The 55,687-nt window shown below is 41.0% G+C and carries 37 protein-coding genes; 22 read left to right on the top strand and 15 right to left on the bottom strand.

What is annotated here, in order from left to right; genetic code table 11:
- Positions 1–191: 191 nt before the first annotated feature.
- Positions 192–512 carry a metalloregulator ArsR/SmtB family transcription factor gene (locus PHT93_RS07020; RefSeq protein WP_300241125.1) on the bottom strand — a complete coding sequence of 107 codons (321 nt, stop codon included), beginning with the start codon at positions 510–512 and terminating at the stop codon, positions 192–194.
- 57 nt (positions 513–569) lie between these two features.
- Complete coding sequence (locus PHT93_RS07015; protein WP_300241122.1) at positions 570–1,577, bottom strand: IS110 family transposase; 1,008 nt, start codon at positions 1,575–1,577, stop codon at positions 570–572.
- Between the two features lie 259 nt (positions 1,578–1,836).
- On the opposite strand from PHT93_RS07015, the gene PHT93_RS07010 reads away from it, so the two are divergent.
- The 7 genes from PHT93_RS07010 (at position 1,837) to PHT93_RS06980 (ending at position 13,058) form a co-directional block, all read left to right on the top strand.
- Entirely contained in the window at positions 1,837–5,880 is a 4,044-nt protein-coding gene (locus PHT93_RS07010; RefSeq protein ID WP_300241120.1) for a DUF5074 domain-containing protein, read from the top strand.
- A 279-nt stretch (positions 5,881–6,159) separates the two neighbouring features.
- Positions 6,160–6,633 carry a pyridoxamine 5'-phosphate oxidase family protein gene (locus PHT93_RS07005; protein WP_300241118.1) on the top strand — a complete coding sequence of 158 codons (474 nt, stop codon included), beginning with the start codon at positions 6,160–6,162 and terminating at the stop codon, positions 6,631–6,633.
- Between the two features lie 107 nt (positions 6,634–6,740).
- Positions 6,741–8,156 (top strand): THUMP domain-containing protein, encoded by a 1,416-nt coding sequence (locus PHT93_RS07000; protein ID WP_300241116.1) that lies wholly within the window; start codon positions 6,741–6,743, stop codon positions 8,154–8,156.
- Positions 8,146–10,308, top strand: coding sequence for a DPP IV N-terminal domain-containing protein (locus tag PHT93_RS06995; RefSeq protein ID WP_300241113.1), 2,163 nt, complete (start codon positions 8,146–8,148; stop codon positions 10,306–10,308). The genes PHT93_RS07000 and PHT93_RS06995 overlap by 11 nt, the downstream gene beginning before the upstream one ends.
- A gap of 26 nt (positions 10,309–10,334) precedes the next feature.
- Entirely contained in the window at positions 10,335–11,606 is a 1,272-nt protein-coding gene (purD, locus tag PHT93_RS06990; RefSeq protein ID WP_300241111.1) for a phosphoribosylamine--glycine ligase, read from the top strand.
- 7 nt (positions 11,607–11,613) lie between these two features.
- Entirely contained in the window at positions 11,614–12,621 is a 1,008-nt protein-coding gene (locus tag PHT93_RS06985) for a hypothetical protein (RefSeq protein WP_300241109.1), read from the top strand.
- Positions 12,609–13,058, top strand: coding sequence for a VTT domain-containing protein (locus PHT93_RS06980; protein ID WP_300241107.1), 450 nt, complete (start codon positions 12,609–12,611; stop codon positions 13,056–13,058). Before PHT93_RS06985 ends, PHT93_RS06980 begins: the two co-directional genes overlap by 13 nt.
- 3 nt (positions 13,059–13,061) lie before the next feature.
- Here the strand turns inward: PHT93_RS06980 and PHT93_RS06975 are convergent, their stop codons facing one another.
- The 4 genes from PHT93_RS06975 to PHT93_RS06960 form a co-directional block, all read right to left on the bottom strand.
- Complete coding sequence (locus tag PHT93_RS06975) at positions 13,062–14,345, bottom strand: S28 family serine protease (RefSeq protein WP_300241105.1); 1,284 nt, start codon at positions 14,343–14,345, stop codon at positions 13,062–13,064.
- A 13-nt stretch (positions 14,346–14,358) separates the two neighbouring features.
- Positions 14,359–14,970, bottom strand: a complete 612-nt coding sequence (locus tag PHT93_RS06970; RefSeq protein ID WP_300241103.1) for a polysaccharide deacetylase family protein — start codon at positions 14,968–14,970, stop codon at positions 14,359–14,361.
- A 3-nt stretch (positions 14,971–14,973) separates the two neighbouring features.
- Positions 14,974–18,231, bottom strand: a complete 3,258-nt coding sequence (locus tag PHT93_RS06965) for a DUF2723 domain-containing protein (protein ID WP_300241100.1) — start codon at positions 18,229–18,231, stop codon at positions 14,974–14,976.
- Between the two features lie 134 nt (positions 18,232–18,365).
- Positions 18,366–19,076 (bottom strand): T9SS type A sorting domain-containing protein, encoded by a 711-nt coding sequence (locus tag PHT93_RS06960; protein ID WP_300241098.1) that lies wholly within the window; start codon positions 19,074–19,076, stop codon positions 18,366–18,368.
- Between the two features lie 582 nt (positions 19,077–19,658).
- Between PHT93_RS06960 and PHT93_RS06955 the strand changes: the two genes are divergently transcribed.
- From PHT93_RS06955 to PHT93_RS06940, 4 genes are all read left to right on the top strand, one after another.
- On the top strand, positions 19,659–21,920 hold the full coding sequence (locus PHT93_RS06955; RefSeq protein ID WP_300241095.1) for an inorganic phosphate transporter: 2,262 nt from the start codon (positions 19,659–19,661) through the stop codon (positions 21,918–21,920).
- Between the two features lie 72 nt (positions 21,921–21,992).
- Positions 21,993–23,267, top strand: coding sequence for a DUF2851 family protein (locus PHT93_RS06950; protein WP_300241093.1), 1,275 nt, complete (start codon positions 21,993–21,995; stop codon positions 23,265–23,267).
- A gap of 76 nt (positions 23,268–23,343) precedes the next feature.
- Entirely contained in the window at positions 23,344–25,248 is a 1,905-nt protein-coding gene (locus tag PHT93_RS06945) for an Ig-like domain-containing protein (protein WP_300241090.1), read from the top strand.
- On the top strand, positions 25,184–26,074 hold the full coding sequence (locus PHT93_RS06940) for a DUF3108 domain-containing protein (protein ID WP_300241087.1): 891 nt from the start codon (positions 25,184–25,186) through the stop codon (positions 26,072–26,074). The genes PHT93_RS06945 and PHT93_RS06940 overlap by 65 nt, the downstream gene beginning before the upstream one ends.
- A gap of 6 nt (positions 26,075–26,080) precedes the next feature.
- Here the strand turns inward: PHT93_RS06940 and cysS are convergent, their stop codons facing one another.
- A complete protein-coding gene (gene cysS, locus PHT93_RS06935; protein ID WP_300241084.1) occupies positions 26,081–27,556 on the bottom strand; it encodes a cysteine--tRNA ligase in 1,476 nt (491 codons plus the stop codon).
- A gap of 244 nt (positions 27,557–27,800) precedes the next feature.
- On the opposite strand from cysS, the gene PHT93_RS06930 reads away from it, so the two are divergent.
- Entirely contained in the window at positions 27,801–28,556 is a 756-nt protein-coding gene (locus PHT93_RS06930; protein ID WP_300241081.1) for a phosphatase PAP2 family protein, read from the top strand.
- On the opposite strand, the gene PHT93_RS06925 is transcribed toward PHT93_RS06930, so the two are convergent.
- The gene (locus PHT93_RS06925; RefSeq protein WP_300241128.1) at positions 28,535–30,064 is read right to left on the bottom strand and encodes a GH3 auxin-responsive promoter family protein; all 1,530 of its coding nucleotides are present in this window, start codon (positions 30,062–30,064) and stop codon (positions 28,535–28,537) included. The genes PHT93_RS06930 and PHT93_RS06925 overlap by 22 nt on opposite strands.
- Before the next feature lie 81 nt (positions 30,065–30,145).
- Between PHT93_RS06925 and PHT93_RS06920 the strand changes: the two genes are divergently transcribed.
- Positions 30,146–31,159 (top strand): ATP-dependent 6-phosphofructokinase, encoded by a 1,014-nt coding sequence (locus tag PHT93_RS06920; protein ID WP_300241078.1) that lies wholly within the window; start codon positions 30,146–30,148, stop codon positions 31,157–31,159.
- 17 nt (positions 31,160–31,176) lie between these two features.
- Positions 31,177–32,286, top strand: a complete 1,110-nt coding sequence (locus PHT93_RS06915) for a DUF5009 domain-containing protein (protein WP_300241076.1) — start codon at positions 31,177–31,179, stop codon at positions 32,284–32,286.
- An 11-nt stretch (positions 32,287–32,297) separates the two neighbouring features.
- Here PHT93_RS06915 and rnc read toward each other — a convergent pair whose 3' ends face one another.
- From rnc to PHT93_RS06900, 3 genes are all read right to left on the bottom strand, one after another.
- Entirely contained in the window at positions 32,298–33,062 is a 765-nt protein-coding gene (gene rnc, locus PHT93_RS06910; RefSeq protein WP_300241073.1) for a ribonuclease III, read from the bottom strand.
- Positions 33,063–33,138: 76 nt separating this feature from the next.
- Positions 33,139–34,395, bottom strand: coding sequence for a beta-ketoacyl-ACP synthase II (fabF, locus tag PHT93_RS06905; RefSeq protein WP_300241070.1), 1,257 nt, complete (start codon positions 34,393–34,395; stop codon positions 33,139–33,141).
- Between the two features lie 18 nt (positions 34,396–34,413).
- The gene (locus PHT93_RS06900) at positions 34,414–34,650 is read right to left on the bottom strand and encodes an acyl carrier protein (protein WP_085537211.1); all 237 of its coding nucleotides are present in this window, start codon (positions 34,648–34,650) and stop codon (positions 34,414–34,416) included.
- 153 nt (positions 34,651–34,803) lie between these two features.
- Here PHT93_RS06900 and purN point away from each other — a divergent pair, with 153 nt between their 5' ends.
- The 6 genes from purN (at position 34,804) to PHT93_RS06870 (ending at position 45,315) form a co-directional block, all read left to right on the top strand.
- Entirely contained in the window at positions 34,804–35,364 is a 561-nt protein-coding gene (gene purN, locus PHT93_RS06895) for a phosphoribosylglycinamide formyltransferase (protein ID WP_300241063.1), read from the top strand.
- A gap of 346 nt (positions 35,365–35,710) precedes the next feature.
- Positions 35,711–37,888, top strand: a complete 2,178-nt coding sequence (locus tag PHT93_RS06890) for a carbohydrate-binding domain-containing protein (protein ID WP_300241060.1) — start codon at positions 35,711–35,713, stop codon at positions 37,886–37,888.
- A gap of 1,080 nt (positions 37,889–38,968) precedes the next feature.
- Positions 38,969–39,682, top strand: a complete 714-nt coding sequence (locus tag PHT93_RS06885; RefSeq protein WP_300241057.1) for a hypothetical protein — start codon at positions 38,969–38,971, stop codon at positions 39,680–39,682.
- A complete protein-coding gene (locus PHT93_RS06880; protein ID WP_300241055.1) occupies positions 39,679–42,432 on the top strand; it encodes a TonB-dependent receptor in 2,754 nt (917 codons plus the stop codon). The genes PHT93_RS06885 and PHT93_RS06880 overlap by 4 nt, the downstream gene beginning before the upstream one ends.
- A 6-nt stretch (positions 42,433–42,438) precedes the next feature.
- Positions 42,439–43,596, top strand: coding sequence for a DUF4249 domain-containing protein (locus tag PHT93_RS06875; protein ID WP_300241052.1), 1,158 nt, complete (start codon positions 42,439–42,441; stop codon positions 43,594–43,596).
- Positions 43,597–43,605: 9 nt separating this feature from the next.
- Positions 43,606–45,315, top strand: a complete 1,710-nt coding sequence (locus PHT93_RS06870; protein ID WP_300241049.1) for a hypothetical protein — start codon at positions 43,606–43,608, stop codon at positions 45,313–45,315.
- Here PHT93_RS06870 and PHT93_RS06865 read toward each other — a convergent pair.
- Genes PHT93_RS06865 through PHT93_RS06850 form a run of 4 tightly spaced genes read right to left on the bottom strand, consistent with a single transcriptional unit; the run spans position 45,296 to position 54,201 of the window.
- Positions 45,296–48,526 (bottom strand): efflux RND transporter permease subunit, encoded by a 3,231-nt coding sequence (locus PHT93_RS06865; RefSeq protein WP_300241047.1) that lies wholly within the window; start codon positions 48,524–48,526, stop codon positions 45,296–45,298. The two genes, PHT93_RS06870 and PHT93_RS06865, sit on opposite strands and share 20 nt — an antisense overlap.
- Positions 48,527–48,530: 4 nt before the next feature.
- Complete coding sequence (locus PHT93_RS06860) at positions 48,531–50,009, bottom strand: TolC family protein (RefSeq protein ID WP_300241044.1); 1,479 nt, start codon at positions 50,007–50,009, stop codon at positions 48,531–48,533.
- Positions 50,010–50,021: 12 nt separating this feature from the next.
- Positions 50,022–53,123 (bottom strand): efflux RND transporter permease subunit, encoded by a 3,102-nt coding sequence (locus PHT93_RS06855; RefSeq protein WP_300241041.1) that lies wholly within the window; start codon positions 53,121–53,123, stop codon positions 50,022–50,024.
- A gap of 7 nt (positions 53,124–53,130) precedes the next feature.
- Positions 53,131–54,201 (bottom strand): efflux RND transporter periplasmic adaptor subunit, encoded by a 1,071-nt coding sequence (locus PHT93_RS06850; protein ID WP_300241039.1) that lies wholly within the window; start codon positions 54,199–54,201, stop codon positions 53,131–53,133.
- A gap of 606 nt (positions 54,202–54,807) precedes the next feature.
- Here PHT93_RS06850 and PHT93_RS06845 point away from each other — a divergent pair.
- Positions 54,808–55,035 (top strand): hypothetical protein, encoded by a 228-nt coding sequence (locus PHT93_RS06845; protein ID WP_300241036.1) that lies wholly within the window; start codon positions 54,808–54,810, stop codon positions 55,033–55,035.
- 8 nt (positions 55,036–55,043) lie between these two features.
- A complete protein-coding gene (locus PHT93_RS06840; RefSeq protein WP_300241034.1) occupies positions 55,044–55,643 on the top strand; it encodes a hypothetical protein in 600 nt (199 codons plus the stop codon).
- The last annotated feature ends 44 nt before the right edge of the window (positions 55,644–55,687 follow it).

Below are 55,687 nucleotides of genomic sequence, written 5' to 3'. Positions count from 1 at the left end.
TGTTGAGGAAAAGTAATTGTTTCCATGCTATCTTACTTTTGAGGTTCGTTTGAACACAAAGGTAAACCATAGAACGAGAACTATTTACATCCTCTTGGGTGACTTTTTGGTCATGGAGGTTTCATATCTATTTTCATATCTATTTTCACGTTCGTATTTCGTAGTTTTACGAACTTTAATTCTAAATTTTTTTATTGGCATTCTTCCGACATACCGGCTTCCACCAGCAGACCATCAAACAGTTGCTTTGCCAACGCCCAATTTTCTTTATGGATGCAGTATTTTACGCTCGGCAGTGTAATTGTTCCCTGAATCAATCCCGCTTCCTTTAATTCTTTCAAATGCTGCGACAGGGTGCTTTTGGCGACGGGCAATATTTCCGACATATCGCCATGATAACAGCAGGTTTGTTTTGCCAACATTTGCAGGATAGCAATCCGAATGGGATGCCCCAATGCTTTAGCAAAGCGTGCCAACTGTTCCTGTTCTTTTGTCAATTTCTCTTTTGCCATTTCAATTAAAAATATTGTTCGTAAATATACGAACAATATTTGAATAACGACAAAATATTACGCGGAATGTATGGAGGGTTGTAAAACTACATAAGGTAAACCCCGTTTCACAACGGCAAAACACCGCGCAATAATCTTGGCTTTTACTGCATTGGCAATAGCCGCTTTGTGCTTTCCTTCTTTAAGTTTCCGTTGGTAGTAGGCTTTGATTTGAGGGTCGAAATTGATGGCGGACATAGCGGCACGGGTTAGGGCAACCTTTATTTTGCGGTTCGCCATACTCGATACTTGGGTTTTCCCCCTGACGCTGATGCCGGATGTATGCTCGAAAGGAGCGACACCGCAGTAACAGGCAAATTTTCGGTGGTCTGAAAAGTTTTCAAAATTATTGGTCGAGCATATCATAACCGTAGCAGTAATGATTGCTACCCCTTTGATACTGCATAGTAATTTGTAGTTTCGGTAAATCGAAGCGTCGGAGCCGATTAGCTTTCGGATACGCCTTTCTATGCTGTTAATCTGTTCTATCAAAGTATCTATATTACCCTTGATAAATTCCGATTGCTCCGACACTTCTGCCAGCTTGCTTGTATGGTGCAGTTTTTCGAGGATATGCAACTGAGCCACTTTTTGTTTAACGAGATTGTCCCGGATAGTCAACCATGACTTCAATTCCAAAATAATCTTTTTCTGGGGCACGAACAATTTAAGGTTGCGATGTTGCAAGCTGGCATAGACGGCAATTCTCTTTGCATCTATTCGGTCATTTTTACCCCTCTGAATACCTAACGACCGTTTTAGGTTCAACGGGCACAGTAAAGCCAACTGCAACTTCTTCCGGGTTGTGAACAAAGCTATATCGCTGATATAACTTCCCATGTCTTCGACGCAAAACAGTACGTCTGAAGGAACAATCTTAAATGTCTTAATCCATTTCAATAATTTAGCCAATCCATCCTCATCATTTGTGAATTGACTGAATCCGACCTCCTGTTGTTCGTAGTTTACCAATGATACGTCAAAAGACCGTTTCCCTACATCCAAACCTGCATAATAAGAGTTCATAAGGCAATGCTTTTAAGTTACACATAGTGAGAACTGTGCTAATACATATAACAGATCTTGAAACCTAAAATTCTAACTGGCATCGTTCTCTGAAAGGACATTGCAGTCTAATTCTTTTTGAAAGCATTGAGGCTTAGTAACAAAGGTAGTTCACTGCAATCCCTTTTCTTTAATAAACAATCACTATGCAAATCTATATGTAACAAATACAGATGGAGGAACCACTGTCGCAGGCTCTCTCGGTTATGAATTAATCAATATGACCGATGATGACAAACTGATTTTTGACGATAACTTAGCAGATAAAACAATTACTATTACAGCCGATATTACAATAGAAGGAGATAAAAACATCACGATTATTGGAAATGGTGTAACTATTACTTCGTCTTCAAATAAAAAGCTCAATTTTGGAAAGCTTAACAGTCCATTAAAAAACGTAAGATTGGAAAAAATAAACTTTGTTACAATCCAATTGTTTTTCAATTCTCCGATCACAGCTAGTAATTGTACTTTTACTTCTCCTAGTGGAGCCAGTTCTTATACTGGCTTATCTCTTTCAGGTAGTGAAATACTGTTTGAAGGTTGTGCTTTTATCGCAGAAAATAACGACGCTACAAAAACTCTTAGAATAATAGAAAACTCTAGTACTCCTTCTAAGAATGTTTCTTTTGTATCCTGTTCTTTTGTTAGAAATTACACAAGCAATTATCCTCTTTTATCTTTTACAAATAATAAAAATTCGGTTGAGACCAGAACTTTCACTAACTGTATCTTTGTCGATCCCAATAACACAAATGAAAATTCTACAATCAAAGTTTCAGAACAAAAGTTGATTTTTAAAGGCTATAATGTAATTCAGGGGACAATCAACGGATATTGGGAACGTATGACCAAAAATCATGACACTGATATTATTTTAGGTAAAGGTGATAATTCCCCCTTGTATTATGAAGGAGGCATTTACAAAGTCGTTGGAGCTGATAATGAAAATAATAAAAGTCCAGGTCCCGCCTATAAACTTTTACCAGCCAATCCGGATATAGAAGGGGTTTCTTTTCCTGAGTATGATTTGACAGGAACAAAAATCGACTATACAAAAAAGACTCATAGTGGAGCCTGGCAGGTAATATATGGAGATGAATATGAAGAGCCGGTAATCGTTTATCCTACGCAAGTAACTATCAGTGGGACACCACAAGGAAATGAAATTATTTGTAATGAACTCAATACCCCTAAAACGTTAAAGTTGACAGCTTCTGTTTTACCTTATAATTATGAAGGAGGTGTTGAGTGGAAAAGTAGTAACGATAATGTTGCAACTATTGATGATAAGGGAAATGTACGTATCTTTTTTATGGATGGGACAAACGATAAACATGTCATTTTTACTGCAACTACTAAAATTAATAGCGCAGCCGGTGATCCTGTTACATCTTCTGTTACCCTAACAGTAAAGTCTTATGTGCATGTAACCGCTTTGTCTTTTGCAATAGGAGTAGATACCATCCGCTCTCTCCGGAGTGTCGAGCATAGTCTGGAAGAGGCTCATCAACCAACTGTTGCCCCGGAGAATGCTATAAATAAAAAATATACCTGGAGTATAAAAGAGGAAGATAAGGAAATTGCCGACCTTACCTATAACAATGTCCGGAAGGCTTGGACACTTAAAGGTAAAAAAGCAGGAACTGTGACTTTAAAAGCAATCATGGATGAAGATAATGAATTGTCAGACAGTTGTGTCTATGTTTTTCATGAGCCCTATTATTCGGATGTTAAAGGTGCCTTTTTTCTGACTGAAGGTACCTATCCTGCTTGTGGAGAAATTCATTTTATAAACGAAGAAAACAATGTGTGGGATACCTATATTTACAGCACCCTCAATAACGGACAAGTAACAGGGATAACTACTCAATTTGCTTCAATTTATGGAGACAATTTCTATTTTATATCCAAGCAGCAAAACCGCTTGGTTATAGCCGATAAAACAACGTTGGCGCAACGTAAATCATTTAAACATATTTATACAAAGGGAGAAAATCAAAAAGTGATGGATGGTCGCGCCTTCCTCGGTGTAGATGAAAATACCGGTTATCTCGGTACTTCTTCTGGTATCTGTGTTGTGAATTTTAATGAATTGTTGACCACTTCAGCGGATGACAACAAAGTTGTTACTGAATTACCTTATACCCCTATTACAGGAACAGAGAGCGAAGGTGGTGAGGTGGATGGAAATGGTAATCCGTTGGATCCAAACCTTTATAAAGAGCAAGTGGGTACAATGATTCGAGTGGGTGATCGTGTATTTGCCGTACAACAAAATAGCGGCATACACGTAATAAATGCACTGACTCACCAAATGGAAAGAACTTTGACAGGAAATTATGCGGTGTTGACTCAGTCTAAAGATGGTAGTTTATGGGCAGGCGCAACAGTTGCAGAATCTGCCGGAGAATTAGGTGAAACTTCAAAAAATATATTAGTAAGAATAAATCCATGGACGCTTGAAATAGAAGAAATTACGATACCTGCAGGTTATGCTGCTCCTCCATCCACCTGGGGAGCCTGGCAAGCTGATGTGTTATGTGGAAGTACTCTTGAAAACAAAATATATTGGATGAATAGTGGTGCATGGTTAGGTAGGTATATATATGAGTACGATATTGATAAAAAATCTTTTAGTGTTTTTTTTGATTCTCATGAGTATCCTACAGTTGAAGGTTATCCTAACGAAAAATTTAATATGTATGGCTGTCCTTTCCGCGTACATCCTGAAACAGGCGAACTTTACGTGACACTTACCACTTGGCATATAAATCCTATAATAGTAAAAACAGTTCATCTTAAAATAGACTCCAAGACAAAGCAATACACACGTCTTCCTCAAGGCCCGACGGAGCCGTGGAGTGCCCTCTGGATATTCCCGGACAACTACGCCCCGGTTATTGCGGAAAGTATAAACGCTATATCTTTAGAAGCAACTCATCCAACTGATACGCTTTATCTGGGCGACAAGATCACAGACGCGGACAATATGGACGCGGCAATTATTAAGAGCGTACTGCTGAAGGAGAACGAATACCTCATCAGCGTGAAGGTATGGCGGGATTCGCTGATCGTTACTCCGCTGAAAGAAGTAACCGAAGATACGCAAACGACCTTTACACTGAAAGCCAACTCGAACGGCAAGGTGGTGACGAAAGAAATCACCGTAACCGTGAAAGCGGGAACTGATCCGGGTATTATTACCAACCCGTTCGAGCTGACGCAAAAGACAGCTTCGCTCAAAGCCGGTCAAACGGTTCAGTTGAGTATCACCGCGCCTCAAATTTATGATGTGACCTGGCGGTCAACAAATACAACGGTGGCGATAGTGGACGGAAACGGCTTAGTGGGCGCGCTCAAAGCGGGAACAACCAAGATCATCGCGGAAGATAAAGCGAGAAACAAAGCGGATACTTGTGTGGTTACTGTAACGACAACAGACACGGTGCGTCCGGTGTACTCTTTAAAACTCAACACCTCGCAACTGATCCTGAATCAGGGAGAAAGAACCCAGATACAGGCGACCTTGTCTCCTTCTACTGCCGGACTTCCCGCTATTGTCTGGAAGTCATCTCATCCGGCTGTGGCTGATGTAACGTCTTCCGGAAGCGTAGTCGGACTGTCGGCAGGAGCGGCGATGATTACGGCTACTTTTGCCGATACGTTAATCGTCAGTTGTATGGTGACCGTGCGTGATATCAAGGCGGAAGTCAAAGTAGAACACCTAAGCTCCGGCTCTGTGGAACTGACATTCCCACAGATGTCCTCCGCTTCCTATTATATGTTGCACCTGTATAAGAAAGTCGGCACAAGCCGGACACCAGTAGTCGCTTTAAAAGTGAATCCGAATTCCCGGACCACGATCGGTTTACGCTCTACAAGCAGCGAAACGAGTGTAGTCCTCAATGGTCTGGAAAACGGCGTGAAGTACGAAGCGGACATCGAAATATTTAAGGAAAACAGCGGAAAAGCGGAAGTTATCAGTACTCTTTACGCTACGTTTAGTGGTGAAAATTCGACTTCAAATATAGAAATTGACTCAAAAAAAGCCAATGTTTACTATCGAGATGGCTTACTTATTATGAAGAATCTGGAAGGTTGTCAGGTAACGTTGTATTCAATTAACGGTCAGCCTTTATCCTTTTTCTCTCCATCCGGAGACTTGGAGCATTATCCCGTTTCTGTAGCCAAAGGAGTCTATATACTGACCGCAGTCAAAGATTTCCGAAAAGAAGTATTCAAAGTCATTATCCGTTAAACGAATCTGACTTAGCATAGTAAAAGAGATTGTCTCGCGAATGAGCCGGGACAATCTCTTTTTTTAGCAATACATAGTTCTTTTCTTTTTCCTATTTTTGTTGAGAAAAAAGAATAAAAAAACAATTTCCTTTTCTTTTTCCATATATGTCGCAAAGTTGTTCGACAGTTGTAGAACAACTTTACCACAATTGTAGAAAAGTTTTACCACATATATGGAAAAAGAAAATAGAATTAAACTGATCTGTTTTTAAAGGAATAAATCAAAAGCAAAATAAGAATGAAAACATTAATACATAAGGACAAGGAGTTTATTGAAGCGGTAATTGCTAAATGCGATGTTTGTTATCTTGGCATGGCGGACACGGATGGGACTCCTTACGTGTTACCTATGAACTTCGGCTATAAAGATGGAACCGTTTATTTGCATTCCGCACAAGAAGGGCGCAGTATCTCAATATTGGAACGCAATCCGAAAGTTTGTATCACTTTCAGCACAGACCATGATTTGGTGTTCCAACATCCTGAGGTGGCTTGCAGTTACCGGATGCGCTCGAAGAGTGTAATTGGATGGGGGACGGTAGCTTATGAAGAAGACTATGATAAAAAGATAGAGATACTGAATATCCTTATGAGGCAATATTCAGATAAAGAATTCCGCTATAGTGATCCGGCTATACGCAATGTGAAAATCTGGAAAGTGGAACTGGAAGAGGTTACCTGTAAGGAATTTGGCGCTCCCCATAAAAAATAGCCCGCTTGATAAGCATGCATAAATCAGATATTTAATGTATTTTTGTTGCCATATGAACGCGAAATATAACAACTAAATAAGTCGCACAGCTTAGTTAATATCAACAAATGAATAACGAGACATTTGAAATGGTGGCCAAAACCCTTTATGGGTTGGAGGAAATACTGGCCGGAGAATTAATTGCCTTAGGGGCAAATGATGTACAAACAGGTAGGCGTATGGTCTCTTTTACGGGGGATAAAGAGATGCTTTATAAAGCCAACTTTTATTGCCGAACCGCCCTACGCATCCTGAAACCAATTTACCACTTCAAAGCGAAAGACGCGGATACGGTTTATAACGAAGTCAAAAAGGTTGAATGGGAGAACTATATTTCTTTAGATAAAACATTCGCGATAGATTCCGTAATCAACTCGGAGGATTTTAATCATTCGAAGTTCGTAGCTTATCGTACGAAAGATGCGATAGTGGATTATTTTATGGAAAAGAAAGAGAAGCGTCCTTCCGTGCGTGTTAATAACCCGGATTTATATATTAATATTCATATTTCGCACAACGATTGCACATTGTCTATTGATAGCTCCGGTGAAAGTTTACATAAGCGTGGCTATCGGATCGAACAGACGGAAGCTCCTCTTAACGAGGTGTTGGCTGCAGGCTTGATTTTGAAGACCGGATGGAAAGGTGAGTCTAATTTTGTTGATCCTATGTGTGGATCGGGAACCTTATTGATTGAAGCGGCCATGATCGCGTTGAATATTGCTCCGGGCATTCATCGGAAAGAATTTGCTTTTGAGAAATGGGTGGACTTTGATCAGGAATTGTTCGACAGAATATACAATGATGAGAGCGCGGAACGTGAGTTTAAGTTTAAATGTATCGGATCTGATATTTCTCCTGCAGCAATCGATGTTTCTAAAGCAAATGTGCGTAATGCGGGACTAAATAAATATATTGATCTGGAAGTAAAACCTTTCCAGCAATATACTGAAGCTCCCAAGCCAGGAATCTTAGTTATGAATCCGCCTTATGGAGAGCGGATTTCTTCTAAAGATTTGATGGGGCTTTATTCCATGATCGGTGAACGTCTGAAGCATGTGTTTAAAGATTACAGAGCTTGGATACTGAGTTATAAAGATGAATGTTTCGATAAGATAGGATTACGCCCGTCTGAGAAAATAAAATTGATGAACGGTTCTTTGGAATGTGAGTATCGTTGCTATGATATTTTTGAAGGGAAGAATAAGGACTATAAGAAGGCTTTAAACGAAGGTGATAAACCGAGGCGGTTCGATAACAGAGATGGCGGAAAGAAGCCGGTTGACTTCAAGAGATCGAAAATGGATTCTCCTCAACGTCGTTTTTCGCAGGCTCATCCTGAAGAAGATGATTTATATGAGGAATTCGAAGGCAAAAGAGCTTTTTCCCCTAAAAAAGAAAAGCCTAAATTTAAGGACGAGTTCTCACGAAGAGTGGAGAAGTCCAAGAAACCATTTAAAAGAAAAGACAAGAATGATTTTTAATTTACGAAAGGCAGTCCTTATTTGTTTGTCTGCTTTCATTTATTGTATGGGAATAGTAGCTCAGGAGAAACAACTTACGCTCCACGATTTAACACCGGGAGGGAAAACGTACAGTAAATTTACGCCGCGAACGTTAAAGCAACTTCAATGGTATGCCGATCGTTATTTTTATGTGAAAGGAGATTCCGTTTTTGCGGCATTGCCGGGAAAAGAAGAGTCCATTGCTTTTACGTGTGAAGATTTGAATAAAGCGCTTGTTGCCGCAGACTTGGAGACCGTTTCCAAATTGCCTTATTTCTCTGTTCCTTATAAAGACGAACCGGTACTTCTGTTTACAAGTAAGGGCTATCGTATTCACTATGATTTGAATAAAAAAGCTGTACTTACTTCTTACAAATTAGAAAGAGGTTGGGCTAACTATGAACTCGCTCCAAAGAGTGGCTGGTTAGCTTATACACAGGGAAACAATATCGAACTTCTTTCTGCGGATCAGGAAAACCGGGTGGTTACTAAGGAAACAGAGCCTCATATTGTTTGTGGACAGGCTGTTCACCAGCGTGAGTTTGGTATTTCCAAAGGATTATTCTGGTCGCCCGACGGGAATGCGCTGGCTTTCTACCGGATGGATGAATCGATGGTGACGGATTATCCGATTGTGGATACGGATCAACGAGTAGCTGTTGCTAAACCGATCAAGTATCCGATGGCAGGCATGTCGAGTCACGAGGTAACCGTAGGAGTTTATCATTTATCCACCGGAAAGATCATTTGGTTGAAGACCGGTCTGCCGAAAGAAAAGTACCTGACAAATATTGCCTGGAGTCCGGACGAGAAAAGTATTTACATGGCCGAACTGAACCGGGAACAAAACGACTGTCTGTTGGTGCGTTACAGTGCGGAAACGGGCGAAAAGGAAGCGGAGCTGTTTGAGGAAAAGAACAAACGCTATGTAGAACCGCTAAATCCAATTCTGTTTCTCCCCGGAGAAACGGATCGCTTTATCTGGCAAAGTCGTCGTGACGGATACAATCATTTGTATCTTTATAACACCAAAGGAGAATTGCTGAAACAACTGACCTCCGGGGCATGGATTGTAAAGGAGATACTTGGTTTTGATAAAAAAGCACAACATATATTTGTTTCGGCTACCGAAGGAAACGGACTTGAAACACATGCCTGGAAGGTAAACTTAAAAAATGGAAAACGCATTTGCCTGACTACAGAAGGTGGGGTTCATATGCCGCAATTAAACGCAGACGGAAATTATCTGATCGATATGCACGTGTCGTCTGTCATACCACGAAATATCAATCTGATTGCGACAAAAAACGGAAAAAGAGTAAAACAGTTACTTTCTGCTTCCGATCCCTATAAAGAATATAAATTGCCGGAAGTAACTATCGGTCAGATCAAAGCTGCAGATGGTTTCACGGATTTGAATTATCGTTTAGTTAAGCCGGTCGATTTTGATCCCGCTAAGAAATATCCGGTTATCGTTTATGTTTATGGTGGTCCGCATGCACAGTTGATTACCGATCGATGGTTATATGGTGCCGGAGGATGGGATGTATATATGGCTCAGAAAGGGTATGCTGTCTTTACAGTTGATAGCCGTGGTTCGGCAAACCGGGGATTTGAGTTTGAAAGCATTATTCACCGAAATCTGGGTGTAAATGAAATGGCAGATCAGATAAAGGGAGTGGACTATCTTAAATCTTTGCCGTTTATTGATGCCGATCGTATCGGTGTTTATGGCTGGAGTTATGGCGGTTTTATGACCACTAATCTTATGTTGACCTATCCCGATGTCTTTAAAGTAGGCGTTGCCGGTGGCCCTGTGATAGATTGGTCGAACTACGAGATCATGTATGGCGAACGGTATATGGATAAACCGCAGGACAATAAAGAAGGATACGATAATGCTAACCTGAAACTAAAAGCAGGTAACCTGAAAGGGCATTTGCTGATGATTCACGGAGCAGTAGATCCCGTTGTTGTGTGGCAACATAGTCTTGGGTTTCTGAAAGCTTGTATTGATGCCGGTACATATCCTGATTATTTTGTTTATCCAACACATCCACATAATGTGATTGGTAAGGACAGACCGCATCTTTCTGAAAAGATTACGAGGTATTTTGAAGACTATTTATAAGAACACAGGAATAAAAAAGAGATAAAATGAAGTTATTGTTATTGGGTTCAGGAGGACGAGAACATGCATTAGCATGGAAGATTGCGCAAAGTCCGAAGATTAAAAAATTATATATCGCACCGGGAAATGCAGGAACGGCATTGGTGGGAGAGAATGTGGCTATCAGCGCTACTGATTTTCGGGCTATAAAAACATTTGTGCTGGAGAAAAGAGTTGGAATGGTTGTGGTAGGTCCTGAAGATCCATTGGTGAAAGGGGTGTATGATTTCTTTAAAAACGATGCTTCATTACAACATATACCCGTAATTGGGCCTTCGAAAGAAGGAGCACAATTAGAAGGCAGCAAAGATTTCGCAAAAGCATTTATGATGCGTCACAATATCCCGACTGCCGGTTATAAGAGTATCACGGCCGAGAACCTGGAAGAAGGATATACATTCTTGGATACGCTTCAGCCACCTTATGTGTTGAAGGCTGACGGATTAGCTGCCGGTAAAGGTGTGCTGATCGTAGAAACGAAAGAAGAGGCCAGAACAGAATTAGCCGATATGCTTGGCGGTATGTTTGGAGATGCCAGCAAGACAGTCGTAATTGAAGAGTTCTTAGACGGAATCGAATGTTCTGTCTTTGTGATGACCGATGGAGAAGGTTATAAGGTTCTACCTGTGGCGAAAGATTATAAACGTATTGGCGAAGGAAATACCGGACTAAATACCGGAGGTATGGGTGCCGTTTCTCCGGTTTCTTTTGCCGATGACGTGTTTATGAAGAAAGTAGATGAACGGATTATCCGCCCGACGGTAGCCGGATTGAAATCTGAAGGCATCGACTATAAAGGATTTATCTTTTTAGGGTTAATCCGTGTGAAAGGAGAACCTATGGTGATTGAATATAATTGCCGTATGGGAGATCCCGAAACAGAAGCGGTCATGCTACGTATAGAAAGCGATTTGGTTGACTTGTTGGAAGGAGTGGCACAAGGAAATCTGAACACTCGCGAGATAAAAGAAGATCCGCGTGCTGCAGTAACCGTTATGTTGGTTAGCGGCGGTTATCCGGAAGCCTATGAAAAAGGCAAAGTAATTACCGGACTGGATAAAGTAAGTAAAGAAAATATCATCTTCCATGCCGGAACCAAAACCGAAAACGGACAGGTCTTGACCAACGGAGGACGCGTGATTGCTGTAAGTTCTTATGGTAAAGATAAAGATGAGGCTTTGGCTCATTCTTTTGCAGGAGCAAAAACGATCAGCTTTGACAAAAAATATTTCCGTAGTGATATTGGGTTTGATCTATAATTAAAGAATGGTAAACCGATACACAAGCTATGATCGAAGGAATTATGAACAGTCTCCCTGGCTTTTTGCAGGGATAGCTATTCTTAGTTTTGGTTCCTGGCTTTATGGCTATTTGTCTTCTATCGGTTTTCCGGTTTATGGTGAAATAAATGCTGCGCCTCTCTGGAATACATTCTGTCAGATATTGACAAATAAGAATATAGCCTATCTCACAGGGTTTCTTCTGATGCTTGGAGGAGCGTTCCTACTTCAAAAATCCAATTACGAGCTGGGGATTATCCGGGAAAAAACATTGTTGCCGCTTTTCATGAATGTGTTTCTGATCAGCACTAATCCCAACTTCTTCCCTTTAAACCCAGCTTCATTCGGGGTTTTTTTTCTGATCGTAGCGATGAACCAGCTTCTTATGAGTTATCATGACCCGGATGCGCGAAGTGCTGCTTTTAATTGTTCGTTTATTATTGCTCTGGGTAGCCTGCTTTGGGTACATATCCTTTGGTTTATTCCATTATTCTGGCACGGAATGTATCGTTTCCGTACGTTAACGCTCAAAACATTTCTGGCCTCGCTGACCGGTGCTATGACTATTTACTGGTTTCTGCTTGGCTGGTGTGTCTGGACGCATGATTTTAGTCCTTTCAGCGTGTTGAGTTCATTGTTTAAAATCCAGATAATAACATTTGCTTATACCGATGTCGTAAACTGGACTGGTATTGGAGTGGTGGTTGTCATGACTCTTGTTTCTGTTATTAATGTGATTCTACATGATAAAGACGACGTACAACGGACTCGCCAATATTTATACCATTTGATTTTGTTTGGAGTCTGGTCGTTTGGTTTAGCCGTATTATTTGCTCAGTCGGCCGACGAGTTTCTGCAGGTTGCCTGTATTCCTTCATCTTTATTGATCGCACACTTCTTTGCGTTGGTTCAGCATCGTTTTGCCCGTTGGACATTTTATTGTTTGTTGTTGGTGATCTTGGTTATATTATCTCTGAGATTATGGAGTTTCTGATAGAGTATGGCTATTTAGGTGTCTTTATTGCTTCCTTTCTGGCGGCAACAGTATTGCCTTTCAGCAGTGAGGTGGTGTTGACCGGCGTTTTGCTTGCCGGAGCTGCCTACTGGCCATGTATGATCGCTGCAACGCTGGGAAACTTTCTGGGAGGGATGAGCTGTTATTGGCTGGGTATGCTTGGAAAGATCGAATGGATAGAGAAATACCTGAAAATGGACAGAGCTAAAATAGAAAAGACACAAGAATGGGTGAAGAACAAAGGCTCCTGGATGGCTTTCTTCGTTTTCCTTCCGGGAGTAGGAGATTTTATAGCAGTAGCACTCGGCTATCTTCGTGCCAATATCTGGATCGTGGCTATATCCATGTTTTTAGGAAAAGCACTACGCTACTGGGTTTGGATGGAGTTTGTCTATAAAGTTAAAGACATGTTCTGATTTTTATTCCTCCAGCCACTTGTTGATCTGATCTGTAATCTTGATTTGCATCTTTTCCGGCATAGTAGAAATACGTGCCTTGTGACTTCCTTTTGGCTCAATATAAATTTGCAGATTCTGCTTTCCTTCGAAATCCGGAATACGCGTTGCACTCCAAGGGTCAAATTCCCCATAAATAAAAATCATCTTCGGATCATTATTTTCAAGAAAAGAAGAAACATAATTATATAGCGAAGGATCAAATTGTATCGCTAATCCTTCCGGTAGCATGACGCGATTGAAATAACCCTTACTGCTCTCGATGCTTAAAAGTTTACGAAAAGGGGTTGTGTCGTAGCCATAATACCCTAATTCACGGGCTGCTTGCACATTAAAAGAAGCAAATGGTTGATTTTTTGCAAAATAGGTAGGACCGCTAATTTGCATTAAATGGTCAAACAGTTTGTTTATTTTTGATGACGACGACGGAACTTCTGAAATATCTGTACCCCATTGCCAGAAAGCAAACGGATATTCGAGGACACAATAATCTAAAACTTCATCTGTCGGAATACGAAATTCCAATGCTTTGTCTTTACAATACTGCTCAAGGAGAGGAAGTATTTGTTTTCTCTTTTTCAAGATGGTCTTCTGGAATTTCCCAATAACCTTACGTTCTTTTTTTGTCCCCACCTTCTGAAGAAAAAACTCATGTCTTCCATCTTCAAGAGCTCTGTTCAACGGAGCCACGTATGGTATCGAAAAATCTACATCGTTTGGAAAATACGAACGGTAGAACAGTGTTGTTTGTCCTCCTTTACTAATCCCCGTACTGATCCACTTTTCCGGATAAACCGCTTTGAGTAATGTAGTGATATGGTGAAGGTCGTAAACCGCATTTTCAACAGTCAGGTAGTCCCAATTCTTCGGCTCCGGAGTAGATTCAAGAAAATAACGATGTTCTACAGTAATAACATTTGTATTGAACAGGCGGGAAAGTTCTTCCTGATATGTATCTCTTAATACATAAGCAGCCCCATAACCTTCTGTTACAAGAACCGTTGGGCGGTCAAAGCCGATATGATTAATAATTACACGTTGCGTGAAACTTCCGGCAGTACTGTCTTTGTGATCTAGCCATTGCTTTACCTTAATCACATATTTCTCACTATAGATGTCTGAACTTAATCGTTCAATTTCGCAAATGTCCTGGAGCGTTTGTAGTTTCTGTTTTAAGTCTTCCGAAGAGGCAAAAGTTTGTAACGCAAAAAAAAGAAAAACCGAAAGTAGAGTAAATAACCGTTTCATCTCGAGTGCCGTGTTAATCAAATAATTTAAAAGTATATCCTTGTTGAAGTAACCAGTCTATTGCTTTGGGAAGAGCTCCCCGGATATTCCGTTCCGCTTTTACCGAGTCGTGAAAAACAATAATGGATCCGTTTCTCGTATAATTTTTGACGACATTAAATACGCCATTGGGCGTCATATGCGGACTGTAATCACGAGTCACCACATCCCACATAATAATCCGGTACTTCTTTCTTAATCTTAAAATCTGCGGTCTTCGCATGTGTCCATGTGGAGGTCTGAACAGATTGCTCTTAATTAAGCCTGTAGCCTTTTCCACATTTACCACGTAGTTTTTTGTCCAATACTTTATTCCCTGTATATGGTTGAACGTGTGGTTACCTACCCGATGACCTCTGTCGAGTACCATCTTGAATACTTCGGGGTATTTACGAACATTGTCACCCACACAGAAGAACGTTGCCTTTATATTATATTTTTCGAGAACGTCCAATACCCAGGGCGTAATCCCCGGTATTGGTCCGTCATCGAATGTGAGATACACACATTTTTCTTTTTCTGGTATCCGCCAGGTGGTTCCGGGGAACAAAACACGGTAAAACCAGGGAGGTTGCTCTATAAACATAATTTACTTACCACGAGTTGGCGAATAAGCCATACGGAAGTTGTCGAATTCTTCCTGATACTTTTCAACCAAGCTGGAATTATATTGTTTAGCAATCCTTAATACCTCATTCAGAACAGCCAGGTTCTGTCTTAATTCTGGTTCGACAGAAGTCAATTGTTTTGGATTGAGGCGGAAGAACCAGTTTGCATTTGTTACTGCATTAGCAGCAATCTGATCAAGCACGTCGTCCGCTTTTTCTGTTTCACCTAACATCTGGTATAGTTCACCAATCGTTAATGCGGAATAGTCCATCGGAACATTTTCCGGAGGTAATACTTCCATACATTTATCCAAAACCTTTATCGCTTTTTCATCGTCGCCTTCATTCGCCAATGTTGCGGCCAGTTTACCGAATAAAACCATGCGATAACTTTTACACATGCGTAACGCATTTTCATCCAAATAGATTCCCGGTTTATCAACGCCCCCCCATTTGAATTTGTTCATCACATTATCATACATCTTTTCAGAATTGACTGCCAGATCGGAATCCTTTGTTGACAATGGAACAATTTGATTAGCCAAACCTGTTTGCTGGAAGAAGCCGTCCAGATTTACATATTGATCAGAAGCTACTGTTACTGCGTAATAGATCGGACGTTCCCAATTATTCGATTGCAACATATCCAGAATAATTAATTCCTGTTTTCCCAAAATATTCTTTCCTGTCAGGTCAATCGTCATATCTTTCAGCATATACGGTACATATTTGGGGGAGAGCGTATTGTTACGAATAATTGTTGCTGAATCAACCTTAAGTGTCAACTTGTCCGAAGGGATAAAGTCGAATTCCTGATCCACTCCCGGAATTTTCTTGTATTTAGGGTCATTACTCCGTGCAAAGTTAAGCGCAGTACCTAAATCAACCGCTTGTTCTGTCATTGGGAATAGATAAGCTATATCGCGTGTACCCTGTACATAATCTTCCCGGTTCCATGAAATCGGAAGCGGTTCGGAGTTGTAAGCCTGACGCTTCATCTGGTCGATATACCAGTCGGTTTGCAAATAGCTGGTGTTGCAAACGCGTACATCGGTTCGGATTCCTTCCACTTCTTGGGCATACCAAAGCGGGAAGGTGTCGTTGTCTCCATTAGTAAATATGATAGAATTCGGTTCACAGGATTCCAGATAATTACTTCCGAAATCTCTTGCTAAATAACGACCAGAACGATCATGGTCATCCCAGTTCTGACCAGCCATCTGAATCGGAACAAACAAAGCTGCAATAGCTGCAACTGATGCAGAAACAACCGTCGGAAGTTTAGCATAGCGCTCCAATAGCTTAGCCAAAGCGGCTACCCCGAATCCAACCCAGATACAAAACGCGTAGAACGAACCTGCATACGCATAATCTCGTTCACGTGGTTGATAAGGTGTCTGGTTGAGATATAATACAATCGCAATACCCGTCATGAAGAAAAGGAAGAATGTAATCCAGAAGGACTGAATTCCCTTATTTCCTGCGTTTGCTTGATAAACCAAACCAAGTATTCCTAATAAAAGAGGTAATAAATAATAGACATTATGTCCTTTGTTATTTGCAATGTCCACATGCATATTGTCTTGCGGCCCGATTAAAGCTTCATCAATGAATTTAATACCTGTAACCCAATTGCCGTTTAATACACCGCCATGACCCTGAATATCGTTCTGTCGGCCGGAGAAATTCCACATAAAATAACGCCAGTACATGAAATTGAGCTGATAAGAAAAGAAGAAACGAATATTTTCAGCAAATGTTGGTTTCATCACTGTTACCTGCTCTCCACAGCGATCGAACTTCACAGGAGTACCTTTAAAGTCCGTCCATTCCTTATATGCAGAAACATGATTCTCTGCGCTGCTATACATACGAGGGAACAGCATTTCTAATTCACTTACATATTCATATTCCGTTTCGTGTCTTGACACATAATATTTGTCTTTTTCATTCTTGTCCTTTTTAATTACACGACTCCAGGTTGGTTCACCGTCTTTGGTAACAGCTACGCAATTATTTCCTTGTCTTTCACGTTTTACTTCAGAAACGAAAGTTTGTCCATAAATAAGAGGCGTCTTGCCATATTGTTCACGGGCAAGATAGGTACGAAGCGTGAAAATATCTTTCGGGGAATTCTGATCCATCGGTGTACCTGCTTCAGAGCGAATCATGATCAGAGCGTAAGATGAGTAACCCACTACGATAACCATCAGAGATACCAAAATCGTATTCAGGGTTTTTATATTAACATTTTTGCTTCTGAACAAAAAGAATGTAAGTCCGGCGATCAAAATGATACCCAGTATATAGCCACTACCTATAAAAGGAATACCAATCAGGATAATAGACAAGATGAAGGCGACTTTTAGTCTTATTTCGTTCGTGTTGTCACGCATGGTTTCATAAATAGACCAGCCAAGTACTCCTGCTAATATTATCAGGTAAGCAAATACACCGGAATTATAACCCATGCCAAGCACATTTACGAAGAATAATTCAAACCAACCGCAGACTTCTACCAATCCTTGTACTACTCCGTACATCATCAAACCGACGATAGCAAAAGAGATCAGCAAGGCAACAAGCGTTCCTTTCATCGTGGGGTTTTCAAATTTCTTATAATAGTAAACCAGAACAATGGCCGGGATACAAAGCAGGTTCAATAGGTGAACGCCGATACTCAATCCCATCAGATAAGCAATCAGGACAATCCAACGATCTGCATGAGGGCGATCCGCTGCATCCTCCCATTTAAGGATCAGCCAGAATACGACAGCAGTAAATAAAGATGAGTAAGCGTAAACCTCACCTTCTACGGCACTAAACCAGAATGTGTCACTGAAGGTATAAACCAATGCACCAACTAAACCGCTACCCATGATTGTGATCAACTGAGCAGTTGTTATTTCCGTATTGTTCTTAACTATTACCTTGCGGGCAAGGTGTGTAATGCTCCAGAAAAGGAATAATATAGTCAACCCACTGAATAGGGCGGACATCGAGTTTACCATGATGGCTACCTGAGAAGGATCTGACGCTAATTGTGTGAATAAGTTGGCTGTCAACATGAAGAATGGTGCTCCCGGTGGATGTCCCACTTCCAATTTGTACGCCGATGAAATAAACTCTCCACAGTCCCAGAAGCTGGCTGTCGGTTCCATTGTCATTAAATATACACTGGAAGCGATCAAGAAAGAAAGCCATCCCAGAACATTATTAATCAGTTTATACTTTCCCATAAAATTGTATAACGAGTTAACTATTTGCTTGTTAAATATTTCCCAAAAACAAAATATGCACGCAAAGGTAATACTTACGCCTTAATTTTAACGGACATTCTCTGTATAAATTGTATAGGCGCTTTTTGTTATTCTTATTTATTGAGAATTTTTGTGTTCCATCCTGCAGAACTTTTGATTATAAGAATTCCCTTAGGTAAAATTTTTGCATTTACAGTTTCTGTTGTCTCTTTCGCAAAAGAAGTGACTTTTTGACCTGTAATTGTATAAATACTGACCGTTTCACATAAAATATTATTTGATATGTATAAAAGATTACCTGATAGAGAAATGTTGACAGATGTAGTCTCAATCATTTCATTAGAAACAGGTCTCCCCTGAGATGTTAGAAGAGTATTGATCTCTTTTTCGTTATTCCACCCTGAAACAAAAGAGACAGATTCCTCTGGCTCATAAGGATTAATGATAAACAAAGCTGGTAAATCTTCAATCCCTTTTCTTTTTGCCTCTTCAACATAATTTTTGCCTTCTATAGTCAGGTTTGTCGTGTTACTGACTTTGTCCCAGTCAATGTACCATAATACATATTCTTTTTCTAATATTGATTTGTTGCTTTCTGCGTTTATACTTTCTAAAGTCTCAATACATTTTTTACAACCAATTCTGCCTGCAAATAAAAATATATATTTCCCCTCTGCTTCTGCTTGTTTGAATACCTCTGTTTTTGACGTGTTGAATAGTTTGATTAAATCTTGGTATGATTTATCCTCCGCATGAAGAATTTGACTTGATAAAATAAAGAGAAATCCGAATAGAAACAGAATTAACCGTTTGATTTGTAACATTTTATTGTGATTTAATAGAATACATAGTGCAATATTAATGAATTAATTTGAAACAGAATAAATATTCCCGTGTGAAAATAAGAAAAGCTTAACTAAGAATCTGTTTTGAATTTATTCTCTATTTTTTTTATACCTGATTTGGTACTTGGCGAAACATATGAATACAAGACAAAAAGAAACTATTTTAACCATTTTGCTTACGCACTTCAAAAGCGCTTAAGATCATTTTTCTTTCGTTTATATAGTTTCAAACCAATAGCTCAGAGCAAACGCATCTAAAATTTCAAATGAAAGAGCATGAAAGAGTTACAAACAATATAAAAAAGATTCGTAAAATTCAAAACAGCCTCTAACTGTTATTGGAAATAGTTATTGAACTTTTTAATTTGAATGTATCCCATTATGTATTTATAAATAGAAGAGCTTCAAAATAAATATTATTCAGTATCAGCAAAAAAAAATGCATATAAGAGTCTGGCGATCACAATAGATATGCGAATGTAATAGGTTTGTAATATAATTGCAACCTGACCGAAATATACGTTTCAGACATTTGCTCACAAATTGAATAACTATTTTTGGATGGAGACTATCTATTTAGTATTTTTAATCTGCCTTTTTATTTTAGCAATCTTTGATTTATCAGTCGGTGTCACCAATGATGCCTCTAACTTTTTGAACTCTGCTCTCGGCGCCAAAGCTGCTTCTTTCAGAACAGTCATGGTTATTTCTGCTCTTGGTATATTGATCGGAGCTACGCTTTCCAACGGGATGATGGATGTCGCAAGACATGGGATATACCAACCCCAACATTTCTACTTTACGGAGATTATGTGTATTCTGTTGGCTGTGATGCTTACAGATATGGTGTTGCTGGATATCTTTAACTCCTTAGGTCTGCCGACATCTACCACAGTCTCCCTTGTTTTTGAACTGCTTGGAGCCTCAGTGGCTGTAGCATTGGTTAAGATATCGAATTCAAACGGACTTTTGAATCTGGGGGAATTGTTGAATACAGAAAAGGCCTTTACAATGATTCTCGCCATATTCCTTTCTGTTGCGATCGCTTTCCTGTTTGGGATGATTGTTCAATTTCTAACCCGGATTATATTCACCTTTAACTATAAAAAGCAAAGTAAATATTTTGCGGCTGTTTTTGCAGGTGCTGCTGCTACAGCAATTGTATATTTCATGCTTATAAAGGGGTTGAAAGATGTTACTTTTATGACTGCAGAGCTAAAGGCTTCTATTTATGCTCAATCAGAAAAAATAGTTCTTTATTGTTTTGTTGCCTTTACTATTTTGATGCAAATCTTGTATTGGCTGAAAGTAAATGTTTTTAAGGTAATTGTCCTTTTAGGAACTTTTTCATTGGCATTAGCATTTGCCGGTAATGATCTGGTCAATTTTATCGGTATTCCAATGGCGGCTTATTCATCCTATATTGATTTGGTTAGCCAAAGTGGTGCCGTTTCTCCCGACACATTCTTAATGGAATCTCTGACCGAGTCCGCAGAAACTCCCTGGTATTTTCTTGTAGGTGCAGGAGTTATTATGGTGATTTCTCTGACGACATCAAAGAAAGTACATAATGTGGTAAAAACATCAATAGACTTATCTCGACAAAAAGAAGGAACGGAGAATTTTGGTACCTCCTCTATTGCGCGAAAATTAGTTCGTACTACTACCAATATGTTCTCCTCGATTATAAGTATAATACCCCCCTCTGTTCTTGAATGGATCGACTCCCGATTTGTCAGTGTGGAAGTTCCCGAAGAAGAAAAGGGGGTTAGTTTCGATATGGTCAGGGCTTCGGTGAATGTTGTTTTAGCAGCGCTCTTAATTGCATTGGGAACTTCTTTCAAGCTGCCGTTGTCCACTACTTATGTTGCATTCATGGTTGCGATGGGTACATCACTGGCAGATAGAGCCTGGGGGCGTGAGAGCGCGGTGTACCGTATAACCGGAGTGATTGCTGTTGTTGCAGGATGGTTTATTACCGCAGGAGCAGCTTTCCTTTTCTGTTTTGTGGTAGCATTGATTATTTATTTCGGAGGATTTGCTGCTATGATAGGGATGGTTGGTATTGCGATCTATATATTGATCCACAGTCATCTAATGTATAAAAAGAGACAGAGAAAAGCAGCATTGCAGGAAGAAGTTAACTCTACAGTCGAAAAATTACAGACGGCAACCGATACGAATGAAGCACTTGCTCTCTTTCGTGAGTTGAGTCGTAATGAACTGAACTCAACCTTGTTGTTTGCGAAGGATACATTATATAAAGTAGTTCGCGGATTTATGGACGAAAACCTGAAAGATTTACGACAGTCCCTTCATGAAATTGAAGAAAAGAAGATACATATCAAACAGGTTAAACGTGTCGGAACGTTGGGTGTTAGCCAACTTGATCACGATATCGCTGTAGAAAAAGGATTATACTACTATCAGGGAAATGATTTTTCGAGCGAATTGATTTATAGTATTCGCCGTATGGCAGAACCCTGCCGTGATCATATCGATAATCACTTTAATCCGCTTAGTGATGTGCAAAAGCAGGATTTGGGCGCAGCTGTGGATCGTATTTGTGACTATTTACAAAAATGTGCGGATAAGCTGATTCAGAATGATTATTCCTCCTTCAAAGATTTGGTGCACGAATCATCCGCTCTCACCCGCGATCTGGTCTTACTAAATAAAGAAGAGCTGCGTCGTCTGCAAGGCCAGACCGGAAGTACGAAAGTGAGTATGGTTTATCTGAATATGATACAAGAGACTAAGAATGTAGTTCTTTTCTCAACCAATCTGATGAAAGTGAGCCGTAAGTTCCAGATCGAACGCTAAAAAACTCAGTTCAGTAGTCAGACTCAGGAAAATGAGTTAGTTTTGCGGCCGAAATCTTAACTATGAATACCAATGGAACGTTTGTTGCATTATGTCTGGAAATACAGGCTATATTCTTCTGCAATATTAAAGACTACAGATGGGAGAGAAATTTCCATCATCGATCCCGGATTACAAAATACGAATGCGGGACCGGATTTCTTTAATGCAAAAATCAAAATTGACGATACCGTTTGGGCGGGAAGCGTAGAAATTCACGATCGGGCGTCCGACTGGATTAAACATGGGCATGATAAAGACAAGGCTTATGATGCCGTAATACTGCATGTGACAGAAAAAAACGATGCGCAGATCTATCGGCAGGACGGTCAACCAATTCCACAACTACTTCTGCCGGTTCCTGAACATATAAGAGAAAATAGTCAGTCTTTGTTAACTTCCGAAAATCTTTTACCCTGTGCACGAGTGATAAAAGAAACGGATTCTTTTCTGCTCTCTTCCTGGTTAAATGCCCTTGCCGGTGAACGATTAGAGCGTAAAACACAAGATGTTCTTGTACTCCTTGATCAGCACGGACAAGATTGGAATGAGGTGTTTTATATTCTGCTTACCCGTAATTTCGGATTTGGACTTAATTGTGATGCTTTTCAGCAATTGGCCTGTAGCCTGCCTCTCCGTTATATCCAAAAACACAGACACAGTATTTCTCAGGTTGAAGCATTCTTGTTCGGACAGGCAGGACTGCTCAATGCGGAAGACGGAGATGAGTATTATCGCTTGCTAAGACGGGAATACCAGTTTCTTGCTCATAAATTTAAGCTTAAACCGTTGGACGCTTCACGCATTAAGAGCCTTCGTACACGGCCTGTTAGTTTTCCGCACATTCGACTGGCACAATTAGGGATGCTCTGGTTTACTTACGATACGTTGTTTTCCCAATTATTAGAAGCAAACACATTGAATGAAATCAAAAATTTCTTTCGGTTTCAGCCTTCGGAATATTGGTTGACACATTATAATTTCCAACGCGCCTCTTCTTCCCATCCTAAACCTATAGGCGAAAATGCGATTCATATTCTGATAATAAATACGGTTGCTTCCTTGTTTTTTGCTTACGGTAAGAAAAAAAACAAACCCGAATTTTGTGAACGTGCGATACAAATACAAGAACGTATCCCAGCAGAACAAAATTCGATAGTGCGTCTGTTTACAAATGCAGGCCTACAAATACGCAATGCAGCCGACTCACAGGCCGTTATTCAACTCAAACGTGACTATTGCGAGAAGAAGAAGTGCATGTATTGTCGCATAGGTTACTATTATCTGAAGAATCCTCATTGTCGTTAAGAAATATTATTTCGTCCCGAACTAATGGGGGGATGACGGTATTTTCTCTATTTTTGCTCTTTGAAATTGAAAATAAATGAAATACAGCAATATAAGATACTGTTTATTGGCTTTGCCTTTGTGCCTGTTGTTTTATTCATGCGCTAATATAGCTTCGCCTAATGGAGGGCCTTATGATGAAACTCCTCCTAAAATGATCAGCAGTATGCCTGAGTTGAACCAAACGAACTTTAAAGGCAATAAAATAGAGCTTGTGTTTGATGAATTGATTCAGGTAGAACAGCCCTCCGAGAATGTGATTATCACCCCTCCCCAATTAGTTATGCCGGTAATCCGTCCAACAGGTAACCGGATTCTGGTAGAATTGAAAGATAGTTTGAAGGAGAATACTACTTATACAATAGACTTTACTAATTCGGTTGCGGATAATAATGAAAAGAATGTGTTAGAAAACTTTACATTCGCTTTCTCTACAGGAGATGTCATTGATACGCTTGAGGTGTCCGGAATATTACTAAATGCAGCGGATCTGGAGCCGATGCCGGGTATTATTGTGGGAATACATAATAATTTAGAAGATTCTGCTTTTGTTAAAACACCATTTCTACGTACCAGTAAAACAAATGATAAAGGACGGTTTACGATTCGTAATCTTAGTGAGGGAACGTATCGGATTTTTGCTTTGAATGATGCAAACCGTGATTTTAAATTTGACCAGCCCGGCGAGGAAATCGCATTTAATGATTCTACATTCTCTCCGACTTTCGAATTTTCCACAAGGCAAGATACGATCTGGAAAGACACATTGACCGTTGATACCGTTCTTGTCGTTCCTTATACACATTTTCTACCTGATGATATCGAGTTGTTCTTATTTAAAGAGAACTTTGAAAGGCAATATTTGCAGAAAACCGAACGTCCGCAGGAACATTTGGGGGTACTGACGTTTAATGCACCTTTAGACACGATTCCTGTTCCCGTTCCATTAGACTTTACGCCATCCGATAGTGCCTGGTATTATGTGCAGACAATGGACGATCAGGCTGTTATTAATTATTGGATTACGGATCCTTCACTTTTGATTAAGGATACATTGTCTTTTGAACTGACTTACCCGAAAAGTGATTCGCTGAATGTTCTGCAAGCGCAGACAGATACATTACAGTTTGTTATGCGCCGTCGTGCCAATGAACGTAAAAAGAAGGATGACGAAGAGGCTAAACCGCTTGCTTTAGGTATGAATATTTATGCTCCATCTTCAATGGATATCTTTGATACGATTCATGTGGAATTTACAGAACCTGTATTTGACGTTTCTTCGGAATATTTTGTGTTAGATCAAATGAAGGATTCCGTATGGATGCCGGTTGAATTCGATTTCTTTCAGGATACAACGAATTCTTTAGCCTACTATATTCGCCGGAAATGGAATTATGACGAAGAATACAGACTTGAAGTGGATTCTGCCCAAATAAAGAGTGTCTATTCGAAATGGAATGATCCTTTTTCTGCTAAGTTCAGAATTAAGAAAAAGGAGGATTATGGTAATTTATATGTAAATATACAAGGATTGAATTCTCCGGGTTTTGTTGAATTGTTGAATAGTACCGATGCGCCGGTTCGAAAAGCAATGGTTAAAGATGGGGGAGTCTTGTTTATGGATTTGAAACCGGACAAGTATTATGCTCGGTTAATTGTTGATGTAAACGGGAATGGAGAATGGGATACCGGTAATTATGCGGAGAAATTACAACCGGAAAAAGTCTATTATTATCCGAAGCTTTTTGATGTGATGCAGAATTGGGACGTAGAAGAAACCTGGGATGTGTTATCTACGCCTGTTGTCCGTCAGAAGCCAATGGAAATCACTAAGAATAAACCGAAAGAAGTAACCAAAAAGAAGAGAGACTATAAGAATGAAGGAACACAAAACAAATCGTCTTCGAACAGCAGTTCGGGTATGTCAGGCATACAGTTCTAAAAAGAATCTGTATCTCGTTATATGTCTGCTGCTTTGCTTGCAACAATATGCCTTCGGGCAATGCCGTTTTAACAACCAACCGTTTACGGACGGAGAGAAAGTAAATTATGTTCTTTATTTTAAATGGGGTATTCTGATGCCCAAAGCCGGACAAGCATCTATTGACTTTCACAAAACCAATGAAGACAATAAGCTGGGGCATAGTTCTCGGTTATTGTTTCGTACGACCGGTATGTTTGAGTCGATTTATAAAATGCGGGATACGTTAGCCAGTTTTCATGATGAAAACATGGTTTTGTTTCGCTCGGGTAAGCACTCGAATGAAGGAGGATATTATTCGATAGACAGAATAGAATTTTCTTATACTGATGACCATGTTTCTGCACACTCTTTGCGTTATACTCCTACCCGTGTCAGGATTGATACGGTCCTGACATCTGAGGGATGTACTTTCGATATGATGAGTTCCCTGCTGTATTTACGCTCTCTGGATTATGACAAAATGCAAACCGGAGATCGCTTTTCTTTCAAAGTGATGATCGGAAGAGATGTGGTAAATGTGGGATTCCTTTATAAAGGCCAGGCTATTCTGGAACGTGATAATGCCAAATTTAAAACCCGTCATTTCTCTATGGATATCTTTGATGAAGTTTTTGAGCAGGGTGAATCCGCTGCTGAGATATGGATAGGAGATGATGAAAACCGGATACCCGTACGGTTGAGGGCTAAGTTAAAGTTGGGTGCGGCAGAAGCTTACTATACATCCTCCTCAGGATTAAAATATCCCCTTAATTGCCGTATAGAAATGCCGAAAGGCAGAAGGTAGGGAGGTTTATTTCCCTAACTTCCATTCAGCGCCGTCTTTTGTGTCTTTTATTTCAAATCCGATTTCTGTCAGTTCATTCCTGATCTTGTCTGAAGTAGCCCAGTCTTTATTCTGTTTTGCCTGCTGACGGATGGTCAGCAATAAGTCCATTGCTTTGCCAAAGGCCTCATTCGCATTGCCTCCCGCAGATGTCTCCGGGAGAATACCAAGCAAATCAAAGAGAAAGAGATCGAATACTTCCTGTAGTTCCTTCAGATCTGCTACGTTGATCGTTCCCTTTCCGTCTTTTACCGTATTAATAGCTCGCGCGGCATCAAACAAGTGAGAGATTACGATCGGAGTATTTAAGTCGTCATTAAGTGCATCATAGCATTTAGAACGAATACCGTTTATCTCAACGGTCGTAGTCTCTGATGGTGTAAGCTTTTTTAAGCTTGCATAGGCATCCAACAGACGTGATAAACCTTTATCAGAGGCCTGAAGCGCTTCATTACTGAAATCGACCGTGCTACGATAATGCGCCTGGAGAATAAAGAAGCGAATCGTCATTGGAGAATATGCCTGATGAAGCATTTTATGATTTCCGGTAAAGAACTCATCAAGTGTGATGAAATTACCTAATGATTTTCCCATCTTCTGCCCGTTTACCGTAATCATATTATTATGCATCCAATAATGCACCATGTCGTCTCCCTGCGATGCCACCGCTTGCGCTATCTCGCATTCGTGGTGTGGAAAAACTAAATCCATCCCTCCTCCGTGTATGTCAAAATGTTCGCCAAGGTATTTCTTACCCATCGCCGTACATTCGCAATGCCATCCCGGAAAACCAATACCCCAAGGTGATGGCCAGCGCATGATATGTTCCGGTTGTGCCTTCTTCCAAAGGGCAAAATCAATCGGATTATGCTTCTCGTCCTGCCCGTCTAACTCACGGGTGGTATTAAGCATATCTTCAATATTACGTCCGGAAAGGACACCGTAGTGATGTTTCTTATTGTATTTCTCAACGTCAAAATATACAGAACCTTCGCTTTCATAAGCAAAGCCATTTTCTAATATGGTTCTGACTAATTCGATCTGTTCTATAATATGTCCGGAAGCATGCGGCTCGATGCTGGGAGGAAGCACATTGAGTGCATCCATTGCCTTATGATAGCGATTGAGATAATATTGCACAACTTCCATCGGCTCAAGCTGTTCTAAGCGCGCTTTCTTAGCTATCTTATCTTCACCACTGTCAGCATCATGTTCTAAGTGTCCTACATCTGTAATGTTACGAACATAGCGAACCTTATAACCTAAATGACGTAAATATCGAAACAGAATATCAAACGTAATGGCCGGACGAGCGTGTCCTAAATGTCCATCTCCATAAACCGTTGGTCCGCAAACATACATTCCGACATGCGGAGCATGCAAGGGTACAAACTGTTCTTTCTTCCGGGTCAATGTGTTGTAAATATTCAACGGATGTTCCATAATTCTTCCTCTATTCTTTAATAACAGACACAAACTTACACAAAAATGCGGATTTATAGACGCGCCATATAAAAATATACTATCTCATGATCGGATGAAGCCTGAACACCAACTAAAACAAAGAGGGCAAATAAGATTGAAAGTATATTTTCAAATTTTGAAGCGCCTCAAATTTCGTCTCTAAGCTCCTTTTATTTTTTCTGAAAAGGGCGTAATTCAGTGGCAGGTTTATATCTTTGCAGGCATGAAATATTATTGTATAGCTGTGAGAATATATCTGCTGTTGCTCCTTACCTCCTTTTTTACCTTAAAAGGATTTGCTTCCGTGTCCACAGATAGTTTGGCGGTTACGCCTTATACCTTTCATGCTAAGCAATTAATTCTGCCGGCTTCACTGATTACAGTAGGTGCACTTGGTACTGCTATCGACGGTTGGCAGGATTTTCATCTGATCTCGCGGAAGGATTCCGTTAATAAGATACGGATCGATGACTATATGGAATGGGGGATGTTCGGATGGGTCTTTGTTTGTGATTTATTGGCTGAAGAAAAGCATAACTTCGTAGATCAACTGTTCTTGCTTACGCTGGCCGAAGGTTTTAATGCCGGAATGATACATGGACTAAAGAATACGGTGAAAGAAATACGTCCTGACGGAGCTCCTTACTCTTTTCCTTCGGGACATACAGCCAATGCCTTTTTGGGGGCGCATTTGGCTTATAAGGAGTTTAAGGATACTGCCCCTGTACTGGCCTATTCAGGCTACGCAATGGCTACCTTTGTGGGTGCTTTAAGAGTGCACAATAACCGCCATTGGGTGGCTGATGTATTTGCCGGAGCAGGTATAGGTGTCTTATCTGTTGAGTTGTCTTATTTAGTCTATTTCCCCATTCGCAATGCAATCGCAAAACGGGTTAATAGGCGGGCTGCAGGAAACTTGGTTATCGCGCCCTCGATCACGCCTGACGGGGGAGGCGTTTATTTGTCATTTAAATTCTGATTGATTGCCAGCAGTTCCTCTATGTGTGTCCGGTCATTATTCAGGCGTGGAATTTTATGTTGACCGCCAAGTTTTCCTTTTTCTTTAAGCCAATGATAGAATACCCCTGGTTTAGCGAAGATCACTTCCGGAATCGTGAGTGAAATATCCTTGTAGCGTTTGGCGTCATAATCAGAATTCAATTCTTTCAGATGATTGTCTAAAACAGACGTAAATTCCGCAATCGAAATTGAAGGCTCTTGCTCGAACTCAATAAACCACTGGTGTCTTCCTTTCGCTTTATCTAAAAGAAATAAAGGGGCAACTGTATATTCTTTCAGGACGGCATTGGTCTCTTTGCAAGTTAAACTCAGCGCTTTGTCTGCATTGTCGATCATCAATTCCTCACCGAAGGCATTGATATAATGCTTTGTCCGGCCTGAGATCACAAACTTATACGGGTGTACAGATGTGAAACGAACCGTATCTCCGATCAGATACCTCCATAAGCCTCCCGAAGTGGTAATGACCATCGCATAATTCTTGCCAGTTTCAACCGCTTCTAAAGGCAATGCTGTGGGGTTCGCAGACTCCAGATCATTCACCGGGATGAACTCGTAGAAAATGCCATAGTCAAGCATTAGCAACATACTTTGATCTGTCAGATCACTCTGGATGCCGAAAAAACCTTCTGAAGCATTGTAGGTTTCTACATAATGCATCTTTTCTGTAGGTATAAGCGACTTGTATTGTTCTCTGTACGGCTCGAAACTAATTCCACCGTGAAAAAACACTTCAATGTCAGGCCAGACTTCGGTCAGGTCTTGTTTGCCTGTTTTCTGAAGAATTGCCTTGATCAGCACTAACATCCAGGATGGAACGCCGGAGAGGTTGTTTACATTCTTATTATACGTATTTTCTACAATTGCTTTGATTTTGCTTTCCCATTCATCCATCAGGATGATTTTCTTTGAAGGGACGCGGATATAATTGATGAGAGGATTCAGGTTTTGTAGTAAAACGGCCGACAGATCTCCGCAATGAGATTCTTTATTTAGGGGCGACGGACTATGACTACCGCCAAGTATCAGCCCTTTTCCTGCGAAGAAGCGGCTTTGCGGGTTATTCCTCAAATAGAGGGCAACACTATCAAAACCGCCTTTATAATGGCATCCTTTTAGTATCTCTTTTGTTACAGGCAGGAACTTACTGCGATCATTGGTTGTTCCGCTACTCTTAGCATACCATCTTACTGTCGAAGGCCAGAGAATATTCTTCTCTCCATTTATCATTCTATTGACAAAGGGTTTGATTTCTTCGTATGTTTGAAGGGGAATATGTTCTTTAAAAGCTTGGTAGGAAGAGATTGACTTATAATCATATTTCTTACCCCATTCCGTATTACGGGCGGTAGATAAAAGGCTCTTTAGTTGTCTGTTTTGTATCTGATCAGCGTGTGAAGCAAATAAATCAATATCATTTAGCCTATGTCGGAAAAACAAAGAGATCGTTTTTGTTAAAATGTCCATGCTCTGTTTTAATTGTCCGGGTGCAAATGTAGGCATTCTCTTTTTATTTATATCTTTGTTATATACTAAAATACAGTTACAATGAAAATTGGCATCCTTTCTTCGGGCGGAGACTGTCCCGGAATAAACGCAACAATACGAGGAGTCGGCAAAACGGCAATCATGCATTATGGAATGGAGGTAATCGGTATTCATAGCGGTTTTGCGGGAATTATCAATAAAGATATACAGGAGTTTGATGAGAAAACATTGTCGGGGATATTAAATCTCGGGGGTACTATTCTCGGTACATCGCGCGAAAAACCTTTGCGCAAACAGCTTGAAATCCCCGATTCAGAAAAGGTTGAGATTCTTCGTAATAACTATAAGGAGTTAGGATTGGACTGTGTGGTTTGTATCGGAGGGAACGGCACACAAAAAACGGCAAATTTATTGGTGAATCTGGGATTGAATGTCGTTGGGGTTCCGAAAACAATCGATAATGATATATGGGGTACGGATATAACATTCGGTTTTGATACGGCTGTGAATATCGCGACAGAAGCAATCGACCGCTTGCACTCTACGGCCAGTTCGCATAAGCGGGTGATGGTGGTTGAGGTTATGGGGCATCATGCGGGTTGGATTGCGTTGTACGCAGGAATGGCCGGAGGAGCTGATGTGATTCTGCTTCCCGAGTTGGGATACGACTTGGAAGCCGTTACCAATTCAATCTGGGAACGAGCTAAAAAAGGCAAACCTTATTCGATTGTTGTTGTTGCCGAAGGGATAGATTCTCCCAATCGTAAGCGTCCGGTGGACTATATTACCAAACAAATTGAAGCTGTAACCGGAATTGAAACGCGCGAAACGGTATTAGGTTATATACAACGCGGAGGAAATCCTTCTCCGTTCGATCGCAATCTGGCTACCCGCTTAGGTGGGCATGCAACAGAACTGATCGCAAATAAACAATACGGACGTATGGTTTGTATGAAAGGAGATACGGTGGAATCGATTCCTTTATCAGAAGTGGCCGGCAAATTGAAAGTAGTTACTCCTGAACATGATCTCATTTTGCAGGGACAGCGGATGGGAATTTCTTTTGGACGATAAAATCAAGAAAAATACACATGAAAACACAAGAAAAGAAGAACGTCAGATTAATGTCGTTAGATGCTCTCAGGGGATTTGATATGTTTTTTATTATGGGACTGGCCGGAGTGATTGTCGCCGTTTGTAACCTTTTCCCGGATTCTTCAGTAATGATGTGGCTGAAAGATCAGATGTCTCATGTTGAATGGAACGGCTTGACGCATCATGATACTATATTCCCCTTATTTCTTTTTGTTGCCGGTATTTCTTTTCCCTTTTCATTGGCAAAGCAACGTGCGGGAGGAAAAACAGAACAGGAGATATATACCAAGATAGTGAAGCGCGGTATTACGCTTGTATTGCTGGGCTTTGTCTATAATGGAATTTTTAAGTTGGATTTTGAGAATATGCGTTATGCCAGTGTATTAGCGCGTATTGGCTTAGCCTGGATGTTTGCCGCTTTATTGTTTGTTAAATTCAATACAAAGACAACTGTTTCTATTTCCGTTTTTATTCTTGTAGGTTATTGGTTGACTATGTGGTTAGTTCCTGCGTCGTCCACTCCATTCTCGTTTGAAGATAATTTAGTGGGAGCTATTGACCGGATTTTACTTCCGGGACGGATGAATGATGGAATCTTTGATCCGGAAGGTTTATTCAGTACGCTTCCGGCGATTGTTACGGCTTTGTCGGGTATGTTTACCGGTCAGCTGGTTCAGCTTCCGGAGAATAAATGTTCACAGAAAAAGAAAGTCGCATATATGTTGATTGCTGCCGTTGCATTTATAATTGTGGGTTGCTTGTGGAACCTCGTCTTTCCAATTAATAAAAAGTTGTGGACAAGCTCTTTTGTCTGTGTCCTTGCGGGCTATTCCCTGATTTTATTTGCCCTGTTCTATTACATTATTGATGTGAAGGGGTATAATCGTTATTCCCTGTTTTTTCGGGTTGTGGGGCTGAATTCGATTACAATTTATCTTGCCCAGAAGATTGTGGATTTTAATAAAATATCCGAGTTCTTTTTAGGTGGAGTAATCAATCACGTTCCTGAAGGAGTAGGGGCAGTAATCGGTAATGCGGGATACTTTACCGTATGTTGGTTTTTCCTTTATTTTCTGTATAAACAAAAGATATTCCTTAAAGTATAACAGACAGATTTCTAAATCGCCTGTTGTTCGTTTTCGTCGGGAAGTTCATTGAAGCTGTCTTCAGAGGTCTGTTCTTCCTGTAGCCTCTCTTTTAGTTCAGAGATATAGGCCTGGAATTCTTTGTCTTTTCTGAGTTTTTTGATTGCCATCTTAGCCGCGTTCTGTTGCGATTCCTTTTTGGTGTATCCGATACCTATTCCTATAGACGTATCCAAAAGAGTAACCTCCGTCTGGAATACAGGATTACCGTCATTGTCAGCAAACGATTCGATAAGATTGAATGAGACTTCCAATTTGTTTTTCTGACTCCATTCAATCAGGCTGGATTTGAAATTAACTTCCTTGCGCGCTATCTTGTCTAAATGAACATGCTTTTTTATGATCTCTTCATCAATAAATTTATAACAGGCTTTATATCCCTTATCTAAATAGATTGCGCCGATCAGAGCTTCAAGCGCATTGCCATACATGTAATTATTGTGAGAGTTAATTTTGGTAGAATAAATGACCTTCTTGTTTAATCCGATTTCTATTGCAACCCGATTTAATGTTTCCCGTTGAACAATTTTGGATCGTGTATTAGTTAAAAAGCCTTCCCTGCCATATTGGAAATGTTTATATACAATGTCCGCAACGACTGCATCTAAGATCGCATCACCTAAAAATTCCAAGCGTTCATTATTGAGCCATTTCCCGTTGTCATCTTCTATTGACGATGACTTGTGTAAAAAGGCTTGTTCATATAAGTGAATGTTCTCGGGATAAAAGCCGAGCATTGTATATAAAGAAGAATAAGGCTCCTTCGTTCGATTGATGAAGTGCCTTATTCTGTTGTATAATTTTATAAACACCTTACTTTATAAATTTCTTTACAATCATACTTGCATTGTGACCGCCAAATCCAAAAGTATTGGAAAGAGCAGCATTGATTTCTTTCTTCTGTGCTTTGTTGAATGTAAAATTCAGCTTGTAATCTATCTCTGCATCTTCATCTCCTTCCTCATGGTTGATTGTGGGAGGAATGATACCTTCTTTGACTGCCAATGTACATGCAATTGCTTCTAAGGCTCCTGCAGCACCAAGTAAATGACCGGTCATAGATTTTGTAGAACTGATATTCAGATGATAGGCATGCTCTCCGAATACCTCCTTGATTGCTTTTGCTTCAGAGATATCTCCTACCGGAGTTGACGTTCCATGTACATTAATGTAATCGATTTCTTCCGGCTTCATTCCTGCATCTTCCAACGCATTTTTCATAACTAATTTCGCTCCTAATCCTTCCGGATGAGAGGCTGTCAGATGATATGCATCGGCAGACATACCTGTTCCTACGATTTCACCATATATTTTCGCACCACGTGCTAAAGCATGTTCAAGTTCTTCTAAGATAAGACAAGCGGCTCCTTCACCCATAACAAACCCATCACGGCTTGCACTGAATGGACGAGATGCTCTTTCCGGATCATCATTGCGGGTTGATAAGGCATTCATGGCATTGAAACCACCAACTCCGGCTCTTGTAATAGCAGCTTCAGCTCCTCCGGTTACAATTGCATTCGCTTTTCCTAAGCGGATGTAATTGAACGCATCAGAGATTGCATTTGTTGAAGACGCACAAGCCGATACTGTTGCGAAATTCGGGCCTCTGAATCCATATTTCATGGAAATCTGTCCTGCTGCAATGTCGGAAATCATTTTAGGGATAAAGAACGGATTAAATCTTGGTCCGCGTTCTTCGTCATATCCCATTACTTCTTCTTCGAAAGTCTTGATACCGCCGATACCGGCTGCAAAAATAACACCGATACGATCTAAGTCTTCTTTTTCTGTGTCAAGGGCTGAGTCTGTAATTGCTTCAGCGGCTGCACTAAGTGCCAACAGCGCATATCTGTCACACTTGCGTGCTTCCTTACGATCCATTAATTGTAGTGGGTCGAATCCTTTAACTTCGCAGGCGAACTGCGTTTTAAACTTCGATGCATCGAATTGAGTAATAGGCCCGGCGCCGGTTTTCCCATTAATAAGACCCTCCCATGTTTCTGAGAGGGTGTTACCAAGAGGAGATATAGCACCAAGACCTGTTACTACTACTCTTTTTAATTCCATACCTTTAATTAAAAGGGATTACTTCGCATTTGCTTCAACGTAAGCGATGGCATCGCCAACTGTTGTAATTTTTTCTGCTTGATCATCAGGAATAGAGATACCGAATTCTTTTTCGAATTCCATAATCAATTCAACTGTGTCAAGAGAGTCTGCTCCTAAATCGTTAGTAAAGCTAGCTTCATTTGTTACTTCTGTTTCTTCAACACTTAATTTATCAACGATGATAGCCTTTACTCTTGATGCAACTTCAGACATAACTTTTCAATTTAGATTAATAAATATGAATATACTTTTTAAATTTGCAGTGCAAAGAAAAGCAATTTTTATCTAACAAAACAAATTTAATCCGCTAAAAATACGGAAAATTGCACATTTGCCCCTTTCTTGTGCATTTAAAATAGGATAATAATGAAGAAGATAGCTGTTTTCGCTTCCGGATCTGGCAGTAATGCCGAAAATATCGCCCGATATTTTGCTAATAGTGATAAAATTAAGCTCGTTTTGGTTCTTTCCAATAACGTAAGTGCAGGAGTTCACGAACGGATGCGCAGATTGGGGATACCTTCGCTGACTTTCTCGCGGGAAGCTTTTCGTGACGGGGAGCCTGTTCTTGCCAAGCTGAAAGAATACGGTGTTGATCTGATCGTACTGGCCGGTTATATGAATAAGATTACCGAACCGTTGTTACGTGCTTATCCCGGCCGCATTATTAATATTCATCCTGCGTTACTTCCGAAATTCGGCGGAAAAGGGATGTATGGAATGCATGTGCACGAGGCTGTTGTCGCTGCCGGTGAGAAAGAATCCGGAATCACAATACATTACGTAAATGAAAACTATGACGAAGGAGCTACGATTTTTCAGGCAACATGCCCTGTATTGCCTGAAGACACGCCGGAAGAAGTTGCGGCAAAAGTACATGCGCTGGAATATGAACATTTTCCCCGTGTGATAGCTGAAATTTTTTAGATTACGCTGTTCTTTTTTTACTGATACGTAGAGTGACTAAAAAAATGTGATTTAGTTACCAAAGCCTTAATATATGTGAAAAATAGCGGATATGTTATTTTCGTCCGGACGATAATGTCTGTTTACGGGAAATTGAAACGTTAAAAGTGCATTTTTTCTATCGTTTTTATCAAAACAACAAAAAGTTTTGTTGCTGGTACCACAAGCCCATTGCTTATCATCCTACTTTTGAGTCGTGTGAAAGACAGAAACACCTAATATTAATAAGCAGACTAAAATTAATTAAAGTATGAAACAGCACTACAAACAAACTAAGTGGCGCACCTTAGTATTACTACTTCTATGAGTGCTTGCCACAACTTCCGTTGCAGCACAACAGATAGACGTAACACCGCCTATGGGACTTCTTTTCGACGTGAATACCGGTAAGTTTTATAAAGACATTAACAACGACGGAGCTTTTACTTCGGATACCGATTCTGAATACACCGGACAAGACGATAAATGGGGATGGGATGGTAACACGAAGACACTAACCCTTAACGGCTTCGAGTGGACAACCTCTGCGGAATCCGCACTCACAATCATTAGTGACGACTCCAATAACAACCTTATCATCCAGCTGCAGACAGGATCTGTAAACAGCTTCATTTCGACAGTTGAGAGTGATGTCGAGAACAGTGATTCCCGCGGTATCTATGCAACAACCAGTATCACCATTCAAGGAGACGGAACGCTGAACGCTATAGCCGGAAAGGCTTACTTCTCGGAAGGATTAGACGTGGAAAACAACTTAACCATCACTGGCGGAACAGTAAATGCTACGAGCGGAAATGCACAACTCAGTTCTTACGGGATATACATAAATGGCTCTATCTCTATTACCGGCGGAACGCTGAACGCTACGGGCGGAAATGGACAATCTTCTTACGGGCTAATCTCCAACACCATCTCCATTACCGGCGGAACAGTAACCGCCATCGGAGAAACTGGGGCATTCAACAGTCAACCTACCACACTACCTGCCGGTCCCTACTTGTATTGGACAAATACTACTGTTGCTGATCCCGGAGGCAACGGAACAGACGGAAGCGTAACGCCTTTTAACTATTCCAGTGCATATAAATATGTGAGAATACAGAAAATCCTTCCACCATCTGTTCCTTCTTATGGAATTAATATCGGTACGCTTATCGGTGGTACAATCGTGACTGAACCTGAGGGTGATGTTGCTCAGGGAGCGACTGTCAACATGACTATTACTCCGGATGAAGGGTATAAGTTAAACTCGGTTTCTGTGTGTAAAACAGATGATAGTAGTATTGAGGTTGATCTGAATGAAGGAACTTACAGTTTCGAGATGCCGGAGTACGGAGTGACAATCAGCGCGACTTTTACGAATATGAATGAAGAAGCTAAAACGCTAATTGAACAGGGTAATTATACTATAGATCAGCAAACAGCCAACACAGAAGCTGCTCTAAAGACATGGCTAATTTCAGAAATCAATAGTTTAATCAGTGCAATTCCTTATGATATTACAGAAAGTAATATCACCATCAGCAATTTCGAAGCAGCTGTGACGAACGGTGCGAATGGTCGTTTTGATTTCTCTGTAGCACTCAACAAAGGGGAAGAGGCAATCAGAGCGACAGCAAGCGCAAGCGGTATAATTCTTGCAGAAGACCCACAGCCTTCTCAGAAGAATGAAATCACTACAACCCAAAGTGGTTCAGGCTCTGTCCAATTAGACAAAGGAATGGCCACAGAGGGTGAAACAGTTACGGTTACAGTTTCTCCGGCGTCGGGTTATGTATTGAGCAGTCTTGTGGTTTACAAAAGAGGAAACGGTTGGATAACAACAACAGTAAACGGAACAGGTAATACGCGCACATTTATTATGCCGGACTACTCTGTCGTGGTTCGTACTGTTTTCCAAAAGAGTGACGCTCTTTTAAATCAGGAGGCTGTAGAAGCCGCAATAGCAGCTGTTACGGGTGGTACCTACACCATGGCTCAGGGAAGTGCAACAACAGAAGCGCAGGTGAAAACATGGTTATTGAATACACTGAATTATTTATTCGGTGAAGCTCACGGCATCGAATTCCGTTCTACGGGCGATATGATTGGTAACGTAACGGTTACAGAATTTACGGAAGCAGAAAACGGAACAGAGACAAACCCTTTGGGCACAGACGGTAGCTTTAAGTTTAAGGTTACTATAAACAAAGGAAATGCTTCGGAAACAACAAATGAAGTTGAAGGAGTTATCAAAGCGACTCCATATTCAGATAACCCGACAAGCATAGACGAGGTGAAAACACCAGAGCTCCGTGCTTATGTTACCGACGGTACATTGTATGTAACGGGACTAACGGTCGGCAAGCCTTGGCGTGTATATACTATCACGGGTTCGCTTATCCATGCAGCTACTGCAAGTGCGGATGAGGACAAAATAACTTTATCACTAAGAGGTATCTATATCATCACCACGCAGAAGGAGAGTCTAAAAGTAGCGTGGTAAGTTTCGTCTAAACACTTACTTGGTACAGGGGCGCTGATGAAGCGCCCCTGTCTCTCTTATTTAGAGTTTATCTTCCATTAAATAAGTTGTAAACTCTTTCCTGTTTTGCATCGCCTTCAGGATATTTCCCTACACATTTCATAGGCTAATTTCATATAAAGCGTAATCGTTCCCGGAGCTTTTTTTCCGGCGACCATCTTTTCCAAGCAATAATCTAAGAAATCTCATAACCCAATCAAAGCACATCTGATTTTACAAAATGAATAACAGATCCGTAGAGTAGATAAATATATACTAATATATTCTCTTAAAATCGGGATTTATTTTAGTGTTGAAAATCAATGTAAAAATAGACGTAAAAATATAAAGGATATTTTTTCAAAAATATCCTTTATATTTCCGAAAATAACCTTTATATTTTTTTATTCATACTAATGTTTCAAAAAGGCACTAATTCGTTCCGCCAAGAAGCTCATACATCTGACTCTACCATTGAATGTATTTTCCGGTTACTGTAACATGACTGTTGCATTAGATAATAGGCTAAGCCTTTACTAATTTAGCCCAACGCAACGCGTTGGTTAGTCGATACTTGTTTCTTTGCGCCCTGCAAGGGCAATAGAATAGATATACGTTTTATGCTGTCCTTACAGGACGAAATTCATATTCAATCATTAACCCAACGCGTTGCGTTGGTCTGATATATAGTGGGCTTCAGCCTGATAAAACAGTACATTATATTATTGGTAATAGAAATAAAGTGCCCTGTACGAATTTTAGTTGTAGGCATGACAAAAAGAAGTTTTCTTTCACTATATCTTAGAGCCTGTTTAAATTTTTATAGGATATTTCTTGAAGGCTTGTTTCGGTCTTATTTCGTTTTCTTTTTTGCTTATCTGCATCTCCGCATTCAATCACATAGCCCGCTATGCTCATTCATGCGGATATACAACTAAACAAAAAATAAAACGAAATAAGCCACGAATAAAAATTTAAACAGGCTCTTAGTTCTAGTATTGGTTTTCTCTTTAGTTCTATTTTTTTTGATAGATTTGATGTTTAATAAGGAAAAACCCACTTATGAGAGTAATCTATATTGTTTTAGGCCTTTTATTAACGCCATTGCTTTGGGGGCAATCTTTTTCTGCAAAAGATAGTCTTCAGAAACAAGAATGGCTATCAGAGGTTGGTGTTTATGCTGCATTGTTTACAGGCAAAGAACAGACAAAATACCCGTCCACATTTGAGAATCATCCATTTTATCTTCAGAAAGAACCTTTATCCGGTTTTCTTTCTTATGACGGAGTAGATTATCCTGTTGTTGGATTGCGTTGGAACAATCATACGGATGAGTTAATGGCTATTTCATCTGATCAACGATACAATATAGTCCTTGTGGCCTCCCGTTTAAAAGAAGCCAGATTTAAGGGGAATCGTTTATACTATATTAATTCTGCGGAGGTGTCCGGTATTCCGGTATCCGGCTATTTTCTTAAATTGTATGACAAAGAATATCAGGTATGGGCTAAACCAATTGCGTTACTGAATAATAAACACGAAGGGCAGCAGCTTATCAACTACTTTTCATTTAAGACGCTTTTCTATCTTCAGAAAGGAAACACCTTTTATGTTGTGAAAAATAGTTCGTCGGTAGTGCATTTATTTCCGGATAAGAAGAAGGAATTAAAGCAATTTGTAAAAAGGCAAAAGTTAAACTTCAGATCTTCACCAGAAAAGGCGTTTACGGCAATGGTACAGGAATATGAACGTCTCACCCAATCCCAAAAGCCATGATAAACAGACTCCTTTTATTTCTATTATTTTCTTTTTCTTCGTTGGTCAATGCTCAGGAAAAAATCAGTTTGTCTTTTCAGGGCCGGCCGGCCGCAGAACTATTTACGAAGCTTGAAGCACTTACCGGATGTCGTATCTTTTGTGAACAGGAGGTTGCCGATTCCTTATTTGTTTCCCTTAGGGGAAATTATGATTCGGCAGATGAAGTCTTACAAGAGGCTTTAACCGGGAGTGAATGGCGTCTTTCTTCTGTTAATTCCTCTGTGTTTTTTATTACAAAGGGACAGGCTTTTATTACATCTTTGCCGGATAATTATTTTCAGTCGGGCGGTACGAAGGATTCGACAGATTATAAAACGCAGGCATCTTCTTTGTTTGGAATGAAGAAAGAAATAAAAGCAACTTCAGAAAACAGAGTGTATGAAATTGGCGATCCCGCTGTGCAGACAATCCCTCAAAAAGTTAAACTTTCCGGTATCATGACGGACTTTAAAACAGGAGAGCCCATTGCCGGAGTTGCGGTTTATATAAAAGAACCCATGGTTGGAGTGACTACAGATGCCTTTGGCTTCTATTCAATAGAACTTCCTTCCGGGAGACAAGAACTCGAAATAAAAGGAATAGGGATGAAAGATACCCGGCGCCAGGTACTTCTCTATGGTGACGGGAAATTAGATATTGAACTGGAAGAACAGATTTACGCCTTACGGGAAGTCACCATTTCTTCGGAGAAAATAGCGCGTGTAAGAGGATTGAATCTGGGCGTTGAACAGCTCAAGGCAAAAGATATTAAGAATATACCGATGGCTTTCGGAGAATTAGATATATTAAAGGTTGTAACAGCATTACCCGGTGTAAAATCGGTCGGTGAAGTTTCCGGTGGCTTTAATGTGCGAGGAGGAGCAACAGATCAGAACCTGATCTTATTTAATGATGGAACAATTTATAATCCAACTCACTTGTTCGGAATTTTCTCTGCCATAAATGGTGACGTTATCAAGGACATGGAACTGTATAAGAGCAGTATTCCGGTAAAATACGGCGGGCGTCTTTCTTCGGTATTAGATATTAATGGAAAAGAAGGGAATAAAAAAGAATTTAAGGGTTCAGCCAGTTTGGGCTTACTAACCAGCAGGGTGATGCTTGAAGGTCCGTTGTTTTCAGAGAAAACCTCTTTTGTCGTTGCCGGAAGAACGACCTATTCCGATTGGATATTGAAGAAATTGCCGGAAAAGAGTGGTTACTCTAATGGCTCTGCCGGATTCTATGATTTGAATTTATCGGTTACGCATACGGCAGATCAGTATAACAGCTTTTATCTGAACGGCTATTTTAGCCAGGATCGTTTTAAGTTTGATGAGGCAGAACGGTATGGCTACCGGAATGCCAACGCATCTTTGAAATGGAGGTATCTGTTTAGTCAACGGCTTACAAGTATGTTTACCGCAGGTTACGATCATTATAGTTATACAACAAGAGCAACAGATAATCCGATGGAAGCATACACGCTTGATTTTGGAATTAATCAGTTCTTTGGCAAGGCAGATTTTACGAATTACCTGACAGACGAACATACCTTGGAATTTGGTCTTAACACCCTGTTCTACGATCTTACGCCCGGAAAATATCTTCCTCACGGGGATGAATCGCTTGTTGTCCCGGATATAATACAAAAAGAACGGGCAGCGGAAACAGCTATTTATTTTGGTGACCGCTGGGAAGTTAATCCCAAGCTATCTCTTCAGGCAGGTTTGCGTTATGTCATGTTTAATGCTATCGGCCCTAAAGATTATTTTCTTTACCGCAAAGGCGAGCCAATTGACGAATCTACCCGTATTGATTCGGCTTCGGCTGGAAAAAGTATTTATAAAACCTATCATGGACCCGAAATACGTTTGTCTGCCCGCTATGCTTTTTCAAATGAGTTCTCTGCTAAATTAGGATTTAATACCCTGCGCCAACATATTCATAAATTGTCGAATACGACAGTTATGTCGCCTACTGATACCTGGAAATTAAGTGATGCGAATATTCGTCCGCAAACAGGAATGCAGATTGCCGGAGGGCTGTATCGTAATTTCGATGGGAATGCCATAGAAACCTCCATTGAGGCTTATTATAAAACGATGAATGATTATTTAGACTACAAGAGCGGTGCGAGGTTGACGATGAATCATCATATCGAAACAGATGTAATAAGGGCTAAAGGCAGGGCTTATGGGGTGGAACTTATGGTTAAGAAAACGCAGGGAAAACTGAACGGATGGCTTAGTTATACGTATTCGAGAACTCAATTACGGCAAAAGGATGGTTTAAAAGAAGAACGCGTGAATCGGGGAGAATGGTATGCTGCTGATTTTGACAAGCCACATGATATTAAGTTGGTCGCCAATTATAAATTTACACATCGGTTTAGTTTCTCGTTGAACTGCGATTACAGTACCGGCCGGCCGATTACATTGCCTGTTTCCAAATATCAATATGCCGGAGGAGAATTCCTTTTCTATACCGACCGAAACAGTATGCGTATTCCGGATTATTTCCGGATGGATGCCTCCTTTAATATCGAACCCAGCCATCATCTGACGCTGCTTACGCACAGTTCAGTATCGATTGGAGTCTATAATCTGACAGGACGCAAGAACGCCTATTCTGTTTACTATACATCTGATAACGGAAAGGTGAAAGGCTATAAATTAGCTATATTCGGAATGCCTATTCCTTATATCTCATATAATATAAAATTCTGATGAACCATGCGCAATAGTAAGACTATATATATATTGATAATCCTGTTTGCGGTAGCTTTAATACCAGCCTGTATAGAAGAATATACGCCTAAAGTAGAAGACGAACTTTCCGATATTCTGGTGGTTGAGGGTGCAATCTCGGGTGGAGAAAATACGGTGATAAAATTGAGTCGAAGTGTGGAACTTTCGGCAGAAAGCACTTTTAATCCTGTTTTCGGAGCTGTTGTCTATGTAGAAAGAAGTGACGGTTGGACTTCGGAGCCGGGAAATGAAGCAATAATCGGTGAGTATCATATTCGCATGGGAGAATTGGATACGTCTTTGTCCTATTCTATAGTTATTCAGACAGAAGGAAAGGAATACCGCTCCAAACCTGCCGAACCGATTATTACACCTGCTATTGACAGTCTGTCCTGGAAGAAAAAAGGAGATGGAGAACCGGTTACAATACATGTTACTACTCACGATACCAACAGCGCGGTAGGTTATTATCGTTGGTCATATAAAGAAGATTGGGAAATCCATGCTGCTTATTTTGCAAATGGGGACTATGATTTCATAAACGAAGTATATACTCCATATTTACTGGATGGTCTCAACACTTACTATTGTTGGAATAGTGATAGCTCCCGTGTTTTACTTCTCGGAGACACGGAAAAATTATCGGGAAATTTGATTTATGAGAAAAAATTAGTGACGATTGAAGCTACTCATGACAAGCTCTCTTACTTATATAGTATTCTGGTTAAACAATGGACCGTGAGTAAGCAAGCTTATCAGTACTTATCTAATTTGCAGAACAATATTGATGAGGCAGGAAGTATATTTGCTCCTCAGCCATCCGAGTTGCCTGGGAATGTGACCTGTGTTACATCTCCGGAAGAAGTCGTAATAGGCTATATAGATGTAGCGACAGTAACTGAAAAACGACTTTATATTACAGAAAAGGAAGCACACGACCCGGCTCGTAAGCCGGAACAATGTAAAACAGAATCTGTTGAGGGGAAATCTAACATGATAAAGTTAATGCAGGAGGAAGGATTAGTGTTGTTAGATGCAGCCCCGGATTTTTTTAGTGCAACACTTACAGAAAGACGTTGTGTAGATTGCAAATATAAAGGAAGTAAAGTCAAACCGGATTTTTGGCCGAATAACCATCAATAAACTGCTGTTATGGGAAATAAAAGACTACATATTAACTATAGATTGTTTTGCTTGGGATTGATTTACCTGTATTTCGGATCAATGAGTATCTTGGCAATAGAACCGGTTGTAGAGCGTGTTTATGTCCAGATAGATAAACAGGTTTATTTAGCCGGAGAGAACCTTTGGACTAAATTGTATGTGACCGGGCTGAAAGGAGAAATCTCTTTATTCAGTAAGATCGCCTATCTCGAACTTATCGGAGATACGATTCCTTACGTACAACAGAAAATAGATGTCAAAAGCGGTATTGCTGATAGCCGTATTCACTTGCCTGTAGATATACCGACAGGGAATTACCGACTTGTAGCCTATACACGCGCAATGAGAAATGAAGGAGAAACTGTATTCTTTAGCAGGCCTGTTACTGTTTATAATCCCTTTACGGTTGAACGTATAGGGTATTCACAAGAGGAACAAAATCTTTCGTCTGCAGATAATGCGATTGTCCCTTTAACTTCTTCTGTAATAACAAGTAATAAATCGCAATATTCAACGCGGGAGCAAGGGCAAATAAGTATTCACGGATTGGATAAAGACGCCTATTCTCTTTCGCTCTCTATCGCGAAAAAGGAAAACTTACCGGGCATGCCTCCTTTGACAATCGATGACTGGAAAGCAAATATACCCAAAGAACAGTACCTCAAGGTTGCTTCGTTTCTGCCCGAGTATGAAGGACATATTGTCCTTGGATCAATCGTTTCGGAAGATCAGTCCAAAGAAACTTTTAGGAGAAATATTATAACGCCTCTTATTGCTTTTCCGGGGCAGGGTATCAGACTCTTTTCGGGGCAGATAAAAGAGAATGGGGAGGTGCTTTTCTTTACGAAACGGATCGATGGTACGCACGATGTGGTGTCTTCTGCTTTGTTATTTTCAGAGAAACTCTTTCGAGTGGACATTCAGTCTCCGTTTGCAACACATTCACGAACAGAATCTCTGTCTGCTCCTGTTGTCTCAGCTACTTTACAGGATGAACTGCTGGAACGTAGTATCGGGGTTCAGGCAATGCAGGGATTCTATGGAGATACTATCTGGCAGACTTCATATGAAGCTCCTCATGTGGTAAATACGCCCGAGAGAGTTTATAAATTAGACGAATATACGCGTTTCACAACGATGCAGGAAGTGATAACCGAGTTTGTTCTGGGACTGCGATTCCGTAAGATCAACGATAAACGATTTCTTTCTTCTCTGACGGAAGAGCGCGATGGTTTTACTTCCGCCAATACGCTTGTTCTTTTGGACGGAGTGCCTTTATTGGATCATGAGTCTATCTATAACTACGATCCGCTTTTGGTGGAAAGTATTGAATTATATAGAGGAAAATATCTGTTCGGAGGACAAATGTTTGATGGTATAGCCTATTTCAAAACGTACGATCAGGATTATAAAGGAGTAAAGTTGGATCCCAGTTCGCAGCTCTTTACTTATCGGGGTACAGAACCCAAGTCGCATTTCTTTATGCCTGATTATTCAGACCCTGCGAAGCGTGCTTCCCGATTACCGGACATGCGGCATACGTTACTTTGGATTCCCGATATTCAAACGCAAGGGCAGCCTATAATAAACATCCCGTTCTTTACCTCCGATTTAAAAGGCGAATTTATTGTAACCATTGAGGGGCTTAGCAAAACAGGACAAACAATCCGCTCTTCGGCTACTTTTCGGGTGGAATAGGGGTGCTGCGTCGTAATGTAAATATCGGCAGATAGAAAAATATACCCGCTACCGACATGAGTAATCCGCCGATTGTTCCTGCGGCAAGTGGGAACCAGAAGGCTTCTTTGTCTGTGCCGATCATAAAGGGGATGAAGCCTAACACGGTGGATACGACGGTCAGGAAGATGGGAGTAATCTTCGCGTTCCAGGCTTTCAGGTAGGCGCGATAAGGGGAGATGCGTGGATTCCGTTTCAATATTTGGCTGAATTCATAAAGAATGTAGATGCTCGCATTTACCGTTACGCCGCACAATAGGATGAAGGACGCAAATCCTCCTTGGTCAAAGTTGAGTTTAAACCAGTAAAAGGTCAGGAAAACACCAATATAGGAAACGGGAATAACAAAGATCACTGCTAATGGTTTTCTCAGGGAATTAAATAAGATGCTGGAGGTGACGAAGATAATACCAATGATCAGGAATAACAGTAAGTACTGTTTATTGTCTTTCTTATCCCACGACCAGTAATAAGCGTTTGATTGCGCGGTATAGCCCATCGGTAGAGTTGCGTTAAATTCTTTCAATACCCGTTCCTGTATTTTCTGTCCCTGATTAGATGCACCGATATATTCATATTGCAGGCAGAGGCGGTACTGTTGGTTTACTTTCGCAACTTTCTGTGGTGTCTGTCCTTTCCTTATGGTGGCTAACTCGGACAACTTGTAGGGTACTCCTTTTATTTCTTGCGGAACGTATTGCATGCTCCAGATGTCGTATTCGTGAGACTGCCGGGAGTTTAGTTTTAACTTTTCTATTTCGTTGTCCACAATAATATTTCCCGTATATATATCTTTTCCGAAAACAGGACGAAGTGAAGCGAACAAATTGATCGGCAGGATTCCTTCTTCCGCCATGCGTTGTTTGTTCAGATCGAAATAATATTCCTGATAATCGTCTTTCCACCACGAGAACTCTGAATTGATCAGAACTTCTTTGATACGCCGGTAAGTCAGCAGGCGTGCTTTCAGATCTTCTGCCCATTGATACAGTTCGTCGTAGTTATAGCCGAACATTTCGATACGGAATGAACCTGCGTTTTCCCGCACATCGTTACTGAATCCCTGATCCTGCAATCCCCAGACACCCCAGCTACCTCCGCCCAGTTCGAGCGCCTTACTGATGATATTGCTTTTAAGCGTATAAGGGAAACCGCTGCGTTCACTTTCTTTCGTGAAGTAGATACTGATGCCTGCCTGACGGGCATTATAGATATTCGTCTGGAACTGCCGTATTTGCGGAAAGGTGGTGAGATAGCTCTCCATACGGGTGATCAGGTGATTCATCTGATCTAATGTAGAGCCGTTAGGCAGTGTCGCTGAGACGGACAATACCGTTTCGTCGTTTCGTGTAAAATAGCTGCCGTCATAAACCTTCTGTACGAAAAGGCGAAGGGTTCCCCCCAATATCTTGTCTGTTATCGGTTTGATTTTTTCCTTGTACAAGGGGGTGGCGACTATCTTATTGTATCGTTCGATACGGGCTGTATCTGCTGCTGTGTAATCTTTTTTTGCCTCGTACTCAATCTTGTCGGGCAATAAGAATACGGGGAGGCCGAAAGCAAAGACCAGAACTAAGCAGGCCAACTTTTTCCAGCGGCAAAGAAACATTATCTGTTTTTCATAAAGGCGGTTAAAACGGACAACAAACCTGCGTCCCCATGTGGCAGGATGAGGGATAAAGCGGGAGGTCGGTTTTTCTTTAACAACCGTTTTTTTCTTGCCTAATCCTAATCGTTCAATTAATGAAGGCACGAAGAAAAGAGCAATGAAGAGCGAAACTGTCAGGTTGATCATAACGACTGCTGCAAAATCCTGCAGATTGAGGCGTATTTTTTCATCTAAGAAGAAAATGATAACAAGTGCACCAATCGTTGTGACCGTAGCTGTTACGATGGATAAAGCAGCCTTCATATTGCCGCGGTTACGGATATGATCAGTCATTACAATGGTATTGTCAATGATGAGACTAAGCGAAATTGTTATACCTGCCAAGGAATACAATTGCATCTCCAGTTCAAAGAAATAATAAAAGATTACCGCGATGCAGAGGTTGACTGCCAGACTGATCACAATCAATAACAAGTAACGGAAATTACGGGTAATCAACAAAACGAATAAAAGAAGAATCAGAATCGTTAATCCTGTCCGGATGTAAATCTTATTTAACTCATTCTGGATATATTCCGTTGCATCATAGCTGGTATGTATTTCGTAACCCGACGGAAGAATCGTTTTTATCTGCTCCAATTCTTCTTTGACAAGACGAGCCAGATTCAGTTGGTTTGCGGTTTCTTCTGCACGGATGGAAAGGTAGATGGAATTCAGTCCGTTGATGCGGTAATAACTCTGGGGGGCTTCTTCCTGGCGAGTCACACCGAGTAATTGGTCTAAACGGATCAGTTTACCGTTCTTATCAGCTACCGTAATACGGCTCGGATCAAAAGAGCCTTGTCCTCCTTCGGGAATAAGCGCCAATCGTATCCAGCTTGATTCTCCGTTCGGAAGAGATAAATCTGCCGTTCCAAGAAACTCTTTGTTATAATACTGACTGATGGCAGTCTGTATATCACCCAGCGAAATCCCCAAAGAGCTTAATTGCCGGCTGTCGTATTCTAATCGCCATTCCATTGGGGTCGCTCCACTTATATCTATGCGGTAAATGCCCGGTATTCCTGACAGGCGCGGTTTTATTTGGTTCTCAGCAAATCGTTGGATCAGAATAGGTGCAGCCGCTGCATTGATTGTATAAGTCATGAACGGGCGGTCTTCTTTGTCATCCGGGCGACTCATGCTGAGCGAAGGATAGCTTAATCCGTCGGGTAGCTGAGGCCAGGTTTGCCGGATAATTGTCGAGGCTTCAAAACGCGCCGCATCGATGTCGGTATGTTTATCCAATTCGATGATTACATACCCCCATCCATTTCCGGAAATCGAATTGATTTCCCGAATCCCTTTAATGCGAGCCAGCATGGACTCTAAGCGGGAGGTTACTTCCATCTCAATTACCCGCGCCGAATTGCCCGGCATAGAATAATTGACCGTCAGGCGGGGAAGTGTGCGCGAAGGTGATAGCTTGATTGGAAGCAGCGGAATAAACGCAATCCCGGCTAAGGCCACGCAGACAAACGCGACAATAAGCGTAAAAGACGATATGTGCGGTCCTTTACTCATTTACTCAGAGACCTTGTTTATAGTCGAATGTGGAAGAAAGAGAAATTCCCGTTTCGAAATCATGCAAGGTGAGTTTTCGTATTTTGAAATAACTCAACCAATAGTTTTTTAGAGCCGATATATAATTTCGTTGGGCAGACTGTTGCCGGTTCAGCGAAAGTGTCAGGCTGTTAATATCCGCTTTGCCGATCATAAAACGTTGTTTTGTTTCCGAATAAGCCATTAATGCTAAATCGAGAGCCTCCTCAGCACTTACAATAAGTGCCTGCTGAATATTAAAATCGCCTACGGTCATGATTACATCCTCTTCAATGCTCAATTCTGTCTGACGAGATGAAATCTCTGTTACACTCAGATTGTTTTTTGCCACATTGTATTTTCCTTTCCTTACCCCCCAATCTATCAGAGGGATTGAAACAGATAAAGAAACGACATCCTGCTGTAACGGGTCGCGATACGCATTCTTTAGTTTATTGGATACCTGATTAAAACCTATGCTGGCGCGAAAAGAGGCATTCATCAGGGCTTCTTTCTTTGTTTTATCCACCTGCTGTTCGGCTTCTAATATTTGTTGTCTCAATTCCAGAAAATCCGGATTATTCTCTTTCGCCAGCATTAACGCCTCATCCGCTGAAATTTCCATAACATGGGGGCGACCGGGCAGACGAAGACGTATTTCTGCGTTTTTATCTAAACTCAGATAAGACGCTAAATTAAACATTGCTCGTTTAAGGGCTATATTCGCATTCTGTAATGTGTTCTTAGCATTGATCGCATCTAATTTTAAGGTCAGCAGATCGGCCTGACTGATAGAGGCGATCTTGTGTCGCTGCAGTCCCGTACGATAAAGCGTATCGGTTGACGCTACATTCTCTTTGGCCAGATCATATTCTGCCTGCGCCATGGCTAATTCAAAGAAATAAGTGGTTGCCTGTTCGCTGATATTCTCCCGGTTGAAGAGTAGCTCCTTTTTTGCTTTCTCGTATTTCAACGGTTCTATCTTGCGTTGCCAGCGAAAAGCATTATACCCCAGCAGACTCTGGGAATAGCCGAAACGTATGGGTACGGTGGAGTACTGTGTGTACGTATTGTCTCCGAAATTACGCATATAGTCCAACGAGGAGTTCAGGAAAAAACTACCCCCTAAAAGGTCGAAGTTCTGAGCGACCTCCAACTGTCCGCCTGCATAAAAGGACTGTTGTTCGCGGTACACGTCGATATCGTTGTTCGAATCGTACCGTTGCGTGATGTCCCGGTAATACTGCGCCGGAGTGAGATTCAGGGTAAGGCTCGGCAAGCGTCCGGCTTTGTAGGTGCGGTATTCCCAATAACCGGCTAAATACATATTCTTACTGCGGAATGCTTCGAGCGAGCTGTCTGCGGCAATCTCGATCGTACGTTCGAGAGTCAGCACCATTTGTTGAGCGCTAAGGCTTGTTGCTGCAAACAAGATCAATACTATCAGGTTATTCAATCGTTTCATATCCGGTCATTTTCATTTTTCTGTTTGAATCTTTCCGTCCTGCCCTCGGTAGATATACCAATACACCAACGGTATGATGAAAAGGCTGATAAGCGTACCGATGATCATGGCGGAAATCATAGCGATGGCAAGCGGTTTCTGTAATTCGCTTCCCATATCATACGAAAACACAAGCGGTGCCATTCCGAAGATACTCGTTAATGCAGTCATCAGAATCGGGCGTAACCTCCGGCGCCCTCCTTCATGGATTGCCTCCATTACGGGCATTCCCTCTTTGCGCAGGCTGTTAATTACATCGATTTTGAGAATGGAATCGTTGATAATGATACCACAGGTGACGACAATACCGATGGCACTCATCAGATTGAGCGAATGTCCGCATAGCCAGAGAATGAACAAGGCAGACGTAATCGCAATCGGTATTTCGAGCAAGACGATAAGCGGTTGCACGAAACTTTCAAACTCGGCGGAAAGGATGAAATACATTAACAAGACCGAAATAAGAAGGATTGCAATCAGCTCAGCTATCATCTTTTTATTGGAGAAAAAGCTTCCCGAGTAGTCAATGTCCCAGAACGTTTGGGGCACATTGATCTCCGCTTTGATCGTCCGGTCTATATCTTCCACTAAACGATCTCCGTTTCGTACATCATAAAAGCTGAAAGGAATATACTCTCCGTTCTTTCCCGCAGTGATTGTTTTCAGGTCTTCTCCGGGCGTGATGCGCACAAGCATTTGCAAGGGAATAAGATTTGTATTACCCTCATTGTCCGGTTGTGTGCGTACGAGGGTGTTCTTTAATACCTCGTCCACCGTTTCTCCTTTTCCCGAGAGCGTGATCGGCAGGTATTGTTGGTAAGAACGCAGGGTAGCAATCTCATTTTCCTTAAAGGCTGTTTTCAGCAAACGGTATATTTCGTTATAATCCACATTATAAAGCAATAACTTTTGCCGGTCGATGGAAATATTCAGCTGCTTTTCGAAAGCAATACCTGTGGGTGTGCAACCTGTCCCATCTTTCAGTTCGGCGATCATTTGTTGCAAACTTCCTGCTTCAGGTGCTTCTGCTTTATTGCGTGAGTAGAACTCTGCCACTATATCTGCTTCACCGGTTACAAATAGTTTTTCATAAACAGTTTCCGGTGGCGCGTAGGTATATACAGCTTTCGGATAGTTCGTCTCTGCCCAGCTAATCACTGCCTGTTGTACGGCCGGTAACTCTTTGGGAGATGAGGTTTTGAAGTATAGTTCTACTTCCGAAGTCGATAGCTCTTTGTCCCGGTTGAGTAGGAATTGCTGCTGCCCTACATAGGCCGTCTGTTCTTCTACCAGGCCTTCCACTTCTTTGAACAGACTATTTACCCGTTCCCGGCTTTCATCTGTATGAATGTTTTCGTTCCATTCCAAACGGAACAGGAGTTCGTTTTGATCAATCTCCGGCATACGGGTTTTGGGGATAATATAGAAAATAGCGATGCAGACCGGAACGGTTAATAATAAGAGAAGGAGACTGCTCTTTTTGTACTTGAATACAAAGTCGATCCCACCATCGTAAAACCGGAATAAGGCCTCATCCTTGAATACATTCCTGAATTTGATGTTAAATGGGGTGCGTTTCATCTCCGGAATACTATAAATCAGTTTGTATAGCACCGGCAGCAGCATGATTCCCGTTGTGTAGGAAACAAATAAGCCGACGGTAACGGCAAAGGCCTGGTCGTAAAAGATCGCTCCGGCTATACCGCTCATAAACACTAAGGGTGCGAATACGGCTATGGTAGTCAACGTGGAACTGAGCATCGGCGCGATCACTTCGGTAGTTCCTTTCGCACAGGCATCTTCCAACGTATATCCCCGAGCCCGGTATTGGGTAATGTTTTCCGTCACCACGATCGAACTGTCCACCATCATTCCCAAAGCTAAAATCAACCCGGAGAGGGAAATAATGTTGAGCGACATATTGAATATATAGAAGAAAGCCAGACTCGTTACAATGCTGGTAAACATGCTCAGCCCGATCACACCGGGACTTTTTACGTCACCAAGGAAAAGAATGGCCGTGATGCAGATGAAAAGAAAACCCAATGTCAGGTTTTCCTGCAGGTTTGAAATCGTATAATCTAATAATTCCGTTTGATTACGACTTATATTAAATTCAATATCCGGATAGATGGACGAAAAATGATTGGTCACCTCTGCGAGTGTTTCTTTCATATTGTCCATATTTTCATCCGCTTGTTTGATTATCGCAAGCGTTACTGCGCGTTTTCCTCCGGATACAGATGCGCCTGTTTCTTTCTCGGGTACGATGCGAATTGTGGCTAAGTCTTTCAACTGAAACAACCGATCGCTTTTGCGGATGTAAATATTTTCCACATCTTCTTGCGTACGCAGCAAGGTGGAAAATTTAATATTGTATTCGTAATAACCATCCCGCACGCTCATGCTGCCGGGTTCGATATTATTGGCGGCTAAGGCAGACTCCAGATCGGAAAGGGTAATTCCCGCCATTTCTAAACGTATCTCATCGGGTACGATTTGTACTTGTCGCTTCAACAGGCCGGTAATGTCAACCATAGCCACTTCCGGTAATTGTTCGATACGGCGTTTGATCACGGTTTCTGCAAATTCGCATAGCTCTAAGAAAGCCTCTTGATTCGCGTCGGCATAGGCTTCGCCGCTTTTCAGTGTCAGATTCAGACAGAACACAGGGATATCCGTAGCGCTGGCCTTGATAACGCGTGGACGTTCCACATCGCGTGGAAGATAGCTCATCGCAGCATCTATCTTTTCATTCACTTCAATGAAAGCCAGATCGATATTCGTTCCGAAATCGAAATTCAGACGGATCACACCTGCGCCGTCTCGTGTTTCACTGTGTATGTCGCGTAATTTGCCTACCTGCATCAATTGTTGGCGGATCGGCTTCACTACGGTATTCTCCAATTCACGTGCTGAAGAGTTCTTACCGGATACCTGAACGGTTATTTCCGGTATGGCAATATCCGGCAATAGCGATACGGGCAGGGCAAAATAAGTAGTCAGCCCGATAATGAAACAGGCTGTAAATGCCATTAATACAGCGATAGGCCGTTGGAGTAGGAATTTAACCATAGGATTCTTATTCTTCGCTTGCTCCCGCAACTTTTACAGGGGATTCGTGCGCCAGGTTAATATTGCCGCTTGTTATCACCGTGTCTCCTTCTTTCAAACCTTCAGTGACGGTATAGTGTCCGGCATTCTCCAATCCGGTCGTTACATAGTTCCAGTAGGCTTTGCCATCCACTAAGGTAAAGATCACCTGTTTGCCCGAACGGAGTACCAAAGCTGATTTGGGGATAACCAACTGTTGTCCCAGCGAGCGCTGTATGCTCACTCGTGCGTTCATCCCCTCAAAGAGTTTGCCGTTGTTTGCTACGGCGGCTTTCACCTGTACCATACCGTCTGTATTTACCAATGGGTTCACTTCCGTGATCTGTCCGGTAGTTTTTACATCATTCAGGGCGAAGGGACTGACTTCCACTTTGTCGCCAGTTTTTATCAAAGGCAATTCGCTTTCCAGTACCGAGAAAGAGACTGCAAGACTGGAAGGGTCAATAATTACGCAGAAAACGTCTGCTGTAGAGGCTGTGTTGAATTGTTTACCGAACAGATTGGCCACCACACCATCAAAAGGAGCGCGGAGTACCGATTTTTCTTCTTCATGTCTGGCCAGTTCGTATTGCGCTAAGGCTTGTTTGTATCCGCTTTTAATACCCGCCAATTGCATAATGTCGGCAGGAACTTTTGTTGAATCTTCCGGTGCGTAGCCTTGCCCGATCAACACATCTTGTAATTCTAAGCGAGTTTGTTCGAGGGTGTTTTTAGCTTGTTGCAGTTTGTTTTGTATGCGAAAGGGAGCAAGTTCGGCTATTTTCTGTCCTTTGTTGACACGTTCTCCGTTTTTCACATAGATTGCGGCGATGGGTTCGGCTGATTCGAAACGGAGTTCGGCATACCGTCTTGCTGTTAGTTTTCCATTACTGATCAACTCATGATTAAAGTCGGTGCTTTTTAGCAGAACAGTAGTCACTTCGTTGGTTGCTTCCGGCAGGGTGGTTTCTACAGTTTCTTCTTTCTGCTCTTTCTTATTCCCCGAGCAGGCGACTGTTCCTAAAAATATCGCGAGAAATAGGTAGTAATGGTATTTCATGGTTCTCTGTCTTTGTAGGTAACGAAATAGGTTATCGACAAATATAAGTAAAAAGGATACGAATGATTCGTAATGTCTGTTGTTTTTTTACAAAAATGAGTTGTTTGTCTTAAAAACAGTAAGAGTTTTGCATTTTTTACCCCGACATCTACCCCTAAATCCCCTGAAGGGGACTTTGTTCGTTGGCTTCAAAAAGTGCCAGGTATGTAACTCAAAGTTGTTCCTTACTATCAGTGGATTTTGTATGTTGTTTTCAAAAGTCCCCTTCAGGGGATTTAGGGGTAGATTTAGAGGTAGGATTTGGAACTTATTCAGAACGAATTGACTTTATTTCTTAAAGCGAACGAATTGTGTCTTTTTCATGGATTCTTTTATCCGTACGGATGGTCGGAATGTTATGTTTTTTATCCGGACTTTCTGAGGGTTCAGTTTTTCTTCTGTTTCGACGACTTCACAGTGATATTAAAGTTTCTGGTTTCTGCCGCAAAGATAATAATTTTAGACCTACCTCTAAATCGATTTTAAGGTAGGTCTAAAGTAATTTAGAGGTAGGTGTAAATTAGATATAGTGAGCTTGCGAAGAGAACGAACAAGACATACAATATTTTGATAAAACAGGCTTTCATTCTTATTATTCTTTCACTATGGGAGACCGGACATTTAATTATAACAATGCGAGCTGTGTTATTTATCCTTTTAATCCCCATAATACGACAGGTTACTTTGTCAGGAACAGAGCCTGTTTACGAAATACAGTTTGGACATGGAGAATTGCCATCGCTGGAATGGCTTATGCAAGAAGCTTCAAATGACCGGAATTACATTCATTTTTAATTGAAAACATGAAATATTATAATTACTGCCATTCAGGCCAACTACCGCAAATTCTCGAAGAAGCTGTTGCGTATGCAAGTAATATTCATATTAATAACCCCCAACTATCAGCATATCGATCTGCAACGATGGCTCTTGATTCTATAAATATAAAACACAGAAATTTACGATATCTCCCTTATAAAGCACAAAATGATGCCCAGACTCTTTCCGCTGACTTTTTGGTCAAGGATATTGATTTTGCCTTTAAAACTTGGGAACAAGTACCCTGGGGAAAACATGTATCCTTTCATGAGTTTTGTACTCAGATATTACCCTATAGAGTCGGTAATGAAGATGTTTCAAACTGGAGACAAGAATATTATGATGCTTTTTCTTCAATAATAGATAGTCTGCCGGCAACTGCTACTTTAATTGACGCATGTAATTTCTTATACAAAAAAGTACAAGAAAAGCAGTGGTATCATGTTGATGATATTGGAGGGCATTTCAGGTTTCAAACAGCGCTGACTTTCATCAAGCAAAAAGTATTCACACAGTCCTTGATGTCAATGAGGAAACAGGAACTATTATTGCTACTGATGTCAACAGCGATGCCCCAATTATAAGATACAATCTTATGTTATAACATAAATAAACATATAATAAGAAA

The organism is Massilibacteroides sp. (assembly GCF_028705895.1).
In the GTDB taxonomy this organism is placed as follows: domain Bacteria; phylum Bacteroidota; class Bacteroidia; order Bacteroidales; family Tannerellaceae; genus Massilibacteroides.
Note: the sequence above shows the minus strand (reverse complement) of the source record. Positions and strands in the feature narration are given on the sequence as shown.

Coding starts and splice junctions, on each gene's coding strand:
- PHT93_RS07020 (WP_300241125.1), bottom strand. CDS start 512: ATGGCAAAAGAGAAATTGACAAAAGAACAGGAACAGTTGGCACGCTTT.
- PHT93_RS07015 (WP_300241122.1), bottom strand. CDS start 1,577: ATGAACTCTTATTATGCAGGTTTGGATGTAGGGAAACGGTCTTTTGAC.
- PHT93_RS07010 (WP_300241120.1), top strand. CDS start 1,837: ATGACCGATGATGACAAACTGATTTTTGACGATAACTTAGCAGATAAA.
- PHT93_RS07005 (WP_300241118.1), top strand. CDS start 6,160: ATGAAAACATTAATACATAAGGACAAGGAGTTTATTGAAGCGGTAATT.
- PHT93_RS07000 (WP_300241116.1), top strand. CDS start 6,741: ATGAATAACGAGACATTTGAAATGGTGGCCAAAACCCTTTATGGGTTG.
- PHT93_RS06995 (WP_300241113.1), top strand. CDS start 8,146: ATGATTTTTAATTTACGAAAGGCAGTCCTTATTTGTTTGTCTGCTTTC.
- purD (WP_300241111.1), top strand. CDS start 10,335: ATGAAGTTATTGTTATTGGGTTCAGGAGGACGAGAACATGCATTAGCA.
- PHT93_RS06985 (WP_300241109.1), top strand. CDS start 11,614: ATGGTAAACCGATACACAAGCTATGATCGAAGGAATTATGAACAGTCT.
- PHT93_RS06980 (WP_300241107.1), top strand. CDS start 12,609: ATGGAGTTTCTGATAGAGTATGGCTATTTAGGTGTCTTTATTGCTTCC.
- PHT93_RS06975 (WP_300241105.1), bottom strand. CDS start 14,345: ATGAAACGGTTATTTACTCTACTTTCGGTTTTTCTTTTTTTTGCGTTA.
- PHT93_RS06970 (WP_300241103.1), bottom strand. CDS start 14,970: ATGTTTATAGAGCAACCTCCCTGGTTTTACCGTGTTTTGTTCCCCGGA.
- PHT93_RS06965 (WP_300241100.1), bottom strand. CDS start 18,231: ATGGGAAAGTATAAACTGATTAATAATGTTCTGGGATGGCTTTCTTTC.
- PHT93_RS06960 (WP_300241098.1), bottom strand. CDS start 19,076: ATGTTACAAATCAAACGGTTAATTCTGTTTCTATTCGGATTTCTCTTT.
- PHT93_RS06955 (WP_300241095.1), top strand. CDS start 19,659: ATGGAGACTATCTATTTAGTATTTTTAATCTGCCTTTTTATTTTAGCA.
- PHT93_RS06950 (WP_300241093.1), top strand. CDS start 21,993: ATGGAACGTTTGTTGCATTATGTCTGGAAATACAGGCTATATTCTTCT.
- PHT93_RS06945 (WP_300241090.1), top strand. CDS start 23,344: ATGAAATACAGCAATATAAGATACTGTTTATTGGCTTTGCCTTTGTGC.
- PHT93_RS06940 (WP_300241087.1), top strand. CDS start 25,184: ATGAAGGAACACAAAACAAATCGTCTTCGAACAGCAGTTCGGGTATGT.
- cysS (WP_300241084.1), bottom strand. CDS start 27,556: ATGGAACATCCGTTGAATATTTACAACACATTGACCCGGAAGAAAGAA.
- PHT93_RS06930 (WP_300241081.1), top strand. CDS start 27,801: ATGAAATATTATTGTATAGCTGTGAGAATATATCTGCTGTTGCTCCTT.
- PHT93_RS06925 (WP_300241128.1), bottom strand. CDS start 30,064: ATGGACATTTTAACAAAAACGATCTCTTTGTTTTTCCGACATAGGCTA.
- PHT93_RS06920 (WP_300241078.1), top strand. CDS start 30,146: ATGAAAATTGGCATCCTTTCTTCGGGCGGAGACTGTCCCGGAATAAAC.
- PHT93_RS06915 (WP_300241076.1), top strand. CDS start 31,177: ATGAAAACACAAGAAAAGAAGAACGTCAGATTAATGTCGTTAGATGCT.
- rnc (WP_300241073.1), bottom strand. CDS start 33,062: ATGCTCGGCTTTTATCCCGAGAACATTCACTTATATGAACAAGCCTTT.
- fabF (WP_300241070.1), bottom strand. CDS start 34,395: ATGGAATTAAAAAGAGTAGTAGTAACAGGTCTTGGTGCTATATCTCCT.
- PHT93_RS06900 (WP_085537211.1), bottom strand. CDS start 34,650: ATGTCTGAAGTTGCATCAAGAGTAAAGGCTATCATCGTTGATAAATTA.
- purN (WP_300241063.1), top strand. CDS start 34,804: ATGAAGAAGATAGCTGTTTTCGCTTCCGGATCTGGCAGTAATGCCGAA.
- PHT93_RS06885 (WP_300241057.1), top strand. CDS start 38,969: ATGAGAGTAATCTATATTGTTTTAGGCCTTTTATTAACGCCATTGCTT.
- PHT93_RS06880 (WP_300241055.1), top strand. CDS start 39,679: ATGATAAACAGACTCCTTTTATTTCTATTATTTTCTTTTTCTTCGTTG.
- PHT93_RS06875 (WP_300241052.1), top strand. CDS start 42,439: ATGCGCAATAGTAAGACTATATATATATTGATAATCCTGTTTGCGGTA.
- PHT93_RS06870 (WP_300241049.1), top strand. CDS start 43,606: ATGGGAAATAAAAGACTACATATTAACTATAGATTGTTTTGCTTGGGA.
- PHT93_RS06865 (WP_300241047.1), bottom strand. CDS start 48,526: ATGAGTAAAGGACCGCACATATCGTCTTTTACGCTTATTGTCGCGTTT.
- PHT93_RS06860 (WP_300241044.1), bottom strand. CDS start 50,009: ATGAAACGATTGAATAACCTGATAGTATTGATCTTGTTTGCAGCAACA.
- PHT93_RS06855 (WP_300241041.1), bottom strand. CDS start 53,123: ATGGTTAAATTCCTACTCCAACGGCCTATCGCTGTATTAATGGCATTT.
- PHT93_RS06850 (WP_300241039.1), bottom strand. CDS start 54,201: ATGAAATACCATTACTACCTATTTCTCGCGATATTTTTAGGAACAGTC.
- PHT93_RS06840 (WP_300241034.1), top strand. CDS start 55,044: ATGAAATATTATAATTACTGCCATTCAGGCCAACTACCGCAAATTCTC.